The following is a 56130-nucleotide window of genomic DNA, read 5'->3' on the forward strand; positions in this document are numbered from 1 at the left end:
CACAAGTGTGTATACAGACTATCCGACCCGGTCGGGCCGGGACACCGCGAACTGTCGGACCCGCCGCCTAGACTCAGGCGCATGACAGCCACGACCAGCACGTCAGCGGCGCCGGCCACCCCGGCACCGCTGGTGGACGCGACTCGCGACGACGCGAGCCTGCGCCGCTTCCTGCTCGGGCTGCCCGGTGTCGACCAGGTCGGCGTCGAGCAGCGCGCGGCGGGCCTCGGCACGCGCAGCATCAAGAAGGACGCCAAGCGGTGGGCCATCGACACCGCCATCTCCATGGTCGACCTGACCACCCTGGAGGGCGCCGACACCCAGGGCAAGGTCCGGGCGCTGGCCGCGAAGGCCGTCCGGCCCGATCCCGAACGGCAGGACACCCCGCGCGTCGCCGCCGTCTGCGTGTACCCCGACCTGGTCGCCACCGCCGTCGAAGCGCTCAAGGGCAGCGGCGTGCACGTCGCGAGCGTCGCCACCGGCTTCCCCGCCGGGCGAACCAGCCGCGAGATCAAGCTGGCCGACACGAAGATCGCCGTCGAGGCCGGCGCGCACGAAGTCGACATGGTGATCGACCGCGGTGCCTTCCTCGAGGGCCGGTACATGGCCGTCTTCGAGGAGATCCAGGCCGTCAAGGCAGCCTGCGGTGACGCCCATCTGAAGGTCATCCTCGAGACCGGCGAGCTGGCGACCTACGACAACGTGCGGCGCGCGTCGTGGCTGGCGCTGCTCGCCGGCGGTGACTTCATCAAGACGTCCACCGGCAAGGTCTCGCCCGCGGCGACGCTGCCGGTCACGCACATCATGCTGCAGGCCGTCCACGACTGGCACGTCCAGACCGGCGAGCTGCGCGGCGTCAAGCCCGCCGGCGGCATCCGGACGACGAAGGACGCGATCAAGTACCTGGTCGCGGTGCACGAGGTCGCCGGCGAGGCGTGGCTGACCCCGGACCTGTTCCGCTTCGGCGCGTCCAGCCTGCTCAACGACCTGCTGCTGCAGCGCCGCACCCAGGTGGACGGCCACTACAGCGGCCCCGACTACGTGACGGTGGACTGATGCCTGTTTTCGAGTACGCACCGGCGCCCGAGTCGCGCGCCCTCGCGAACCTGAAGGACTCCTACAAGCCCTTCATCAACGGCGAATTCGTCGACGGCTCGGGTGAGCCGCTCAAGACGATCAACCCGGCCACCGAAGAGGTGCTCGCCGAGGTCGGCACGGCGTCGAAGTCCGATGTGGACATCGCGGTCAAGGCCGCGCGCAAGGCGTACGACAGCGTCTGGTCGAAGCTGCCGGGCACCGAGCGCGCGAAGTACCTCTTCCGCATCGCGCGGCTCATCCAGGAGCGCTCGCGTGAGCTGGCGGTGCTGGAAAGCCTCGACAACGGCAAGCCGATCAAGGAGTCGCGCGACTCCGACGTCCCGACCGCGGCCGCGCACTTCTTCTACCACGCGGGCTGGGCGGACAAGCTGGAGTACGCGGGCTACGGCGCCAATCCGCGTCCGCTGGGTGTCGCGGGCCAGATCATCCCGTGGAACTTCCCGCTGCTGATGCTGGCCTGGAAGATCGCTCCGGCGCTGGCCACCGGCAACACCGTGGTCCTCAAGCCGGCCGAGACGACGCCGCTGACGGCGCTGGTCTTCGCCGAGATCTGCCAGCAGGCCGAGCTGCCGCCGGGCGTGGTCAACATCCTGCCCGGCGCGGGCGACATCGGCGCGTCCATTGTGGAGCATGCGGGCATCGACAAGATCGCCTTCACCGGCTCGACCGACGTCGGCAAGGCGATCCAGCGCCAGGTCGCGGGGACGCCGAAGAAGCTGACCCTGGAGCTGGGCGGCAAGGCGGCGAACATCGTGTTCGAGGACGCGCCGCTCGACCAGGCCGTCGAGGGCATCGTCAACGGCATCTTCTTCAACCAGGGCCACGTGTGCTGCGCGGGCTCGCGGCTGCTGGTCCAGGAGTCGATCGCCGAAGAGGTCCTCGAAAAACTGCGCTACCGGGTGTCGACCCTGCGCATCGGCGACCCGCTGGACAAGAACACCGACGTCGGCGCGATCAACTCGGCCGAGCAGCTGGCCAAGATCCGCGGGCTCGTGGAGTCGGGCGACGCCGAGGGTGCGCAGCGCTGGACCAGCCCGTGCCCGGTGCCGGAGCGCGGGTTCTTCTTCGCCCCGACGGTGTTCGCGAACGTCCACCAGTCGATGCGGATCGCGCGCGAGGAGATCTTCGGCCCGGTGCTGTCGGTGCTGACGTTCCGCACGCCGGACGAGGCCGTGGCGAAGGCGAACAACACGCCGTACGGCCTTTCGGCCGGCATCTGGACCGAAAAGGGCTCCCGGATCCTGTGGATGGCGAACCAGCTGCGCGCCGGCGTGGTCTGGGCCAACACCTTCAACCGCTTCGACCCCGCCGCCCCGTTCGGCGGCTACCAGGAATCCGGCTTCGGGCGCGAAGGCGGCCGCACCGGGCTGGAGGCGTACCTGAATGTCTGACCGAATCTCCGTCGCCAAGACGTACAAGCTGTACCTCGGCGGCAAGTTCCCGCGCTCGGAGTCCGGCCGGGTGTACCCGGTGACGGACGCGAAGGGCAAGTTCCTGGCGAACGCGGCGCACGCGTCCCGCAAGGACGTCCGCGACGCGGTGGTGGCGGCCCGCAAGGCATTCGGAGGCTGGTCGGCGGCCACGGCGTACAACCGCGGCCAGGTGCTCTACCGGGTGGCCGAGGTCCTGGAAGGCCGCCGCGACCAGTTCATCGCCGAAGTTTCGGCCTCGGAGGGCCTGGCGTCGAAGAAGGCCGAGCCCCTGGTGGACGCGGCGATCGACCGCTGGGTCTGGTACGCGGGCTGGACGGACAAGATCGCGACGGTCCTCGGCGCGGCGAACCCGGTGGCGGGCCCGTACTTCTCGTTCACGGTCCCCGAGCCGACGGGCGTGGTGGGCGTGCTGGCGCCGCAGCAGTCGTCACTGCTGGGCCTGGTCGAGGTCCTGGCCCCGGTCCTGGCGACGGGCTCGACGGCGGTGGTGGTCTCCAGCGCGGAGCGGCCGTTGCCGGCGATCACGCTGTCGGAGGTCCTGGCCACCTCCGACGTCCCGGGCGGGGTGGCGAACATCCTCACCGGACGGGCCGCGGAACTGGGCCCGTGGCTGGCCTCCCACGGAGACGTCAACGCACTGGACCCGACGGGAGCGGCCCCGGCCGACCGCGTCGAGCTGGCACGCGAAGCGGCGAACACGGTGAAGCGGGTTTTGACGGTCCCGGAGACCGAGCCGGACTGGACGACGGCCCCGGACCTGACGCGCCTGCGGCGGTACCTGGAGGCGAAGACGGTCTGGCACCCGCTGGGCGTCTGAGCAGCTCAAGGGGCGGCCACCAGCCGGGCGACCGGGTGGTGGCCGTCCACCTTGTGGTGGATTCTCACTTCGATCTTCGCGACTTACCCTCAATGTGTGAACGGGTTTTCACTGCCTGTGATCGAGGGGAGCCGTGGACACTCAGGGAGGCTTCACCAATCTCGTCGCTCTGCGAGCGAAAGCCGGCGAGCTGGCTGCTTTGCGAGCACTTTCGGACCCGCATGAGGTTCGCCAGGTACAGCCGCTGCTGCAGTTCGACCCGAACCGGAAGAACGCCGCGGAGCAGCTCGACGACGTCGAAGAGGTCGTACGCCATCTGCACCGGCTGGGCAGGCGCTGCTGGATCGACGCCTCCGACGTGGCGAATCAGCCCGGGTTCGGCGTCGGTGGCGCACTCGGCCGGCTGGCCGACCGGCTCACCGGCCCGGCCGACCTCCTCGACACGTCTTGGCCGATCACGTTCGTCCCGGTGATCCGCAGCGACGCCCCCGAGCAGTCAGCCGCGGCTCTCGGACGCCTCGGCGACGAACTGGGAGCCGGAGTCGCCATCCGGATCCGGCCGGGCACAGCCGACCGGGACAACCTCGGCCGGCTCCTCGATCGGCTGGCGCTCGATCCCGGCGATGTCCAGGTCGTGCTGGACCTCCAGTACGTCGCCGAGGCGACGGCCGCCCGGGTCGAGCGGGCCGCGGCCATCCTGGCCGTGCTCACCGACCTGGGCGCCTTCGGATCGACGACCTTGCTGACCGGTTCGATCCCGAAGACCCTCGGACAGACCTCGACCTGGGAACAAGCGCGAGCCGAGGAGATGCTGTGGGAGCGGCTCGTGGGCGCGGGTGCGGGAAACCTGCGGTTCGGCGACTACGGCGCCGTGCACCCGATCCCCGGGCCGGGCTTCGGCAGTAAGCACGTCGCGCTGAAGTACACGTGCTCGCACCACTGGCTCTACTCGCGAGAGCGGATGCCGGACGAAACGGGCGACGAGTCGGCCCGTGGCCGCGCGCTCCGGGTCGTGTGCCGCCACGTGATCGAATCAGAGGGCTACGCCGGCCCGGACTTTTCCTGGGGAGATCGCGAAATCCACCAGGCGGCGATGGGCGCCGGGAGGGGGCTCGGCGACACCAGCAAGCCGGTCGCGTTCGCGACCTCCCACCACCTGGCCTACCTGGCCACCCGTGCCGCGGCTTGACGCTCAGCTCATCGTCACCGAGAAGTCCGACAGCGTGAACCGCGCCTTGCCGCCGCCGGTGGAACAGAACTCGATGCCGTAGCCGATCTGGTTGACCGTCGGGTTCGGCGGGATCAGGCCCTTGCTGATCGCCCACCCGATCATCGCCTTCAGGTCCACGCTGCCCGAGTACTGCGTCGACTTCGAAACGAATGCCACGTACCCGTCTTCGTCCGCCCAGACGTCGTACGTCTGGCCGCCCGCCGTGTACGTCGACAGCTTGTCGCCCGAGGGGACTTGCTTGCTGTTCTCCGTCCACACCATCAGCTCGCTGACACCCTTGCCGTCGCCGACGCCGTTCAGCCACAGGTCGTACGCCACGTCGTAGACGCCCGTGCCCGGGCCGCGGCCCGCGAAGGTGGATTTGATCACCGAATAGTCGTTGACCGGTTTTCCGTTTTGGTTGTTGATGTCCTTGTGGACGTTCGGATAGGTTTTCACCGACGTCGAATCGGGTTGGGTGGATTCGACGTACCAGTTGTCGTACGCGCACGCCCGCAGCGTTTCCGGACCCGCTTCACCGGCGTTCCACATGTTGTTGTGGACGTAGTAGCCACCGTCGGACCAGCCGCCGTCGGGGTCGCTCGTGGTGAACTCCGGGGAGCGGCAGCTCCGCACCGGCGTCGCCGACGGCGGCACCGGCGTCGATGCCGGTGAAGACGCAGGTGGCGGGGCCGAGGTGGCCGGCGCTACCGAAGAGGTCGCGACCGAAGACGTGGGCGCCGGGACCGGGGCCGGCAGCGATGCCGACGCGGCCGCCGGCACGCCGTCGACCGGCTTGCCGCCGCACCCGGCGACCGACGGCAGGGAAATCGCCAACAACACGGCCAGCATTCTTCGTCGCATTTTCCCGCCCGCAGCTGCAATTCCGGCAGAACGAGGCGGAACCCTAACACGAAAACCCGCGAAATCAGTCCGAGCCGAGGTCCGGGCCGAGGTCCGAGCCGAGGTCCGGATCGGCGTCCGGATCGAGGTCACCGGACGTGATCGGCCGGCCGGGCAACGACGAACCCGGGCGCGCGCTCAAGCCGTCGATCATGATGCCGACGCACCGGCGGGCCGCCATCGCGGCCACCTCCGGGGACTTCGCGCGCATCTGGCGCAGCAGCGTCGCGAACAGGATCGCGATGTCACCGGCGCCGACGTCGTCACGGAGCTTGCCCTCGGCCTTGGCCCCGTCGACGAAGCGGTCGAGGACAGCCAGTATCTCGTCGCGGAGCCGGCGGACCTCCGGGTCGTTCTTGAGGATCACCAGCGCCCGGTGCGACACCATCGCCAGCTGCACGCTCAGCTGCAGCTCCACCGACTGCCGCAGCAGCCGCTCGAGCGCGCGCCACGACGACGTCTCCTCCGCGGCGATCACGCGCGCGTCGATCAGCACCCGCTCGAAGTTGTCCATCGCGACCGCGCGGACCAGGGCGTCGCGGTCCGGGAACCGGCGATAGAGCGTGCCGACGCCGACGCCGGCCGCGCGGGCGATCTCCTCCATCGGCACCTCGGGACCGGAAACGGCGAAGATGTGCTTCGCGGCGGCCAGGATCTGGTCGCGGTTGCGCCGCGCGTCCGCCCGCAGGGTGGTCTCGGGGTCTGCCGTCATGCCGTTCGCCTTCCGCTGAATCGCGCCGGCTGATTCTCGCATGGCCGACCGGCCACGCACTGCCTCCTCAACCGGGTAGCAAGCACCTAGTGGACGACTTCCTTCCGCTTCGGTACCTTGGACTCTAGAACCGGAATGTAATCCTCCGCATACTTTCCGTCCGATTTAGGGGGTCCGAAATGACTGATTTGGCCGAGCCCGCCACCCGCGACGACACCTTCCCGCTGCTCCGCACCTGCCCGTTCGCCCCGCCGCCGGCGTACGAGCGGCTGCGCGAAGCCGGCCCGGTCCAGCGCGTCCAGCTGGAGTCCGGGCAGGAGGCGTGGGCCGTCACGCGGCTCGAAGAAGTCCGGCAGATGCTGACCGACCCGCGGTTCAGCTCCGACCGCTTCAACCCCGGCTTCCCGGTCCTGTTCAAGTCGGGGCGGGCGCAGCGGCGGAGCAACTTCACCCCGTCGCTGATCAACATGGACCCCCCGCAGCACGGCGCGGCCCGGCGTGACGTCGTCGGCGAGTTCACCGTCAAGCGCATGAAGGCCCTGCAGCCGCGGATCCAGCAGATCGTCGACGAGCACATCGACGCGATCCTGGCCGGCCCGAAACCCGCCGACCTGGTGTCGGCGCTGTCCCTGCCGGTGCCGTCGCTGGTGATCTGCGAGCTGCTCGGCGTCCCGTACGCCGACCACGACTTCTTCCAGGTGCGCAGCTCGACGATGCTCAACCGGGAGGTCGACCAGGAGACCCGGCTCAAGGCCGTCAACGAGCTGCAGGATTACCTCGACCAGCTCGTCAGCACCAAGGAGGCCGAGCCGGGCGACGACCTGCTCGGCCGCCAGATCCTCAAGCAGCGCGAAGAGCACGGCGAGGTCGCGCACGACGAGCTCGTCTCGATGGCGTTCCTACTGCTCATCGCCGGGCACGAGACGACGGCGAACATGATCTCCCTCGGCACCGTCGCGCTGCTGGAGAACCCTGACCAGCTCGCGATCATCAAGAACGACCCCGGCAAGACCCTCGACGCCGTCGAGGAGCTGCTGCGGTACTTCACCATCGCCGAGTTCGCGACCTCGCGCGTCGCCACCGAAGACGTCGAGCTCGGCGGGCAGCTCATCCGCGCCGGCGAAGGCGTGCTGGGGCTGAGCTACTCCGGCAACCGCGACGAAGCCGCGTTCGAGAACGCCGACGAGCTCGACCTCGAACGCGGCGCGCGCCACCACGTCGCCTTCGGCTTCGGGCCGCACCAGTGCCTCGGCCAGAATCTCGCCCGGATGGAACTGCAGATCGTCTTCGACACGCTCTTCCGCCGCATTCCGGAGCTCAAGCTGGCCGCGCCGGTCGACCAGCTGCCGTTCAAGCACGATTCCTCGATCTTCGGCCTCTACTGCCTGCCCGTGACCTGGTGAGGGGGGACGCCATGACCGCCGTCCACGAGTTCCCGATGACGCGCACCTGCCCGTTCGCCCCGCCGCCGGCGTACGAAGAGATCCGCGAGGGCGAGCCCGTCTCGCGGGTCCGGCTGCCCGACGGCGGCCACGCCTGGGTGGTGACCCGGCACGAGGACGTCCGGACCGTGCTGAACGACCGGCGCTTCAGCGCCGACCGGCAGCACCCGGACTTCCCGCAGCTGGTCAAGGGCGGGTTCCGGCGCCAGGGCGACGAGCGCACCATGATCACCATGGACGCGCCCGAGCACGGCCCGGCCCGCAAGGCCGTGCTCGGCGAGTTCACCGTGCGCCGGATGGAGGCGCTGCGGCCGCGGATCCAGGAGATCGTCGACGAGCGGATCGACGCGCTGCTGGCCGGGCCGAAGCCGGGTGACCTGGTCGAGACGCTGTCGCTGCCGGTGCCGTCACTGGTCATCTGCGAGATGCTCGGCGTCCCGTACACCGACCACGACTTCTTCCAGACCCACACGGCGAAGCTGATCAACCGCTCGACCTCGCCCGAAGAGCGACGGGCGGCGTTCGACACCATCCGCGGGTACATGGCGGACCTCATCGCCGGCAAAGAGGACAACCCGCCGGACGACCTGCTCGGCCGGCAAATCGTCAAGCTGCGCGAAGAGGGCACCTACCGGCGGGAGTCGCTGGCCGCGACGGGCTTCCTGCTGCTGGTCGCGGGGCACGAGACGACGGCGAACATGATCTCGCTGTCCACCGTGGCCTTCCTGCGCAACCCGGAGCAGCTCGCGGTGATCAAGACCGACCCGGGCAAGACGCTCGACGCCGTCGAAGAGATGCTGCGGTACTGGACGATCGTCGACGCGGCCACGGCGCGCCTGTGCGTCGAGGACATCGAGGTCGGCGGGCAGCTGATCCGCGCCGGCGAGGGAGTCTTGGCGCTGGGGTACTCGGCGAACCGCGACCCACGTGCGTTCGACGACCCGGACACCCTCGACATCGAGCGCGGCGCGCGGCACCACGTGGCGTTCGGCTTCGGGCCGCACCAGTGCCTCGGCCAGAACCTCGCCCGGATGGAACTGCAGATCGTCTTCGACACGCTCTTCCGCCGGATCCCCGGGTTGCAGCTGGCCGCACCGGTCGACGACCTGCCGTTCAAGGACGACGCGAACATCTACGGCCTGTACCGGCTGCCGGTGACCTGGTAGAGACGAACTGCCACCCACCACAGGGAGAGAAGGACCATGAAGATCATCGCGGACACCGGCAAGTGCGTCGGCGCCGGTCAGTGCGTACTCACCGAGCCCTCGCTGTTCGACCAGAGCGAGGACGACGGCACGGTCATCGTGCTCGACGACCAGCCGGAGGGCGAGCTGGTCGAGAAGGCCCGCGAAGCGGTGCACGTCTGCCCCAGCCAGGCCCTTTCCCTCCAGGAGTGACGCAGGGTGTCGTGAGTGGTAAGGCGAGTTAGAACTCGCCTTACCACTCACGACACTTATCCACATCGGTCAGGGTTGTCCACAGATTTGCGGTGCGCTCTCCGCGGGGCGTCTGAAGGCGCCATGGTCGGGACATGCCTCTGCACACACGCTGGTCGGCCGACCGGCTGCCAGACAGCGCCCGCCCCAGCTGGGAACCGCTGCTCGACGCCCAGCACGGCGTCGTCAGCGGCGAACAGCTCCGCTCGTACGGCCACACCAAAGGGGACATCGCGGCCAACATCGGGGCCGGCCGTTGGCAACGCGTGCTACCCAGGATCTACGCGACATTCACCGGCGAGCTGCCTCGCCCGGCCCGCCTGTTTGCGGCCTTGCTCTACGGCGGCGCGAACGCCGTCCTCAGCCACCACACGGCGGCGGAGGAATGGGGCCTGATCCCCTTGGCGGATCGACCGGTGGAGATCACCGTGCCGTACACCAGTTCTGCGATCTCGCAGCGCCCTCTCGTCATCGTCCATCGCTCTCGAGCGCTGCGCTACACGACGCTGGCAACCACACCGGCCCGTACTCGCGGGCCCGACACGATTGTCGATCTGGCGGTTTCGCAGCCGACCTCGCGTGAGGCGACGTTGCTCGTCGTCGACCTGGTGAGCCGGAGCTCGATCCCCGTCAATGACGTTCAGGACTGCCTGCTGCTGCGGCCGCCGTACCGCTACCGTGCCGCCATTCGCCGTGGGCTCGACCTCCTCGCCAACGGGTTGATGTCCGCTCTGGAAGTCGAATACCTCGAGAACGTCGAAGACCGGCACGGCTTGCCTCGCGGCGACCGACAGACGCCGATCGTCGTCGACGGGAAGACCCTGTGGGAAGACGTCACCTATGACGTCCACGGCGCGGCGGTCACCATTCGGCTCGATGGCCGAGCCACGCACGCCACCGGCGGCGTCGCGTTCCGCGACCGTCGAAGAGACAATGCCGCCGAGCTCGCCGGCCGAGCGCGACTCGTCTATGGATGGCGAGACGTTCACACATCGCCGTGCGCAGTAGCAGCAGAGGTGCGCACGATCCTCTTACGCGAGGGCTGGTCCCCCAAGGGCAGCCGAGCGCCGACTTGTCGACATTGCCGTCCATCGCGGTCGTGGGGGGGTGTGGGGGGGTGATAAATGCCGAAGCACACACCAACAACCCCCCCCCAACCAAACCGCGGGGGCCCCACAAATAACCCCCCCGCCAATGGTCCACATCCCCCCCCATCGGGGGGGTTCGTTCCACGCCCAGATCCAACACGCCTTACCACTCACGACAACCCAGCCACCTACCCAACTGGAGGGTCCCCTACTTGACCGCGCCCATGGACAGGCCGCGGACCAGGTGGTTCTGCGCGATCCAGCCGACGATCATCACCGGCAGCGACGCCAGCAGCGCGGCCGCCGACAGCTGGGCCCAGTACAGGCCCTCGCTGGTGATGAACCCGACCAGGAACACCGGCACGGTCCCCGCGCGGGCCGCCGTCAGGTTGACCGCGTAGAAGAACTCCGTCCACGAGAAGATCACGCAGATCAGCGCGGTCGCCGCGATCCCCGGCGCGACCACCGGCATGATGATCTTGCGCAGCAGCGTCGGCAGGTTGGCGCCGTCGATGCGGCCCGCCTCGATCATCTCGTGCGGTACCTCGAGGAAGAACGACCGCATCATCCAGATGGCCAGCGGCAGGTTCATCGACGTGTACAGGATGACCAGCGCCCACACCGTGTCGAGCAGCTCGGTGTTCTGCGAGATCACGTACAGCGGGATGATCGCCGCCACGATCGGCAGCATCTTCGTCGAGAGGAAGAACCCGAGCGCGTTCGACGTGCCCTTCACCGGCGCCAGCGACAGCGCGTACGCCGCCGGGACGCCGAAGAGCAGCACCAAGGCCGTCGACAGGATCGTCACGAACGCCGAGTTCGACAGGTACGGCAGGAACCCGCCGCTCAGGACGTTGCCGAGCTGCTCGAACGTCGGGGTGAAGAACAGCTTCGGCGGGTCGGTGTAGGCGTCCGCCTCCTGCTTGAACGCGGTGAGGATCATCCACAGCAGCGGGAAGACGAACAGGATCGCGATGATCCAGGTCGCGACGGTCAGCGACCCCTTGCCATAAGCTCGCTTGCGCGGGGCGACGGTGGTCATTTGATCCCTCCGCTCACCGAGAACGTGCGGAACATCAAGCGCAGCGCGAAGGTCGCGACGATCATCGTCAGGATCACCACGATCACGCCCATGGCCGACGACTGGCCGACGTCGAAGCCCTCGAACGCGCGCTGGTAGATGTAGTACGGCAGGTTGGTGCTCGCCGTGCCCGGGCCACCCTGGGTCATCAGGAAGATCGCGTCGAAGCTGTTCACGATGTAGATCGCGCCCAGCAGCGTGGCCAGCTGCAGGAACCGGGACAGGTGCGGCAGCGTGATGGAGACGAACGTCCGCCAGCGGCCGGCACCGTCCACATTGGCCGCTTCGAGCACGTCCTTGGCCTGGCTCTGCAGGCCGGCCAGGATGAGCAGCATCATGAACGGCGTCCACTGCCACACGATCTGGGCCATCACCGACGCCAGCGGGAACTCCGAGAGCCAGTCGGTGTCGGTGCCGAAGACGAAGTGCAGCAGCCCGTAGGTCGGGTCGAACATCGTCGTCTTCCACAGCAGCGCGCCGGCCGCCGGCAGGATCAGGAACGGCGTGATCAGCAGCGTCCGGACGACGCCGCGGCCGAGGAACTTGCGGTCCAGCAGGATCGCCAGGCCGAGGCCGAGCAGCAGCGCGACGAACACGCACACCACGGTCAGCAGCACCGTGTTGAGCAGCGCGACCAGGAACGTCGTGTCGCTGAAGACGTCGATGTAGTTGTCCAGGCCGACGAAGTGCCGCGAGCCGGGCCGGACCAGGTTCCACGACTGGAACGAGTAGAACACGGTGAGCAGGAACGGCAGCTGCGTCACCGCGATGACGAAGATCAGCGCGGGCAGCAGCGGCAGCCGCCGCCTGGCCGCGGTGCTCAGGCCCCGTTTCTCTTCGGCTTTCGCATGCGTTCGGGAGGTGGGGGTGGATACGGAGAGCGTGGACATCACTGCACCGCCTTGTAGGAATCGCCCACCGTCTGGGCGTAGTCCTGGGACTGCTTCAGGGCGTCTTCGACGGACTCGCGGCCGGCGATCGCCGCCGACAGCTGCTGGCTCACCCGGGTGCCCAGGTCCTGGAACTCGGGGATGCCGACGAACTGGATGCCGGGGTAGGGCACCGGGTTCGCCATGACCTTCTGCTGGTTCGCGTCCGCGATGCCGTCGAGCGTCGGCTTCGCGTACGCCTTCGCCGCGTCGGCGTACTCGGGAATGGCGTACGTCGACTGGCGGACGCCCGGCGGAACGCGGTTCCAGCCGTAGGTGTGGCCGACCTTCTGCACGTACGCCTTGTCGGTCATCCAGGCCATGAACTTCCAGGCCGCGTCCTTGTCCTTGGCGACCTTCGGGATGCCGAGCGCCCAGGTGTAGAGCCAGCCGCTGGCCTGCGTCTTGACGACCGGCGCCGGCGCATACCCGGACTTGCCGACGATCTTGCTGCTCGACGGGTCCTCGTTGGTGCCCGCCATCACCGTCGCGTCGTACCACATCGCCGCGTTGCCCTGGGTGTAGCGCGTGCCGCACTCGGAGAACCCGGCGCTGGAGGCGCCGACCTCGCCGTGCTCGCGGATGAGGTTGACGTAGAAGTTCGCGGCCTGCGTGAACTCCGGCGAGGTCAGCTTGGCGTTCCAGTCCTTGTCGAACCACTGCGCGCCGAAGGTGTTGGCCACGGTCGTGAACGGCGCGAGGCTCTCGCCCCAGCCGGGCTTGCCGCGCAGGCAGATGCCCGCGACGCCGTTGGCCTTGTCGTCGAGCTTCGCGGCGAAGTCCGCGATCTGCGGCCACGTCGGCTTGGCCGGCATGGTGAGCCCGGCCTTGTCGAAGAGGTCCTTGCGGTAGGCCAGGAACGACGACTCGCCGTAGAACGGCACCGCGTACATCTGGTTCCGGTACGACAGCGACGTCTTGATGCTGGGGATGAAGTCGCCTTCGTCGTAGCCCGGGGTGGCCGCCATGTGCGGTTCGAGGTTCTCGAGCCAGCCGTTGGCCGCCCACTGCGGGGCCTCGTAGTTGCTGATCATGACGACGTCGAACTCGCCGCCCTCGGTGGCGGTCGACGCGGTGATCTTCGCGCGGGCCTGGTTTTCCGGCAGCGACACGAACTTCAGGTCGATGCCGGTGGCCTTCTCGAACTCCGGCGCGAGCGAGATCGCGTCCTTCATCTGCGGGTTGGCCACGATCGCGATGACGAGCGTCGAGTTGCCGGTGCCGATCGAGCCGGCCCCCGCGCAGCCCGTGGCCAGCAGCGACGTCGCCGCGAGGAGGGTGAGGAGCTTACGCACGGCCACCTCCGGGAAGGACCTGCACCTTGAGGCCCGAGCCGCTGCGCATCTTGGCCAGCGCCTCGGGGTACTGCTCCAGCGGCAGGGTGTCGGTGAGCAGCGCGCCGGTGTCGATCGCGCCGGTCGCGACGAGGTCGAGGGCGGCGCCGAAGCTGTGCAGCACAGCCATCGAGCCGACGATGGTGATCTCGTCGTTGTAGATGCGGAACGGCGAAAGCGCGACGCGGGCTTCGGCCGGGGCGACACCGAAGACGAGCAGCCGTCCTCCGCGCCGGATCGAGTCGAAGGCGGCTTCGATGGCGGGCGCGGCGCCGGTGGCGTCGACGGCGACGTCGAACTTTTCGCCGTTCAGGTCGCTGACGTCCTTCGCGGTGGCTACGGCACCGAGGCTTTTTGCCCGTGGCAGCCGGGCTTCGTTGCGGTCGACCACGGTGACCTGCGCACCCGAGCGCTGCAGCAGCTGCTGCATGATCAGGCCCATGGTGCCGGCGCCGACGACGAGGAAGCGTTCGCCGGCTTCGACACCGACGCGGCGGACGCCGTGCACGGCACAGGAAACCGGCTCGACCAGCGCGCCCTGCTCCCAGGTCATCGAGTCGGGCATGCGGTAGCAGTTCGCCGACGGGACGGCGACGAACTCGGCGAAGGCGCCGTCGACGGTGTCGCCGGTGGCGTTCCAGTTCGCGCAGAGGTTGCCGTGGCCGGTTCGGCACGGGCCGCAGTAGCCGCAGAACAGCGACGGGTCGACGGCGACGCGGTCGCCGATCTTCCACTCGCCCGGCACGTCCGCGCCGAGCTCGACGATCTCTCCGGCGAACTCGTGCCCGGGGACGATGGGGTACGGCGTGGGCGGGAAGTGCCCGTCCGCGATGTGCAGGTCGGTGCCGCAGATGCCGCACGCTCCGACCTTGACGACGACCTGACGTTCCCCGGGTTTCGGATCGGGCACCTCGCCGACCCTGATCTCACCGGGCCGGTCGACGATGGCGGCACGCATGCCTTGCCCCTTTCTCGCGCTCATATGAGCAACGCTGATCTATCGCGTCGAGAACATGTGAAGGCATTACAGGTCTGACGTCGGTATTACGTCAACCTTTCGGTTGGATTTCGCGCTATTATGCTCATATGAGCGCTTCCCGTAAGAGTGCTTCGCTGACTGAAGCGATGCTGCTGGCTACCGTTGCCCGGCGCTTCTACGTGCAGGGACGCTCCAAGCTGGAGATCGCCGACGAGTTCGGCGTCAGCCGGTTCAAGGTGGCGCGGATGCTCGACACCGCCATGGAGTCCGGCCTGGTCAGGGTGGAGTTCTCGCTGCCGGCGCCGGTCGACCTGGTGCTGTCGGACGAGGTGCGCTCGGCGTACGGCCTGAAGCGGGCCCTGGTGCTCGAACGCTCAACCGAGCGCGAGCCGAAGGAGGTCGTCCGGGCGAAGATCGGCTCCCTGGCGGCGCGGCTGCTGGAGGAGATCGCGGTCCCGTCGGACGTGATCGGGCTGTCGTGGGCGCGGTCGGTGAACGCGATGACGGAGGCGGTCCGGTCGTTGCCGCGGTGCCCGATCGTCCAGCTATGCGGGGTGCAGGCGGGGATGGACATGCGCGGCCGCTCGGTGGAGACGGTCAGCCGCGTGACCTCGGTGTCCGGCGGCGACGCGTACCCGATCTTCGGCCCGCTGGTGCTCCCGGACCGCCGCACGACGGAGACGCTGCGGCGTCAGCCGGGGATCGCGGAGACGTTCGGCCAGTTCCGCCTGCTGACGAAGGCGGTGGTCAGCATCGGCGCGTGGCAGCCGGGCGAGTCGACGGTGTACGACGCCCTGGACGAGGCCGAGCGCGCGGCGATCGCGGCCCGCGGCGCGACGGCGGAGGTCGCGGCGCGCCTGTTCGACGCTTCGGGCAACGCTCTTTCGACCGGCTTGGCCCACCACGTCCTGGCGATCAGCCACGAGGAGCTGATGGCGGTCCCGGAGGTGATCGCCCTCGGCTACAGCAGGCCCAAAGCCGCAGCGGTGGACGCGGTGTTGCGGTCCGGCATGGTCTCGACCCTGATCACCGACGCCGCCGCCGCGGTGCCGTTGCTGGCGCTGGCGGCGAAGAACCCACCCCGCTGATACTCCCCCGGGAGTACGCCGCCACCGGATTCGTACCGCGCCGGGCGCAATCGGCCGCGGTCCGGGTCGGGGACGAAACCGGGGTCGCGCCCGATGTGCCCGCACCGCCGCCCGGCGAGCCTGGTAGACGTGAAAACTTCCCCCCGCTGGCGACAGGCGGTCGTCTGGCTGCACGTCGTGTCGTCCATCGCCTGGATGAGCCAGGCCCTCGCCCTGGTCGTGCTGATGTCACTGGCCTTGACGAGCCCGGCCCAGGCACCAGCCGCGACCTCGATGGCCGACCGGCTCGACTCCGTCCTGCTCGCCCCGATGGCCAACGCCTCGGCTTTCACCGGCCTGCTCCTCGCCGGCGCCACGGCGTGGGGCTTCTTCCGGCACTGGTGGGTGCTGACCAAGTTCGGCCTGACGTTCGTCCAGCTCTACGCCGGGATCTTCCTGCTGTCCCCGGCGCTGCGGGCGTCCGCGGACACCGCGACCGCCACGTGGGCGCAGGTCGCGGGCACCGCGCTGATGGCGAGCGCGCTGGCCTTCCAAGCGTGGCTATCGGTTGCGAAGCCGGGAAAGCGGACGCCGTGGTCGCCGGCCGCGAAGCCCCCGACCGCGCCGACGTGGGTGTTCGCCGCGGGGGTCGGCGCGCCGGCGGTGGACGTCGCCGCCGGGCTCGCCGTCGGGTACCCGCTGCCCGCGGTGGAGCTGGTCATGCTGATCGTGCTGCTCGGCTTTGAGCGGCGACGACGTCGTCGCCGTGCTCGGCAGCCCAGCGCCCGAAGCCCTCGATCGGCCCGAGCAGCGTCTCACCCAACGGCGTGAGCGCGTACGCGCCTTCGCGTCGCTCGACGAGACCGTCGCACTCCAGGCGCCGCACGGTTTCCGTAAGTACTTTGGCGCTGATTCCCCCGATCGTGCGGCGCAGGTCGACGTGCCGCTGCGGGCCGTGACGCAACGCCCAGACCACAACCGGGTTCCACGTGTTGGCGACCAGGTCGAACGCGAGCCGCGTCCGGCAGTCGGCGAGGAAGTCCATGGTTACCGATCGGTTCCTTCCGGGGTGCCTACCGTCGTTCTGGTACCAGCCAAGCACAAGGAGGACGCATGCGGATCGGGATTTTCGGCACGGGCGGCATGGCGGACGCACTCGGAACGCAGTGGGCGCGCGCCGGCCACGAACTGATGGTGAGCGGCCGTTCCGACCCGCGCCCGTTGGCATCCCGGCTCGGCGCGGCGACCGGAAGCCGGCGCGAGACGGCTGCCTTCGCCGACGTCCTGCTGCTGGCCGTACCGGCGTCGGCCATCGGCGAGGTACTCGCGCAGGCGGGCCCGCTGGCCGGGAAGGTGCTCGTGGACTGCAGCAACGACCCGGCACTGACGGGCACCCCGGTGGCGTCCCGCATCGACACGGAGGCACAGGTGGTCAAGGCGTTCAACCTGGCCCACGTGGACATCTGGCGCATGACCCCACCGGCGTTCGACGGCCGCCCGCTATCGGTCCCGCTGTGCGGCGACGACCCTTCGGCGGTCGAGGCGGTGAGCACACTGGTCCGCGACATCGGCGCGCGGCCGGTACTTGCCGGCGGTCTCGACCGCGCGGCCCTGCTGGAAGCCACGGCGGCGTTCGCCATCGGGCTGTGGTTCGCCGGGGAAGACGCCCAGGCGATCCTCGCGCCGTTGGGGTGAAACCGGTCGGGCCAACTCCTCTGCGCGATCACGAAACATTCCCCCGCACAAACGCGACCTAGGAGGCAACAACCGGGCACGACTACCTGAATCTCCGAGGAGCCCCTTCGAAGAATGATCATTCAATGGTGCGTCAAAGGCATCCACCTGCCGAATGACGATGCAGCGAAGGAGCTGATCGACAGCGGAGGTGGTCTGCTGTGCAACTGGTGGCGAAACGTCCACCGCATCAGCCCGCCGGAGGTCAGAGACAAGCTCACCCCGGCGAACATCAACCGGCACGTCAACCACTTCACGGCCCACGACCCCGCGACTGGCAGTCCGTTCTGCGAAAACAGTCCGTTCATCTCGCTCTCGGCCGGAACTGTGGAGCGGGACGCCGTATCGGCGACGAATTTCGTGCACCGAGCCCGGAAAACGGCGCTGTGGTTCGGCACCCAGTTCGGCAGGCAGGACTACGCCTACCTCTACACCTGCTGGGTCCTGCTCGCGCCCCGCACGGCGGTCGGCATCGAGGGGGTCGCCGAAGAGGTGCGGGACCTCAACGTCTACCGGCGCTATTCGGCGTACCAGACCGAGGGCGAGGTCGCGGCGAAGGTCATCGTGCCGGACAACCAGATCAGCAAGTGCGAAAAATGGGAGCTCAACGGGCGCACGCGGAGGTGGTTCGACCTGGCTTGGACGCAGTCCAACCCGCGGTTCACTCCCCCGGAGATCCTGACGAACGTCCGGGAGCTGATCTGAATGGCGAGCGAACACCTCGAGGCCCTCGGACTCGATCTCGAGCAGGTCCGGACCACCCTGCGTTTCCACGAAGCTTACGCAGAAACCGCGCTGCGAGAGCTGGAGTCAGAAGCTCCCGTGGACGAAACCACGGCCTTCACCTTGCGCGCCGACGCTGCAAGCGCGCTGCGAGAAGCCGGTCAGTGGGCCTTGCTGCTGGATCCGGTGGCGGCCCGCCGGCACCTTCGGCGTTCGGGTGGCCTCTTCCTCCGGCTCGGTCAGGCGTTCGGGCTGTACCTGGGGATCGTGGCCGATCGATCGCGGTACGACGTGGACCCCGTGATGCTCGCACGAGCCCTGCGAGACGCATCCGGCTCGCGCGAGGAGAACTCGCCGATTGCCGATGTCCCCGATCCCATGCCCGACATTCGACTGCAGCAGCAACAGCAGGCCTACCTGGTCCTGGCCGCCAGCGGGATCGCGAACAGCGTCGACACCCTCTCGACTGCGCTACCTGTCAACCGAGCGGAAGACGTTCGATTCGATCCGCTCGCGAGCTCGCTCGGCGAGATCTTGGAGTCCTCTCCGCACCGCACCGGCGTGCTGCCCGTGGGAAGCCTCGGCACCCCGATACACCGGTTCTGGGCGGTGGCCGAGCACCTCTTCCACCGCCGTCCCGGCGATGTCCGGGGCATCGCCCGGCACGTCGTCGCGATGTGCCGCACTTACGAAGAGACCATCCGCCTCGCCCAGACGAACACCCACCTGTGGCGCAACGGGGCCGCCCCGGTGGACATCGCCGACCTCGACATCGCCGGGATCGCCGCGCTGACCACCAGGAGTTTCGGCGAAGGCGCGCTGACCGAGGCGTTGGCGGAGATACCGGGCGGCGACCTCGGCCCGCTCAGCCGGATCCCCGTCGAACTGGGCACGGCTCTGGCAGCCGGCCCCGACGACCGCTTCTCCGGGAGGTAGTGGTGAGCTCGAACCTCGTCGTGCTGGTGCTCGGCCTCATTCTGGCTTCCGGCCTGATCGCGCTCCTGTGGCGTGGGCAGGGAGGTCCCACAGCCAGTACGTTGAAGCTCTCCTTGTCGAACATCTTCACCATGGACCTGAGTCTTTCTCCTGCGAACACAGCCAAAGCCGAAGAGGCCGCCCTCGAAGCGACGAAGGTCAAAGGGCAGGGAGCCGTCCGGCCCGACTTGACCTCAATCGGGTCGACCAGTGCGCTCGCGCGAGTGCTGTGGGTGGACGACATCCCGGAGAACAACATCTACGAAACCCTCGCGTTGGAACGCCTCGGGAAACTCGTGACGGTGGCGACATCGACCGAAATGGCACACATCTACCTCAGTCAGCTGGACTTCGCCGTCGTGATCACCGACCTCCACCGCGACGGAGACCCGCGGGCCGGGGCCGATTTCATCCATGAGACGAGGGCGGCCGGCAACACCATCCCCCTCCTGGTCTACACCTCGGACGCGGTCGCGGCGCAGGCAGACGAACGGCTCGTGGCCGAAGCGGACGCCGTGGTGGACGCCCCGGAGGACCTGCTCAAGGCGGTCGAGTCCCACGTCGTCAAGAGGCACGCCGGGGTGTCGGTGCGCTGAACGCACCGGCCGGTTCAGCGCACCGCGTCGACGTTCCCCGACGCCAGGTCGGCCGCCGAGGCGTACAGCGGCTCGCCTCCCCGCGGGACCAGCGTCACTGCTCCCGAAGCCAGGTCCGTCACCAGCGTGCTCAGCGTCACCAGCTCGTCGCCACCCTCGGCGTTGCGGTGCACGTCGTTCGTCAACGTCGACACCAGCCACTTCGCGTCCGGTGCTGCCGGTGCCAGGTGCGCGCACACCTCCGCGCGGGCCAAGCTCTCCTCCGAGGCCGAATCCAACGAAGGCGAGAGCCGGCGGAAGTGGTTGGTGTGCCAGGAAAGTCCACTGGCCACAGTGGTCACCGCCGTCTCGTGGCCGGCCTTCTCGACCACCGTCACCCCCGGCGAGCCGACCTGGCCCATCATGTACGCGAAGCCGCCCGCCGAAGCGTGGGCCCGCAGCACCGAAACCGCCGCCGTCAAGGAAGCAGCACGTTGCGCGGTGCGCGCCACGAAGTGCCGGCCCGCGCACGGCGACGGCGTCACGACGTTGACGCTGTCGATGCCCCACACCAGGCCGTTCGTCGTCACCGTGAACGTGTTCGCCGGCAGGAACCCCGGGTACCACCAGACGCACACCCCCGGCTCGCCGTCGATCAGCAGCGTCAGCAGCCGGCCGATGCCGTCGAACACCGGGGCGCCGTCCTCGTTGTGGCCTAGCAGCCACGGCGCCCACGCCAGGTCCGTGCAGCCCGTTCCGTCGCCCGCGCCGAGGTCGCCGCGCAGGTTGGCCAGCAGGAGGTCGTCGAACGGCACCCCGGCGCCCTCGGCCAGGGCCGTCAGCTCGGCGTACGCGTCCGGGTGCTCCACCTGGGACGCCGATTCGATCGCCCGGAACAGCACCGGTGACCGCCGGGCCCGCGCGGTGACCGGCCATGACGGCAGGCCCGCCAGCACGGTCCGGATGTCCGCCGCGGCGTGCGCGCCCAGCGCCCGGAAAGCGGCTTCCCGGGGACCGCTGACGACCGTCCAGCGCACGTTGCCGATCCGGTGCTCCCGCACTGTCGCCACCATGCGCTCACGATGACTGACCAGTCAGGAAATCGCAACAATCAGCGCCATCCGGGGCTTCGCCACCCGGAACCCCGAAGGGCAATCAGTGCGGGCCCACACCGGTCACCCGGACGACCGCCATCCCGGCCTCGTCCGACGCGGCCAGGTCGACCTCGGCGCTGATGCCCCAGTCGTGGTCGCCGGCCGGGTCGTCGAAGATCTGCCGCACCTTCCACACCTCCGGCTGCTGCTCGATCAGCAGCAGCGCCGGCCCGCGCGCGTCCGGGCCGGTGCCGAGCGCGTCGTACTCCTCGAAGTAGTCCGCGATGGCGTCTTCCCACGCCTCGGCGTCCCAGCCGGACGCCGCGTCGAGCTCGCCCAGCACGTTCCACGCGCGCCGCGCGAACAGCTCGACCCGGCGGAACAGCTCGTTGCGCACCAGCACGCGGAACGCGCGCTCGTTGCGCGTGACAGCCGGCGGCTCGGACGGCGGCCGCGTCGAGACCGGGCCCTCCTCGGTGGGGTGGCGCAGCGCCTCCCACTCGTCCAGCAGGCTCGAGTCGACCTGCCGGACCAGCTCGCCGAGCCACTCGATGAGGTCCTGCAGCGCCTCGGTCTTCGCCTCGTCCGGCACCGTGTGGCGCAACGAGTCGTAGACGTCGGTGAGGTAGCGCAGCACCAGCCCTTCGGACCGGGCGAGCTGGTAGAAGCCGATGTACTCGACGAAGTTCATCGCGCGCTCGTACATGTCGCGCACCACGGACTTCGGCGACAGCTCGTAGTCGGCGACCCACGGGTGGCCCTGCCGGTAGCTGTGGAACGCGCCCTGCAGCAGCTCTTCGAGGGGCTTCGGGTACGTGACGTTCTCGAGCAGCTCCATCCGCTCGTCGTACTCGATGCCCTCGGCCTTCATCGCGTTCACGGCCTCGCCGCGGGCCTTGAACTGCTGCTGCGACAGCACCGGCCGCGGGTTGTCCACTGTGGATTCCACAACGGACACGACGTCGAGCGCGTAGCTCGGCGACTCGAGGTCGAACAGCTCGATGGCGGCCAGCGCGAACGGCGAAAGCGGCTGGTTGAGCGCGAAGTCGAACTGCAGGTCGACGGTGAGCCGGATGATCCGGCCCTGTTCGTCCGGTTCGGACAGTCGTTCGACGACGCCGGCGGCGAGCAGCGCGCGGTAGATCGCGATGGCGCGCAGGATCAGCTTGCGCTGCGACGGCCGGTCCTCGTGGTTGTCCTCCAAGAGGTGGCGCATCGAGTCGAACGCGTTGCCCGGCCGCGAGATCACGTTCAGCAGCATCGAGTGCGTCACCTTGAAGCTGGACGTCAGCGGCTCGGGGTCGGCCGCGATGAGCCGGTCGAACGTGCTCTCGGTCCAGTTGACGAACCCCTCGGGCGCCTTCTTCCGGACGATCTTCTTTTTCTTCTTCGGGTCGTCGCCCGCCTTCTCCAGGGCCTTGGCGTTCTCGACGACGTGGTCGGGCGCCTGCACGACGACGTAGCCGTCGGTGTCGTAGCCCGCGCGCCCGGCCCGGCCGGCGATCTGGTGGAACTCGCGTGCCTTGAGGTGGCGTTGCCGGACGCCGTCGTACTTCGTCAGCGCGGAGAACACGACCGTCCGGATCGGCACGTTGATGCCGACGCCGAGGGTGTCGGTCCCGCAGATCACCTTGAGCAGCCCGGACTGGGCCAGGGTCTCGACCAGCCGGCGGTACTTCGGCAGCATGCCGGCGTGGTGGACGCCGATGCCGTGGCGGACCAGCCGCGAGAGCGTCTTGCCGAAGCCGGCGGCGAACCGGAAGTCGCCGATCAGCTCGGCGATGGCCTCCTTCTCGGCCTTCGTCGTGACGTTGATGCTCATCAGCGTCTGCGCCCGCTCGATGGCCGCGGCCTGCGAGAAGTGGACGACGTAGACGGGCGCCTGGCCGCCGTTGAGCAGCTCGGACATCGTCTCGTGCAGCGGCGTCAGCGCGTACCGGAAGGTCAGCGGCACCGGGCGCTGCGCCGACGTGACGACCGCCGTCGGCCGCCCGGTGCGGCGGGTGAGGTCCTTCTCGAAGAAGGACACGTCGCCCAGGGTCGCCGACATCAGGACGAACTGGGCGTTCGGGAGCTCCAGCAGCGGCACCTGCCACGCCCAGCCGCGGTCGGGCTCGGAGTAGAAGTGGAACTCGTCGGCCACGACCTGCCCGACCGGGGCGTCCGCACCGAACCGCAACGCGATGTTCGCCAGGATTTCAGCCGTGCAGCAGATGATCGGGGCATCCGGGTTGACGCTGGAGTCGCCGGTCATCATCCCGACGTTCTCGGCGCCGAAGATGTCGATGAGCTGGAAGAACTTCTCCGACACGAGCGCCTTGATGGGCGCGGTGTAGTAGCTGCGGCGGCCCTGGGCGAGCGCGGTGAAGTGCGCGCCGACGGCCACGAGGCTCTTCCCGGACCCGGTCGGCGTCGACAGGATGACGTTCGCCCCGGAGACGACCTCGATCACCGCCTCCTCCTGCGCCGGGTACAGCTCGAGGCCCCGTTCGGCCGTCCAGGTGGAGAAGGCTTCGAAGAGCGCGTCGGGGTCGGGGTCCGCAGGCAGGAGGTCGGTGAGAGTCATCAGGCCCCCATCGTCTCATCCGCTCAGCGCAAAGTCGGCAGGGGCGATCGCATCGCGAGTGCGAAACCCGTAGGCTTCGCGGTACCGCGCATGGACTGGAGCATACTTCCGGTCTCGCGCGCACACGGGCGGTAATCCGGAGGGCTTAGGAATGGCACAGGACATCATCCCGATCGAACTCGGGCTGCCGCAGGGCGACGTCGTCACCCTGTGGGCCCCGCGCTGGCGGGAAGACGGCGAGGAGTGGGAAGCGTTCCTCGGCGACGAGGACGACCTGTACGCCTTCCCCGACGCCGCTCACCTGGCCGCTTTCGTCCGCACGTCCGAGCGGCACGACCTGCTCGACCACCCGGCCTGGGACGCGGTGCCGTCGCTGAACGTGCCCGAGCTGATCCCGGACGAGGACCACACGTACGACCTCGTCGGCGTCCCGGAGCTCGTGGCCGAGGAGCCGGACGTCTGGCACATCGCGGAGCTGGCGGAGATCGTCGGCATCGTGCGGTCGCTCGCCGACGTGTGCGACCTCGAGGAGGTCCACGAGATCCTGGACTCGACCGAGGGCTTCTCGCTGCTCGACCAGGGCACGCTGCCGTTCACCGGGAGCGTCGGGGTGCAGGTGTGGAACGACCTGTCCGAGACGGTGTCGCAGAAGTGGGACACCGTGCTCGACGCGATCGACGGCCTGGTGACCCAGCCGGAGGTCGACGAGAAGGTGCTGGAGCAGACGGCCGAGGAGCTGGCGGCGTTCCACGAGGAGTCCGCGGAGGCCGAGGCCGGCGCCGAGGGCGAAGAGGACCTCGAGGCGCTGTCCTCGGAGGACGACTCGGACGACGAGGACGAGGACGAGGGCCCGGTCGGCTTCTGGGCCGAGGTCGGCATCGACCCGATCAAGATCATCACGTCCGGCGCGGAGTACTACACGCTGCGCTGCTACCTCGACGACGCCCCGGTGTTCCTGGGCAGCGAGGGCGAGATCGACGTGTTCACGTCCCCGGGCGCGCTGGCCCGCGCCCTCGCCGACGGCAAGGACCTGGCCGACACCGACCTCGCCGAGGTGTCCACGTGGGACGAGGTGCTGGCGAAGGCGACGGCGGGCGAACTCGAGATCGAGGTCGACCCGGAGAACACGTACGTGCTGACGGGCCTGGACGCGGACATCGCGGAGGGCCCGGAGGCGCTCGACCCGACCCAGCTGGAGCTGGCGGTCGAGCTGATCACGGACGCGGCTGAGTGGGCGGACGACGACTCGGCGGAGACGGCGCTGGCCTCGAACGAGAGCCTGGGCTGGCTGGTGTCGTTCGTCCTGCGCCCGGACCCGGACCGCCTGGAGCCGTCGGCGCCGTTCGACACCGAGCAGAGCGCGTGGCGGAAGCTCGTGGAGACGTTCGAGAACCGCCTGACGGTGGCTTGAGGGTTTCACGTCCCGAAGGCCGCCTCCCGCGCTTGGGGAGGCGGCCTTCGCCGTGTCGTCCACAGGGTGGGCCTGATGTGGACAGCTTGGGCCGCACTTCGTTCGATGAACGGTTTCCGTCGTGGGCGGCCGATACGCTGGACCCGGGGGGCGCCCCCGCGGGCCGGGTGAAAGTTTCAGCTCGTCGGCCTGGTCGCCGGCTCGCGAACCTGGGCCGTCGGCTCGCGCATCCGGAGGGTCGGCTCGCTCACCTGGACCGTCCGCTCGCGCACCCGAGCGGTCGGCTCGCGCACCGGGCAGTCGCCTCACGCACCCAGACGGTCGGCTCGCGGGCTTAGTGCGGCATCACGCGTGATCCGGCAGGCATCACGCGTGATTGGCGGGGCATCACGCGTGACTGGCGGGGCATCACGCGTGATTGAGCGGGCATCACGGCTCGGGGTGTTCTGCGCGGACCGGGACCACCAGTACCGCCAGGGCCGGGAACACCGCTGCCACGCAGAAGGCCAGTGCGTACCTGCTGTCGCCGATCACCAACCCCAGCAGCGGCGGTGTCAGGGAGGCCGCGACGTTCTGGGCCGTGTTCTGCGTGCCCATCGCGCGGCCCGACCACGCCAGGCCGGCCAGCTCGGCCGAGGCCGTGAAGCCGAGGCCGTTGTCCGCGACCGTGATGATCCCCGCCAACGCGAGCGCCAGCAGCACCAGCCACGGCCAAGAGGCGTCGCCCAAAGCGACCAACAGCATCACCAGGCAGCTCAAGACAGCCAGCTGCCGCATCGGGCGCAGGCGGCTGCCGACCCGGTCGGACCACCAGCCCGACCCCAGCCGGCCCAAGGCCCCCAGCACCTGGACCGCCGCCAGGTACCAGCCCGCCGCCAGTGCGCTCCAGTGCTGCACCGCCACCAGGTACACCGGCGCGAACGCCGACACCGCGAACTGCGGCACCACCAGCAGCGCGCTCGCCCCGTGCACCCGCCACAGCGTCGCGTGCCGGTACGGCGACGGTGGCTTGTCCCCCGAAGCCGGCCGCGACGGGCGCGGTGGGTCCGTCACCAGCCACGCCACCAGCAGCGCCACGGCGATCGCCAGCCCCGCCGGCAGCAGCACCGCCGCCCGGAAGCCGTAGTGCGCCGCCAACGGCGGCAACCCCAGCGCCGCGACGCCGACGCCGAGCGGCTGGGCCGTCTGGCGGATGCCCATCGCCACGCCCCGCTCGGACTTCGCGAACCAGCCCATCACGACGCGACCGCTCGCCGCGTTCACCGAGGCCGTGCAAGCGCCGGCCGTCAAAAACACCCCAAAGAGGAGCCCGACCGGGTGAGTTCCTATCCCGGCGTACACCAGGAGTAACCCCGAGGCGCCCAGGCCGAGGGCCATGATGACGCGCTCTCCGTAACGGTCCGCAGCCGCGCCCCACACGATCAGGGTGAACAACAGCCCGATGCTGGGCGCTGCGACGACCGTGCCGGCCTCGGCCAGCGTCAGCCCCTCGGCGGCCCGCATGGCCGGGACCAGGAACGGGATGCCGTAGAGGAAGGAACAGCTCGCCGTCTGCGCCGCGAGGCCGAGCGCGAGGATGAGCCACCGCCGCGAACTCGCCTGCACCTGCTCACCCGCACCGCCCGCGACCTGCGCCATCTTCGCCACCGTCTCAAAATATGAGAAGTTATTCCTACATGGTGAACGATAGTTGGCACAGCTAAGGACCGCAACCAGGTTGCGGTCCGAAGCGGGGAGGGTCAGGCCAGGGCGGCGTACCCCGGCTTGATGACGTCGTCGATGAGCGAGATCCGGGCGTCGAAATCGATGAAGGCGGATTTCATCGCGTTGATCGTGAACCAGCGGAAGTCGTCGATACCATAGCCGAAGGTCTCGTGCAGCGCGGCGAATTCGCTGGTCATCGTGCATCCGCTCATCAGCCGGTTGTCCGTGTTCACGGTCACCCGGAACCGCAGCTTGGCGAGCAGGCCGATCGGGTGCTCGGCGATCGAGCCGACCGTGCCTGTTTGGACGTTCGACGTCGGGCAGATCTCCAGGGGGATGCGGCGGTCGCGGACGTAGGCGGCCAACCGTCCAAGGTGGACCGTGCCGTCCGCGTCGGTCTTGATGTCCTCGGCGATGCGCACGCCGTGTCCCAGCCGCTCGGCGCCGCAGTGCTGAATCGCTTCCCAAATGGACGGCAAACCGAAGGCTTCTCCCGCGTGAATGGTGAAGTGCGCATTGTTCTGCCGCAGATATTCGAACGCGTCGAGATTGCGGGTCGGCGGGAATCCGTCCTCGGGTCCGGCGATGTCGAACCCGGCGACGCCGGCGTCCCGGTAGCGGACGGCGAGGTTCGCGATCTCGAGCGCCCGGGCGTGCTGGCGCATCGCGCAGAGCAACGTCCCGATGCGGATGCTGCCGCCGTTCGCGGCCACGCGCCGGGTGCCCTCCGTGAACCCCGCCTGGACAGCCTCAACCACCGCATCGAGTGACAGACCGCGTTCGACGAACAACTCCGGTGCGTAGCGCACCTCGGCGTAGACGACGCCGTCGGCGGCCAGGTCTTCGACCGCTTCCGCGGCGACCCTGACCAGCGCTTCCTCCGTTTGCATCACCCCGCAGGTGTGCGCGAACGTCTCGAGGTAGGAAACGAGTGAGCCGGAGTCGGCCGCTCGGCGGAACCAGCTGCCCAGCTCGGCCGGGTCGGTGGTGGACAGACCGGCATAACCGGTCGCGTCGGCGAGCTCGGCGACGGTGGCCGGGCGCAGGCCGCCGTCGAGGTGGTCGTGCAGCAGCACCTTGGGTGCGCGGCGGAGTGTCTCGATGGGCAGAACAGGGCTTTCGTCAGGCATCCCCCAACGGTAACCTCGTTGTCATTCCCCTACATGGCCGTAACTCTCAGGCTCGGGCTAACCCTCAGCGTCGAGGATCATGTGCCGAATCGGCCATCCGGGGGCAGCCTCCGCAATAGCCTCTTCACGGGGGCCATACAGACAGCAATTTTTGCAATCGATAAGCTTCGTGGCACGTCCCTCCATTTCCCCGCCGACGAAGGACACACAGCAGTGACCACTGACAACCACATTGCCGCCCCGTCCTTCGACCGGATGCGCAACATGCTGGTGCGCGCGGCCGAAGTGCGTGAGAGCGAGCAGCAGCAGATCTTCGACGCGCTCGACGACATCTACGCCCGCCTCGCGCCGGTGGACTCGCTGGGCGCGGTCCGCAAGCGGCTGTCCGAGATGCCCGACCGCACCGAGGTCAGCGTCCTGGCCGAGCGCCTCGACGAGACGATGTCCCGCCTCGAAGCCCAGGACAACGCGCTCGCCGCGCTGACCCGCGCCGTCGAGAGCATCGTCGACAAGCTCGCCAAGCCCTTCGCGCAGCTCGACGGCCGTCTCGACGGCGTCGCCGCGCGCTTCGAAGGCGTCGCCGGCCGGATGGACGGGCTCGAGGACAAGCTCCAGAACATCCACCGCCGGCTCGACGAGCTGGGCGGCCACCTCGACAAGCAGGACGCGAAGCTCGACTCGCTGCCGCAGTCGGTGCACGGCCCGGTCCGCGAGCGGATCGAGCAGGCCGAGTCGACGCTGCGCGACCGGGTCGACCACGCCGACCACGAGCTGCGCGGCAAGGTCGACGAGCTCAGCCGCGTCACGCAGGAGCGGGTCGGCGAGCTGGGCCGCACGACGCACGAGCGGATCGACGCCAACACCGAGGCGCTCAAGGTCGCGCTGACCGAGACCGGCGAGATGATCGACGCGTCCGACCGGCTGGAGAACCTGGGCAACCGGCTCGAGACGGTCACCACCCGCCTCGACGACCTGGCCTCCCGCCTCGACAAGGTGGAGGACGGCTTCCTCTCCGGCATCGGCGACCTCGACGGCGCGCTCAAGGCGGGGCTGTCGAAGGTCGAGGGCACGCTGTCGAAGCAGCCGGACACCGACTCGGTGGACACGCTGGTCCGCAGGAGCAACGACGAGAGCGTCCGCCGCATCGGCGGCCAGCTCGACGAGGCGATGGCGACGTTCGCGGAGCTGATGCTCGGCGGCGGCCCGGCGGTCCAGCAGATCGCCCCGCCCCCGCCGGCCCCGCGCCAGCCGCGCCGCAGCTCCCGCAACGGCCGCGCCCCGAAGCCGGCCGACGCCAAGGCCAAGCCGGGCGAAGGCTCGGAAGAAGCCACGGAGTAAGCAGGCCACATGAGAAGGCCCCCGCCGGGATCCGGCGGGGGCTTCTTCATGCTCGCAGGGGGAAGGCGGGCCTCCGCCCCCCGTCTTCCAGCTTACCGAGCACCACCGACAGTTCCGGGTGGCTCGGCTTCGATCACCGCGGGAAGCAGCCGACGGATTCACTCGATCGAGTGATCATCTTCGCGATGATCATCACAGGCGAGCTAGCCGCGGATCGTCTCCACGACGATCGGGCCCGGCTCAGGTGCCGAGTCAGCGATCGTGAAGCCGCCTTCGAGCGCCGCCAGGGCTGCGGGGACCGCGTCGGGCGTGTCCGTGTGCAGCTCCAGGAGCGGGTCACCGGCCGAGACCCGGTCGCCCGGCTTCGCCAGGCACAGGATGCCCGCCGCCGGCTGGACCGGGTCCTCCTTGCGGGCTCGGCCCGCGCCCAGCCGCCACGCCGCGACACCCACCGCGTACGCGTCCAGCGAAGCCAGCACGCCGGAAGAAGGCGCCTCGACGACGTGAACGTGCGAAGGCGTGGGCAAAGCAGCCGAAGGGTCGCCGCCCTGGGCTGAGATCATCCGGCACCAGACCTCGTACGCCTCGCCCGAAGCCAGCACCGCCGCCGGGTCCACGTCGAGACCGGCGAGAGCCAGCATCTCCCGCGCCAACGCGAGAGTCAGCGCCACCACGTCCGACGGCCCGCCGCCCTTCAGCACGTCGACCGACTCCGCGACCTCGACCGCGTTGCCGACCGCCCGGCCCAGCGGCACGTTCATGTCGGTCAGCAACGCCGTCGTCGGGACGCCGTGGTCGGCACCGATCGACGTCAACGCACCAGCCAGCGAACGCGCCTGCTCCAGCGACTTCATGAACGCGCCCGACCCGAACTTCACGTCCAGGACCAGCCCGGACGCCCCCTCGGCGATCTTCTTGCTCATGATCGAGCTGGCGATCAGCGGGATCGATTCCACGGTCGAGGTGACGTCCCGCAGCGCGTACAGCTTCTTGTCCGCCGGTGCCAGCCCGGACGTCGCCGCGCAGACCACCGCGCCGACGTCCTCCAGCTGCGCCTGAATCTCCGAAGTGGACAGTGCGGCCCGCCAGCCGGGGATCGACTCCAGCTTGTCGAGGGTCCCGCCCGTGTGGCCGAGCCCGCGCCCGGACAGCTGCGGCACGGCCGCGCCGCACGCCGCCACCAGCGGCGCCAGCGGCAGCGTGATCTTGTCGCCGACCCCGCCCGTCGAGTGCTTGTCCACCGTCGGCCGGGAGACCGAAAGCGACAGCCGCTCCCCCGACGCGATCATCGCGTGCGTCCACCGGGAGATCTCCGCCGGCGACATCCCGCGCAGGAAGATCGCCATCGCCAGCGCCGACATCTGCTCCTCGGCGACGTCACCGCGGGTGTACGCGTCGATGACCCAGTCGATCTGCTCGTCGGAAAGCACACCGCCGTCCCGCTTCGTGCGGATGACGTCGACCGCCGCGAACGCGCTCACGGGAGGTCGTCCGGGCCGAAGGCGTCCGGGAGGACGTCCGACATCGGCAGGATCCCGCTCGGCGTGTCCACCAGGCACGAAGATCCGCCCAGCTCGAACAGGATCTGCCGGCAGCGCCCGCACGGCATCAGCAGGTCACCGGCACCGGACCGGCAGGCCACGGCGACCAGGCGACCGCCGCCGGACAGCCGCAGCTGCCCGGCCATCGTGCACTCCGCGCACAACCCGAGCCCGTAGGACGCGTTCTCGACGTTGCACCCGGTCACGACCCGGCCGTCGTCGACGATCCCGGCCACCCCGACGTGCAGGCCCGAGTAAGGCGCGTACGCATGGGAAGCCGCTTCGATCGCCTGAGAACGCAGCGCGTCCCAGTCCACAGTGGACGTCATCAGTCCTCACCCCGCCGGTACGGCTGCCCGTCGGCCTTCGGCGGCCGCAGCCGCTGCGAAGCCACGGCCAGCACGATCAGCGTCACGAAGTGCGCGGTGTACGGGATCAGGTCCGACGGCAGCGTGTCGTTGGCCCAGTAGATCGCGTACAGAATGCCGGCGCCGACGACGCCGAGCCCCGCCGCGATCCACTGGCGACGGAACAGCTGCACGATGACGATCACGGCGACCAGGATCACCGCGCCGTACAGCAGCGCGAGCACCGCTTCGCCGCCGCCGGCGAGCTGCAGGCCGTCCGCGTAGCCGAACAGCGCCGCGCCGCCGAGCAGGCCGCCCGGGCGCCAGTTGCCGAAGATCATCGCCGCGAGGCCGATGTACCCGCGGCCGTTCGTCTGGTTCTCCAGGTAGTCCGCGCCGCCGCGCAGCAGCACCAGCGAAGCGCCACCCATGCCGGCGAACGCGCCGGAGATGATCACGGCGACGTACTTGTGCAGGTAGACGTTGACGCCGAGCGACTCCGCGGCCACCGGGTTCTCGCCGCAGGAGCGCAGCCGCAGGCCGAAGCGCGTCTTCCACAGCACCCAGAAGCTCACCGGCACCAGGATGATCGCGATCATCGTCAGCGGCGCCACCTCGGTGACCAGCCCGCGCAGGATGCCGGCGACGTCGGAGATCCCGACGCGCTGCTGCTTCTCCAGGTCGCCCAGCCAGTCCGAAAGGAACGTCGCCGAGTAGGTGTCGAACTTCGGCACCGGCGGCGACTGCCGCGGGTTGCCGGAGATCGGCGCGAAGATCAGGTTCGCCAGGTACTTCGTGACACCCAGGCCGAGCAGGTTGATCGCGACACCGGAGACGATGTGGTTGACGTTGAACGTCACCGTCGCCACCGCGTGCAGCAGCCCGCCCAGCGCGCCGAACAGCAGCGCGGCCAGCAGGCCGGACCACACGCCGCCGTAGTACGAACCCCAGGCGGCGCCCCAGGTCCCGAGGATCATCATGCCCTCGAGCCCGATGTTCACCACGCCCGCGCGCTCGGCCCAGAGGCCGCCCAGCGCGCACAGCAGGATCGGCAGGGCCAGGCGCAACGCCGTCGACGCCGTGTTCGACGACGTCAGCGCGGCGACGCCGGTGGAGTAGGACGCCGTCGAGATGACGGCGATGGCGATCACGGCCCAGATGACCCCGCGGAGCCAGCCGGGGATCCGGCCGCGGCGGCGCCGCACCGGCGTGGCCGGGGCGGACTCGAGAGCGACGTCGGTGCTCACACCGCACCCCCTTCGGCGACCGAGGAACCCTTGCCGCCGGCGAGGGCGCGCCCGACTCTGCGTTGTTCGGCCGCGAGGTCGGCCCGGCGCACGACTTCGTACGCCACGACGACCGACAGCACGATGATGCCCTGCATGATCGTCGCGATCTCCTTGGACACGTTGATCTGCTCCAGCGACACCGCGGAGGTGTCGAGGAACGCCCACAGCAGCGCGCCGAGCGCGATGCCGCCGGGGTGGTTGCGGCCGAGCAGCGCGACGGCGATGCCGGTGAAGCCGTACATCTGGGTCGCGGTGATGCCGTAGCTGTAGTCGCGGCCGAGCAGTTCCGGCATGGCGACCAGGCCGGCGACGCCACCGGAGAGCAGCATCGCGATCAGCGTCATCTTCTTGGCGCTGACGCCACCCGCGGCCGCGGCGGTGGTGGACTCGCCGGACGCCTTGAGCTCGAAGCCGAACCGGGTGCGGTTGAGCATGAACCAGTAGGCCCCGCCGATGAGCGCGGCGATGACGACGAACCCGAACAGCGTGCCCGAGCCGAGCGGGATGCCCGGGATCCGGCCGGACGGCTCGATCACCCTGGTGCCGATGTTGTTGCCGCGCTGCACGCCGAACTGGTCGGCGTTGATGAGGAACGCGATGATGCCGGCGACGATCGCGTTGAGCATGATCGTCGAGATGACCTCGCTGACCCCGCGCGTCACCTTGAGGATCGCCGGGACCGCCGCGTAGGCCATGCCCGCCACGACCGCGACCACCAGGATCGCGATGACGTGGATGACCGGCGGCAGCTTCATGGCGCCGCCGGCGATGGCGGCGACGACGGCGGCGAACCGGTACTGGCCTTCGACACCGATGTTGAACAGGTTCATCTGGAAGCCGATGGCCACCGCGAGCCCGGACAGGTAGTACACGGTCGCCAGGTTCACCGTGTCGACCGCGGTCGAGCCCTTGAACATCTGGCCGATCATCGTGCCGTACGCCTGCAGCGGGTCGGCCCCGGAAATGATGAGCGCGATCGCCGACAGCAGCACGGCGAAGACGATCGCCAGCAGCGGCGGCAGCAGTTTCGTGCGCCAGGAGGTCATTCTTCGTCACCCTCTCCCGCGCCGGTCATCGCGGAGCCCAGTTCCTGCGGCGTCACGGTGGCGGGGTCGGCCTCGCTCACGAGGCGCCCGCGCAGCATGACCCGGATCGTGTCGGACAGGCCGATCAGCTCGTCGAGGTCGGCGGAGATCAGCAGCACCGCGAGCCCGGCGGCGCGGGCCTGGCGGATCTGCTCCCAGATCAGCGCCTGCGCGCCGACGTCCACACCGCGTGTCGGGTGCGAGGCCACCAGCAGCACCGGGTTGCCGGACAGCTCGCGCCCGACGATCAGCTTCTGCTGGTTGCCGCCCGAGAGCGCCGCGGCCGGGACGTCGATGCCCGGCGTCCGGACGTCGTAGTCGCGGACGATCCGCTCGGTGTCGGCGCGGGCGCCGGCGATGTCGAGCAGCTGGCCCTTCGAGACCGGTTCGCGGGTCTGGTAGCCGAGGATCCGGTTGACCCACAACGGTTGCGTGAGCAGCAGGCTGTGCCGGGTGCGGTCTTCGGCGATGTAGCCGATGCCGGCTTCGCGCCGCGCCAGCGTGCCCGCCTTGGTGAGGTCCCGGGCTTTGCCCTCGGCGTCCACGAGTTCGATCGTGCCGCCGGACGGCTTGCGCATGCCCATGATCGTCTCGACGAGCTCGGTCTGGCCGTTGCCCTCGACGCCGGCGATGCCGAGCACCTCGCCCGCGCGCACGGTGAACGTGACGTCGTCGAGCGCGTTGCGGTCCGAACCCTCGGCGCCCAGCGTCAGCCCGGACAGGCGCAGCACGTCCCGGTCGGTGACGGTGGACTCGCGGGTCTCCGGGCTGGGCAGCTCGGACCCGACCATCATCTCCGCGAGCTGGCGGGAGGTGATGGTCTTCGGGTCGGCGGTGCCGACGGTGGTGCCGCGCCGGATCACCGTGACGGTGTCGGCGATCGCGCGGACCTCGTCGAGCTTGTGCGAGATGAAGAGGAACGTGTAGCCGCCGGCCTTCATCTCCCGCACGGTCGCGAAGAGCGCGTCGACCTCCTGCGGGACCAGCACCGCGGTGGGCTCGTCCAGGATGATGATCTTCGCCCCGCGGTAGAGCACCTTGACGATCTCGACGCGCTGACGGTCGGCGACGCCGAGCTCCTCCAGCAGCGTCTCCGGCTTGGCGTGCAGGCCGGTCCGCTCGGCGAGCTCGGCCAGCCGCGCGCGGGCGGCCCGGCCGATGCCGTGCAGGCCCTCGGCGCCGAGGAAGACGTTCTCGCCGACGGTGAGGTTGTCGGCGAGCATGAAGTGCTGGTGCACCATGCCGATGCCGGCGCGGATGGCGTCCTGCGGGTTGCGCAGTTTCACCTCTTCGCCGTTGATCGCGATGGTGCCCTCGTCCGGCGGCTGCATGCCGTACAGGATCTTCATCAGGGTGGACTTGCCGGCGCCGTTCTCGCCACAGATGGCGTGCACCTCGCCGGCGGCGACGGTGAGGTTGACGTCGGAGTTGGCCACCACGCCGGGAAAGCGCTTGGTGATCCCGGTCAGCTGGACGGCGGGGACGCCCCGGTCGGGGACGGCCTCGGCCGGGGCCTCGGCTGTGCTCATGGGCGGGAGAATTCCATATCTCTGGAACGCGTGAGGGGCCCGGAGGGAAAATCCCTCCGAGCCCCGGCACACGTTGAGCTAGGTGAGGCTTATTCCACCGTCGCCCGGCGCAAGCCAGCTTAGGCAGTTACCTGCAGCTAGTCGCGCCGGGCTAGCCAGAATAAGCCTCACTTCTGCGGCTTGTCCGAAACGGTGATCGCGCCCGAGATGATCTGGGCCTTGTAGCCGTCGAGGACGTCCTTGATGTCGTCGACCTTGCCGCCGGAGGTGGCGTAGCCGACGCCGTCGACCTTGAGGTCGAACCGCTTCGGCAGGGTCGTCAGGTCACCCTTGGCGACGGCCTGGATGTAGTCGAACACCGCGACGTCGACGCGCTTGAGCATGGACGTGATGATGACGTCCTTGTCGGCCGCGACGGTCTTCTGGTTGTACTGGTCGGAGTCGACGCCGATGGCCAGCGCGTTCCCGGCCTTCGCGGCGTCGAACACGCCCTTACCCGAGGCGCCCGCGGCGTGGTAGATGACGTCCGCGCCCTTGGCGATCTCGGCCGCGGCCTTCGCGTTGCCCTTCGGCGGGTCCTGGAACCCGGAGAAGTCACCGGCCGGGGTCAGGTACTCGTCCTCGATCTTGATCTTGGACGAAACCGTCTTCGCGCCCTGCAGGAAGCCGGCCTCGAACTTCTGGATCAGCGGGGTGTTGACACCGCCGACGAAGCCGACGTGGCAGCTCTTGCTCTTGTACGCGGCGGCGACGCCGGCCAGGAACGAGCCCTGCTCCTCGGCGAAGACCAGCGGCGTCACGTTCGGCAGCGTGATCGAGTCGTCGTCGACGATCGCGAACTTGGTGTTCGGGTACTTGGCGGCGACGGCCTTGACCGCGTCGGCGTAGGCGAAGCCGACCGCGACGATCGGGTTCAGGCCCTGCGAAGCCATCTGGTCGAGGCGCTGCTGCTTGGCCGACTCGGCCTCGCTCGCGGACGCGGTGCTCTCGTTCACCGTCGTCACGCCGAGGTCGGACTTGGCCTTGTCGGTGCCCGCGGCGGCGGCGTCGTTGAACGACGCGTCACCCCGGCCGCCGACGTCGAAGGCCAGGCCGATCTTCAGCTTGCTGCCGTCGACCTTGCCACCGGCCGCGGCCGTGCTGCTCGACGCGGCAGGCGCCGCGGGCGGCTTCTGCGCGGTGACGCAGTCGGAACCGCCCGACGAGGCCGCGGTGTTGTTCGAGCTGTTACCACCGCCGGAATCCTTGGCGCACCCGGCCAGGGTCAGCACCCCGGCCATGGCCACGGCGGCCAGCGCGGTTCCACGCATGCGACGCAACGTGTTTCTCCCTCCCCGCTGATCCAGCGGATGGTCAAGGGCACGGCCCGGCCCTACTGCCGGGTCGACCGCCAGACCGTACCCGGCGGACAGGAATGCGCCATAGGAAAGGCACGCTACGTAACACAAACGTTTACTCACGAGTCGCACGCGCGACGAATCGGACACCGAACGTGATCATCCGAACGGCGCAGCCGCGGGGCGAAAACCGGCCCTCGGCGGCCGCCACCAGGGCGTTCCGTGCCCCGATGGCGGCCCGCAGAGGCCATTCGGGCTACTCAGGGGCAGGTCGACGCCCCGGCGGGGGCAACGCAGAGGCGCGCCGCGAATCCGCCGTTCGCGGCCACCGGAACGGTGAGGACACCGCCGGATGTCACGCGCTGTGTCGTGACCTGAAGCTGCCCGTCGGCGCCGTCGCCGTGGATTTCGGCGAGCCAATCACCCGGTGGGAGGAAATCGAGCGGCGCGTCGAGCCGCGTCGCCGGCCCCGCCGCCAGCGCTCCGACGTACCACTGCGCGCCACTGCGGCGGGCGATCACCGCGAGCTTCCCGGGGTCGCCGGCCAGCAGCCGCGTGTCGTCCCACGCCGTCGGAATGCCCTTGAGCAGCCGCTCGGCGACGGGGTGGGCGTCGTAACTCGCCACGCTGTCCGCGAAGTGCTGGACGCCGGATTCGAACAGCACCGACAGCGCGAGCTCGCCGCCGTCGCTGGTCGGCCGGACGCCGGTGAAGGTCACCGGCGTGAAGTCCATCGAGCCGGACAGGTTCCGCGTGAACGGCAGCGTCAGGTAGTGCTCGATCGGGAACGGCACGCGCCCCGGCTTCGGCTTCGTGCCCTCGGCGCCCTTCACCGCCTCGACGCTCATCACGTTCGGCCAGGTCCGCTGGATGCCCCGCGGGATCGGCGCGCCGTGGAAGTTCACCATCAGGTGGTACTTCGCGGCCGCCGCGAGCACCGCGTCGTACCAGCGGGTGCGGTCCTGCCGTTCGGACTCGACGAAGTCGATCTTCAGCCCGGCCACGCCCCAGTCGGCGTACTGCTTGAAGTTCTTCTCCCGCTCGCTGTCGGTGTCGGTGATCTTCGCGTCGGCCCAGAGCCAGATGCCGATGCCGCGTTGCTTGGCGTAGGCGACCAGGTCGGGCACCCAGGCGGCGTTCCAGCCCGAGTCGACGAGGTTGTACGCCCAACCCTCCTTCGCCGCGAGGTCGACGTACTCCTCCTGCAGCGCGAGATCGCCGGTGCCCTCCGACCACCACGACCACGCCCCCGCGCCGGGCTTGATCCACGAGGTGTCGGTGATCATCGACGGGCTCGCGAGGTCGGTGGAGAGGTCGGACTGCGTCACGGTGGCGAGGTCGCCGGCGATCATCGCCCGCCACGGCGTGGCCAGGGGTCCCTTCGCGACTTCCGCCGGGTCGCCGAGGGTGAGCTGGAAGCGGTGCTGCGGGGTGAGCGTCAGCCGGGAGCCCGCGTAGCTGCCGTTCAGGTCGGATTCGAGGACCGACAGCCAGGTGTCACCGACGTGGAACAGCGCCGGGTAGCCGTACTCGACCGGGTCCTGCTGCGCGACCGGCTTGTGGACGTGGATGCTCTCGTAGTCGCTGCGGCCGTTGTCGAACGGCAGCAGGAAGGAGTCGGCGGTCTGCGGGACGGCGAACTCCGACGCCTCGCGCACCACCGTCACCCACTTCGGGGTGTCGAAGACGTACCGGTAGGCGACGCCGTCGCGGGAGACCCGGAACACGACGGCGAACGCGCCACCGGGCCCCTTGACCTCCAGCGTGGTTTCGGCGGCGTCGTAGGTGTGCCGCAAACGTTTGCCGGTGGTGGTCGTGTACTCGTCGTGGATCGGACGCTGGCTGAACCCGGTGACATTCAGCCCCTGGGTGAGGTCGCCGTTCGCCGTCTCGACGCCGAGCGCGGACGGCTCGAGCACCGTCGTCGCGCCGCGGGTGACCGACAGCGTGAGCCTGCCCCGGTCCAGCGCGATGTGCGCGGCCGGCGTGGGCGCCAGGGACGTCCCGGGCGCGGTGAGTGTCCAGGACGTCACCGGCGCGGGCTGCCCGGCGGCCGGCAACCCGACCAGCGCCACCCCGACGGCCAAGGCGGCCGCCGTTCCCATGCGCTTCTTCATGCGAAGTCCCTTCAGACGCAAGTCAGCCGGGCGGCGGCCCAGTCGCTGCGGTCGTAGGAGTTGCCGTCGCCGCCGTCGGTGACGACCAGCCGCAGGTACTGCGCCCCGTGCAGGTCCGCGGCGAGCGGCGTCGCCGGGTCCTGCCAGGTGCGGACCCCCGTCGAGGCGGCCTTCGCGCCGTCCGCGTAGACCTCGAACGTCGCCGAGCCCTGCTTGTTCGTCGCCTCGCGCTCGTCGTCGACACCGACGTCCGCGGTGAACGCCGTGCAGCGGCCGCCCAGGTAGAAGACGACCTCGCTGGGCGCGTGCGCCCCGAGGCCCTTCGGGTAGACGACGCCGTTGATGGTCAGCGGCTTGCCGTCGCCGGCCGGGATGCTGCCGTTGGACATGTCCCGCTCGACCGGGCCATAGCCGTTCTTCTCCGCCGCCCAGCGCAGGTCGCTGGCCCACGCGGGCGCCGTGGGCGGCGCGGCCGGCACGGTCACCTGCTGGTCACCGGACCAGGTGACCTGCCCGAACCCGAGCGCGCGGTAGGTGACGCCGCCGTGCAGCACCGCCGACGTGCCCTCGGTGCCGGCGGGCGGGGTCACCCGCCAGCGGCCGGTGGCGCTCTCGCCGGTCCCGAGCACGACCTTCCGCGGCCGGGCCACCTGCTCGACCCGCCAGCCCGCGGGCGCGGTCAGCGTGACGCGCGGGTCGAACACCGGGACGCGGGCCTCGTCGGTCGCGGACACCGTGACCTCGAACGGCTTCCCGGCGGGCGTGATCTCGCCCGGGACGCCCGGCACCGACGTGACGACCTCGACACCGGTGCTCACCAGCGGCGCGTTCCGCCACCACGAGCCGCCCGCGTGCACCCGGTAGACGACGGTCTCGTGCGGCGGGACGACCGCGGAGATCCGGCCCGCCGTCTGCAGGTCGCGGTGCGCCCAGAGGTCGCGGGCGGTGTACCCGGCGGCCTGCGGCAGCCCGGCCGCGGCCGCGGTGGTGCCGATCGTGGCGGACGACGTCGTCTCGTTGAACAACGCGACCGCCACGTCGCCGTCGGCCAGTGGCTTGGCGAAGACCCAGTGTCCGTCCTGGTTGGACAGCACGCGCGCCTGGACACCGCGGCGGTCCTGGTCGAGCGCGATGACCTCGGCGTTGCGCAGGACGTCGAAGTTCGCCGGCGACACCTTGCGCAGGTCGGCGCCGATGAGCAGCGGGGCGGCCATCATCGCCCACAGCGAGAAGTGCGAGCGGTACTCCGCGGTCGTCATCCCGCCGTTGCCGACCTCGAGCATGTCGGGATCGTTCCAGTGCCCCGGCCCGGCGTACGGCGCCAGCGGCGCGTTCGCCTTGAGGATCTGGACCATCTTGGCCCAGTTGTCCTTGATGTCGCCGGTGGTCCGCCAGAGGTGCCCGACGTCGCCACCCCACGTCCACGGCTTGTTCTCGCCCCACTCGCAGAGCGAGTACACGATCGGGCGACCCGTCTTCTTCAGCGCGTCGCGCATCTTCGTGTAGCGCTCAACGGCGGGACGGCCCTGGTTGTTGCAGTTGTCGTACTTGAGGTAGTCGACGCCCCAGTCCGCGAACGTCTGCGCGTCGACGTCCTCGTGGTCGAGCGCGCCGGGCTGGGTCTTGGCGCAGGTCAGCGTGCCGGCGCTGGTGTAGAGGCCGAACTTCAGGCCCTTCGCGTGCACGTAGTCGGCCAGTGCCTTGATGCCGCTCGGGAACCGGGCCTTGTTCGCCTGCATGTGCCCGCCGGCGTCGCGCTCCGGCTCGGCCCAGCAGTCGTCGACGTTGACGTACTCGTAGCCGGCCGCCTTGAGTCCTTTGTCGACGAAGATGTCGGCGGTGTCGCGGATGATCTGCTCGTCCACGGCGCAGCCCGTGGTGTTCCAGTTGTTGAAGCCCATCGGGGGCGTCAGCGCCAGTCCGTCGGGCAGTGCCTGCGCGGGCGTGACCGACACCACGGGCAGCAGGGCCGCGACGGCGATCACCAGGCCGAGTCGTCGCACCAGAACGTCACCCCATCGTGAGAGATCCGATGTTTGCCCGAGCGACGCTAGGGACGACGTGGCAGATGGTCAATAACCGTCGGAGTCCACCAGCCGTTCGGCGTAGCGCATCAGATATCAGATCTTTCAGAGGTCCGATGACCGGTCAGCGGGACGATCAAAGCCGTCGGGCCGCCGAGTGCGCTGCACCACACCGCCGGGTGGCGGTGCGGGAGTACCGGTGTCTGGTCCATCACAGAGGGGAACCCGGAGGTGAGCCGCGTTCCGGGTGCGGGTCTAGCATCCGATTCATCCAGGCTCGATGACGTTGACTTCGGCATAGCCGCCGCTCCGGCAGCGACTGCGGACCTCACCGGCCACCGGGCGCACAGTCAGACGTTGGAGGCCGTTCACCGATGTCCACCACGGCGAGCACTGCCACAGCGGCAGGGGCGAGCGATCGGGCGGGTGCCTCACGCCGGCAGGGGACCTTCTACCGGGGCGACCCCGGCATGTGGTCCTGGGTGCTGCACCGCATCACCGGCGTGCTCACATTCTTCTTCCTGTTCGTGCACGTGCTCGACACCGCGCTGGTGCGCGTGTCGCCGAACACCTACGACCAGGTCATCGAGACCTACAAGACGCCGATCGTGAACCTCCTGGAGGTCGGCCTGGTCGGCGCGGTGCTGTTCCACGCGCTGAACGGCATCCGCGTCATGCTGGTCGACTTCTGGTCGAAGGGCCCGAAGCTGCAGAAGGCGATGCTGTGGGTCATCGGCGTCGTCTGGGTCGTCGTGATGGTCCCCGGTGCCTTCTTCATGCTGAAGCGCACCGTCGAAACGCTCTTCGGGGGTAACTGACATGGCCGACCTCGCCCTCGCGAACCCGCGCGCGCCGAAGCGTCCCGCCGCCCGCCGGAGCAACTTCGAGCTCTACAGCTGGCTGTTCATGCGGATCTCCGGGCTCGTCCTGGTCATCCTGGTGCTCGGCCACCTGCTGATCATGAACATCCTCGACGGCGGTGTGCACCGGATCAACTGGGGCTTCGTCGCCGGCCGCTGGGCCTCGCCGTTCTGGCAGTTCTGGGACCTGCTGATGCTGTGGCTCGCCGAGATCCACGGCGGCAACGGGCTGCGCACGATCATCGACGACTACGCCCGCAAGGACAGCACGCGGTTCTGGCTGAAGATCCTGCTGTACGTCTCGATGGTGCTGATCCTGGCCGTCGGCACGATGGTGATCTTCACGTTCGACCCGAACATGCCCGCGAACTGAAGCCACGGAGACTTTTCCCATGCAGTTCCACAAGTACGACGTGGTGATCGTCGGCGCCGGTGGCGCCGGCATGCGCGCGGCCATCGAGTCCGGCCAGCGCGCCCGCACCGCGGTCCTCACCAAGCTCTACCCGACCCGGTCCCACACCGGCGCGGCCCAGGGCGGCATGTGCGCCGCGCTGGCGAACGTCGAAGAGGACAACTGGGAGTGGCACACCTTCGACACGGTCAAGGGCGGCGACTACCTCGTCGACCAGGACGCCGCGGAGATCATGGCCAAGGAGGCCATCGACGCGGTACTCGACCTGGAGAAGATGGGCCTGCCGTTCAACCGGACGCCGGAAGGCAAGATCGACCAGCGCCGGTTCGGCGGGCACACGCGTGACCACGGCAAGGCCGCGGTCCGCCGCGCCTGCTACGCCGCCGACCGCACCGGTCACATGATCCTGCAGACGCTGTACCAAAACTGCGTCAAGTACGGCACGGAGTTCTTCAACGAGTTCTACGTGCTCGACCTGATCCTGTCCGAGGACGAGAGCGGCAACCCGGTCGCCTCCGGCGTCGTCGCCTACGAGCTGGCCACCGGCGAGCTGCACGTCTTCCAGGCGAAGTCGATCGTGTTCGCCACCGGCGGCGCGGGCAAGATCTTCAAGACGACGTCGAACGCGCACACCCTCACCGGTGACGGCCTCGGCATCATCTTCCGCAAGGGCCTCCCGCTGGAGGACATGGAGTTCTTCCAGTTCCACCCGACCGGCCTCGCGGGCCTGGGGATTCTCATTTCCGAAGCCGTCCGCGGCGAGGGCGGGATCCTGCGCAACGCCTCCGGCGAGCGGTTCATGGAGCGCTACGCCCCGACCATCAAGGACCTCGCGCCGCGCGACATCGTGGCGCGCTCGATGGTGCAGGAAGTGCTGCAGGGCCGCGGGTGCGGCCCGAACAAGGACTACGTCGTCCTCGACGTCACGCACCTGCCGGTCGAGGTCCTCGAGACGAAGCTGCCGGACATCACCGAGTTCTCCCGGACCTACCTGGGTGTCGACCCGGTGAAGGAGCCGGTGCCGGTGTTCCCGACCTGCCACTACGTGATGGGCGGGATCCCGACCAACGTCCACGGCGAAGCGTTGCGGGACAACGAGAACGTCATCCCCGGCCTGTACGCGGCGGGCGAGGTGGCGTGCGTGTCCGTGCACGGTTCGAACCGCCTGGGCACGAATTCCCTGCTCGACATCAACGTGTTCGGCCGCCGCGCCGGCATCGCCGCCGCGGAGTACGCGCTGGCGCACGACCACGTCGAGCTGCCGGAGAACCCGACCCAGCTGGTCGAGGAGCAGCTCGCGGGCCTGCTGTCGGAGCACGGCGACGAGCGCGTCGCCGACATCCGCAAGGAAATGCAGCAGACGATGGACTCGCACGCATCGGTGTACCGGACCGAGGACACGCTGAAGCAGGCGCTGACCGACGTCCAGGCACTGAAGGAGCGGTACCAGCGGATCACCGTGTCGGACAAGGGCAAGCGGTACAACACCGACCTGCTCGAGGCCGTCGAGCTGGGCTTCCTGCTGGAGCTGGCCGAGGTCCTGGTGGTGGGCGCGCTGGCGCGCAAGGAGTCCCGCGGCGGCCACGCCCGCGAGGACTACCCGACCCGCGACGACACGAACTTCATGCGGCACACCATGGCCTACAAGCAGGGCTCGGGTCTGTCGTCCGACATCCGGCTGGACTACAAGCCGGTCACCTTCACCCGCTACGAGCCGATGGAGCGGAAGTACTGATGACTAGCGTTGCTGAAGCTCCTGCCTCTTCCGCTTCGGACGAGCACACGCCGATCACGGTCACGCTGAAGATCCTCCGCTTCAACCCGGAGGTGGACAGCGAGCCGCACTGGGAGTCCTACGACGTCCCGGCCCAGCGCACCGACCGGCTGCTGAACCTGCTGTTCTACGTCAAGGACTACATCGACGGGACGTTCTCGTTCCGCCGCTCGTGCGCGCACGGCGTGTGCGGCTCCGACGCGATGCAGATCAACGGCATCAACCGCCTGGCTTGCAAGGTCCTGATGAAGGACCTGCTGGCGAAGGACGGCAAGCAGACCACGATCACGATCGCCCCGATCAAGGGCCTGACGACGTTGAAGGACCTCTACGTCGACATGGACCCGTTCTTCGAGGCATACCGCGCGATCAAGCCGTACCTGATCACGTACGGCAACGAGCCCACGCGCGAGCGCATCCAGTCCCAGGCCGACCGGGATCGTTTCGACGACACGACGAAGTGCATCCTGTGCGCTTGCTGCACGTCATCGTGCCCGGTGTACTGGAACGACGGGTCTTACTTCGGCCCGGCGGCGATCGTCAACGCCCACCGGTTCATCTTCGACTCCCGGGATGAGGGAGCGGAGGAGCGGTTGGACATCCTCAACGACGGCGAGGGTGTTTGGCGCTGCCGGACGACGTTCAACTGCACGGACGCCTGCCCGCGTGGAATCCAGGTGACCAAGGCGATCCAGGAAGTGAAGCGCGCGCTGCTGTTCAAGCGCGTTTGAGTTGTTCGCGAAAAGCCCTCCGGCGAGTTATGCCGGAGGGCCTTTTCGTTGTGAGCAGCCCCCGATTTCCACGCTACCGGAGGACACCGACAAAAACCGGCGGCCGGCAGCGGGAGGCGACCAACGACGTCACCAGACCTCCCCCGCCCCTCATCCCAGCCGCTTTTCAGTCGACGGTCGGGTTTGTCAAGGCACGCTTTCCCGCCTTGACAAACCCGAGCGGCGACTGACACTCCCACCGGAGGGGCGGGGGAGGTCGGACCCGCTGCCTGGCCGCGGCAGAGAATTCTGCCGCGGCAAAAGACAAAAGCATGTCCTCGCCGGACGGGCAGGCTCTGGGATGACCCCCTCTTGCGTGCCCATCTCTCGTTTTCGACGTGGGCCGCTGGGTGGTCATCCCGTCGCCTGATTGAGGCCTATCACTTTGAGCCAGGCCCGCAAGCTTGCGCTGTCTTCTCGCGTTGGCCTCTATGTTGCGGGCCTGGCTCAAAGTGATTTGACGGCCTCAGGCGACGGGATGACCACCCTGCTCCTTTATTGGGGTGGGGTCAGCGGACCGCGTCCAGTGCGTTGACCAGGCCGTGGCCGTAGTACGAGTTGTTCTTCGCCGGGCCCGTGCACTCCGCTTCCGTTGCCGTGCACTTCACCACGTCCGCCTCGCCCTCCAGGATGCGGGACAACGCCCATGGCGGGATCCCGCGGAAGCGCGATGCCAGCAGGGCCGCGACCCCGGCCACGTGCGGGGATGCCATCGATGTCCCGCACTTCGAGCCGTACTGGCCGCCGAACACCGTTGATGACAGCGGGCACGCCGGGCCCGCTCCCTCTGGTGGTGTCTGGTCGAAGTCGCCGCCTGGGGCCGTTACGTCGATTTCGCCGTAGTTGCTGAACGATGACTTTGTGCCCGCGTAGCCCACCGATGACACGTTCAGCACTCCGTCGATCGACTTCGGGAGGATGCCGCACGATGCGTCCACCGGGTGGGGGCGGTTCGGGTCCGTTGTCTGCTTCGTCGTGTCGAAGCCCGAGTTGCCCGCCGCGGCCACGTTCAGCACTCCGTGGTGAGTTGAGAACTCGATTGCCCGGCGGACCGCTTCGTACGCCGCCGCGTCTCCTGCCTCGTGCGAGCAGAAGAACATGCCCGGGTCGATGTAGTAGCTGTTGTTCGTCACCGGGAAGCCGTGCTTCGCCGCCCAGACGAAGCCGCACACCGCTGACTCCGGGAAGATGTAGCCGGCGTCGTTGACCACCTTCACCGAGGCCAGGCGTACGCCCGGGGCGATGCCCGTGAAGCCCGCCGCCGGGTCCTTGCCCGCGATCGTGCCCGCCACGTGCGTGCCGTGGTCCGATGTCGTCGGGGCCCAGGATGCCGGGGTCGGGTCCGGTGCGCCCGTCACGCAGCCCGCCGACGAGCGGGCGTCGACCGCGTTGCGGAGTGCCGGGTGCGTTGCGTCGATGCCCGAGTCGAGCACGCCGACCGTCACCGACCGGCTGCCCTGGTAGATCTTGTTGGCCTCCGGTGCGTGGATCGCCTTCATGTCCCACTGCTGCGCCGACAGGTCACCCTCGGCCGCCGTCGAACGCGTGTCCTCCAGCGTCTTCACCGCGCCGAGGGAACGAGCCGCCGCGCCGGACGTTGCCGCCACGTCCTTGCCGCCCGAGTAGGCCCGGTAGACGCCGATCTTCTGCTGGAAGTCCGCGTTGCGCGAGCTGGCGATCGCGACGCCGATCTCGGCGTAGTACGCGACCTTCGTGCCGCACTTGGCCGCCAGTTCCCGGTCGACGGCCGAAGCCCCGGTGCCCGGCTGGTAGGTCACGACGTAGGTGTACGGCGTGCTCGTCGTGTCGCAGGCGACCGGTGCGGCCTCGGCCGCCGGTGCCGCGACGAACAGGCCGCCGCCCACGGCCAGCACGAGCGGGGCCGCCATTCGGCGTATACGGGACATTCCACCTCCAGGGTCAGTGGCGTCAACCTAAACCGGCCCCGGAGGCCGCGCCACCGACCAAAGTCAGGAGGCGCCGACCCGCGAAGAAGCACGCACGCCCCGCCAGCCCAGCACGCCGATGGCCGTGCCGAGCAGGAACGAGACGACGGTCAGCACGGCGTGCACGACGAAGTACGCCGTCGGGGAGCCGTCGGGGGTCCAGGACCGGTCGCTGTCCCACAGGTTCTTGGCGAAGGTGATCCAGATGATCCACGACCACACACCGAAGGCCAGCAGGAACAGCGAGGTGCCTCGCGAAATGCGCATGCCCCTGAGTATGCGACGCGGGCCCCGGCGCTAGATTGCGTGGGTGCACTCCGTTGTCTCCCGGTCGCTCAAGGTCTTCACGACGACGCTCGCCGCCGCCCTCCTGGCCCTGAGCACGCCCGCCCTCGCGGCCGCGGCGCAGCCGGGCCAGTGCGCGAACCACCAGGCCCCGCCGCCGCCGGTCGACACGTCCGAGAAGCCCGCGCCGGGCAAGCAGGCCCCGCCGCCGCTGGCCGTGCCCGCCGTCCCGGTCGGCGGCCCGCGGATGGCCGAGTGCGGCCTGGTCACCCCGGACGGCGCCCTCAACCCGCCGGACGGCAACACCGCGGCGTCGTGGGTGGTGCAGGACCTCGACAGCGGCGCCATCGTCGCGGCCAAGGACCCGCACGCCCGGCAGCGGCCCGCGTCGCTGATCAAGACGCTGCTCGCGCTGCTCGTCGTCACCCAGCTGCAGCCGCAGCAGCCGATCGTCGCGACGAAGGAGGACGCCGAGCAGGAGTGCACCTGCGTCGGCCTCGCCGCCGGCGGCCAGTACACCGTCGACCAGCTGCTGCACGGCCTGCTGATGCACTCGGGCAACGACGTCGCGCACGCGTTCGCCACGGCGCTCGGCGGGGTGGACGCCACGGTGGCGAAGATGAACGCGCTGGCCGCGAAGATCGGCGCGCTCGACACGCGCGCCGCGACGCCGTCGGGCCTGGACGGGCCGGGCATGTCGACGTCGGCCTACGACCTCAGCCTGATCTTCCACTACGCGATGAAGCAGCCGGAGTTCGCGAGCGTCGTCGCGACGAAGAACTTCGAGATCCCCGCGGCCGGCGGCAAGCCTGCCATCCCGATCTTCAACGACAACAAGCTGCTCGGCGTCTACCCCGGTTTCCTCGGCGGCAAGACCGGCTTCACCGACGACGCCCGCCACACCTACGTCGGCGCGGCCCAGCGGAAGGGCAAGCGGCTCGCGGTCGTCATGCTGCGCGCCGAGCAGAAGCCGACCAAGGTGGTCGACCAGGCGGCGAAGCTGCTCGACTACGGCTTCGCGCTGGAGGACGACCGTGCGACGCCGGTCGGCCAGATCACCTACCAGGCGCCGGCCGCGACGCCGGAGAACGGCGAACCGTCCGTGCTCGCCGACGGCGGCACCGGCAACGGCAACGGCGGCACGTCCGCGGCCGCCGCGGCCAAGGACGACCCGTTCGGCGTCACCGGCTGGATCATCACGCTGGTGGTGTTCCTGATCATCGTCGGCGGCTTCGTGGTCGGCCACCAGCGCAAGAAGGCCCTGCGCTAGCGGAACCCGGGACCCGGCTCCGGCGTCACCCGGCCGGTGGTGATCTCCCCGCCGCAGTGCCGGCAGGTGACGACGACGTCGGCGAGCTCGCCGCAGTCCTTGTGCCGCAGCCGGATCGGCGGCCCTTCGGGACCGGCGAGGTGCTTGTCGCCCCACTGCATGAGTGTCACGACGGCGCCGAAGAGGTCGCGCCCGGTCCGGGTCAGCACGTACTCGGGCACCGGATCGACCCGTTCGAGCACGCCGGCGTCGACGAGTGTCTTGAGCCGGGCGGACAACGTCGGGCGCGGGATCGACAGGTTGCGCGCGAACTCGCCGTAGCGGCGGACGCCGAAGAACGACTCCCGCAGGATGAGCAGGCTCCACCGCTCGCCGACCAGGTCCAGGGCGCGGCCGACCGAGTCCGCGGTGAACCGGTGCGCCAGGTCGTTCACAGCTGCTCCGTGCGGGCGGGGACCCCCAGCAGCAGCTTGCCGGACAGCTCGTAGCTGGCCGGGTTCACCTGGAAGTGGGCGGTCGCCGTGTGCGCGTCGCGGAACCGCCGCTGCAGCGGTGAGGTCTCGTAGATCGCCGCGCCGCCGCCCAGGTCGTACATGCTTTCGGCGACCTTCGCGGCCGTGCGCGTGACGTGCGTGGCAGCCAGCCGGAGGCCGAGCTTGAGCGCGTCCGGCACCGGCTCGGTGCCCTGCGCGGCCTGCCAGGCGTCGTCGATGCTCGTGTAGAAGAGCAGCCGCGCCGCACGCAGGGCGGCTTCGGCCTCCGCGACGGCGGCCTGGGTCTGGGACCGCTCGGCCAGCGACCGGCTGGAGCCGAGCGGCTTGCGTGTCGAGGCGAGCTCGACGAGGTCGTCGATCGCGCCGCGGGCGTTGCCCAGCGCGGCCGCCGCGACCGAGAGCGCGAAGAACCCGAAGAGCGGAAACCGGTGCAGCGCAACGGCTTCCGGCGGCGGACCGCCCATGACGGAGAAGACGCGGTGTTCGGGGACGAACAGCTCGTCGGCGACGCAGTCGTGGCTGCCGGTGCCGCGCAGGCCGTTGGTGTGCCAGGTGTCGAGCACCTCGATCTCGGCTTTCGGCAGCGCCGCGACGTAAAGGGCGCTTTCGTGCACGAAGCCGGCGAAGAGCCAGTCCGCGTGCGGGATGCCGCTGCAGAAGGCCCAGCGGCCGGTCACGACGTACCCGCCGTCGACCTTGCGCCCGGTGCCGCGCGGCGCCCAGACACCGGCGGCGACCGTGCGCGGGTCGCCGAACACCTCGTCGGCGCACTTCCGCGGCGCGTAGGCGGACAGCAAGCTGCTCGTCACGGCGATCGAGACGCACCACCCGGCCGACGCGTCCCCGCGCGCGACCGTCTCGGCGGTCTCGAGGCTGACGGCGGGCGGCGCTTCGGGGCCGCCGAGGTAGCCGGGGACGCCGGTGCGGAACAGCTGCGCGTCGGTGAGCATCGTGACGAGCTCCGCGGGCAGCGCGCGTTCGCGTTCGGTGACCGGGGCAAGGGTCTTGGCGAGGGCGGCACACTCGCGGGCGGCGTCCAGCAGCACGAAACCCTCCGGTTCAGAATTCTTACCGGTTCAGTTTCTTTACTGGTCTCCCCGGTGTCAAGACCGGCGGCGCCCCAGCCAGGCGAGCAACGCACCGGCGCTGAACGCACCGGCGACGGCCCCGAAACCGGGTCCGCGCTGCACGGTGACCTGCTGCTCGAGCCGCACCGGCGGCGGGGGCGCGACGACCTTGCGCTCGTTCTCCGCCGCCGTCGCGGTCCACGCCGTGACGAGCAGGAGGAAGCGCGAGACGAGGTTGGCGAACACCAGCAACCCGATGACCGGCCCGAACAGCGCGAACGCGGGCGATTTCGTCACGCTGGCGAGGTAGACGGTGGCCGCCTGCTGCAGGATGACGAACCCGACGGAGGCGAACACGGCCCCCTTCACGGCACTGCGCAGCGCGACGCGCTCGCGCGGCAGGCGGGCGATCACCCAGAGGAAGACGAGGGTGTTGGCGGCCAGGCCGAGCACGATCGTCGCCACCCGGAGCAGGAAGTTCGCCCAGGCGGCCTGGTCGAGGCCGACCAGCTTGAGCAGGAAGTGCCCCACCCCGCCGCCGATCGCGGTCAGCGCGAACGACACGACGAGCGCGACGCCGAGCCCGACCAGCGCGACGAGGTCCTTGGCCGTCTGCTTGAGGAACGGCTGCGCCTGCTTCTCCTGCCCCCACTGCGCGGTGAGCGCGTCGCGGAGGTTGGCCATCCAGCCGATCCCGGAGTAGAGGGCGATGAGCAGACCGAAGATCCCGATCCCGCTGCCGGACTTGAGCGCGGCGTCGACGATGCCGGTCACCAAGGTCTGCAGGCCACCCGGCACCGAGTGCTGGATGTTGTCGCGGATCTGCCGGATGATGTCCGGGTCGTTGTTGACGACCAGCCCGACCACGGCGAAGGCGACCATCAGGATCGGGATGACCGACAGCACGCTGAAGTACGTGATGGCGGCGGCGTAGTGGTTGCCGTACCGCTCGGTGAAGGCGTCGTTGGCCCGGATCAGGTGGTCGAGCCACGGGTACTTCCGCTTCAGCCGCGGAAGCAGCTTTTCCTTCTCTTCGTTCGCCACCGTGAAACGCTAACCACGGGGTGTGCACCCCGCAACGCGAGCGGCTCACGTGAGGGAGGCGGTCACCGCACCGGCGGCAGGAACCCGATCCGCTGGTAGGTCCTGGCCAGCGTCTTCGACGCCACCTCGCGCGCGCGTTCGGCACCCGCGGCGAGCACCTTGTCCAGCTCCGCCGCGTCGTCCAAATAGGACTTGGCGCGGGCCTGGATCGGGGTGACCCACTCGACGAACACCTCGCCGAGGTCCTTCTTCAGGTCGCCGTAACCCTTGCCCTCGTACGCGGCCTCGAGGTCTGCGATCGTGCGGTCGGTCAGTGCCGAGTAGATCGTCAGCAGGTTCGACACGCCCGCCTTGTTCTCGGCGTCGAACCGGACCTCGCGCCCGGTGTCGGTGACCGCCGAGCGGATCTTCTTCGCCGAGCGCTTCGGGTCCTCGAGCAGCTCGATGATGCCGTTGACGTTCGAGGCCGACTTGCTCATCTTGGCCGTCGGTTCCTGCAGGTCGTAGATCTTCGCCGTGTCCTTGATGATGTACGGCTCGGGCACCACGAACGTCTTGCCCAGCCGGTTGTTGAAGCGCTGCGCGAGGTCGCGCGTCAGCTCGAGGTGCTGGCGCTGGTCCTCGCCGACCGGGACGGCGTCGGCCTGGTAGAGCAGGATGTCCGCGGCCTGCAGGACCGGGTAGGTGAACAGGCCGACGCTGGAGCGGTCGGAGCCCTGCTTCGCGGACTTGTCCTTGAACTGCGTCATCCGGCCGGCCTCGCCGAAGCCGGTCTGGCACTCGAGAACCCAGCTCAGCTGGGCGTGCTCCGGGACGTGGCTCTGCACGAACAGGGCGCTGCGCTGCGGGTCGATGCCGATGGCGAGCAGCTGCGCGGCCGAGACGCGGGTGCGCTGGCGCAGCACCTTCGGGTCCTGCTCGACGGTGATCGCGTGCAGGTCGACTACGGAGTAGAACGTCTCGTGCGTGTCCTGCAGCTTCACCCACTGGCGCAGCGCGCCGAGGTAGTTGCCGAGGTGGAACGAGTCGGCGGTCGGCTGGATCCCGGACAGGACCCGCGGGCGGCGCTCTGCTGCGACGGTCTGCTCTTCGGACACGTCAGGATTCTTCCAGGCCGGGCCGGCCGGCGGGCGGCGAGGGCCCTCAGGCGTGCGGACGCGGGGTGAGGAACGGCCGGGTCGGCGAGGCTTCGGGCTCCCCGAGGACGGCTTCGGCCATCGCGGTCACCGGGTCCTTCTCTTCCGGCAGGGCCGGGGCGGCTTCGGCGACCCGCGCCTTGCGGCGCTGGCGCAGCACACCGAGCGTCATGCCGACGATGCCGAGCGCAACGGCAACCAGCCCGACGGGGCCGAGCAGGCCGAAGGTCTCCGAGTTGGTGTCGGCCCGCGCGGTCGTCGTGACCGCGGCGAACGCGCTGCCGCCGCCGGCCAGGAGCAGGCCGGCCGGGACGAGCGCGAAGACCGCGGCCGCGCGGAAACCGCGCAGCATGGACCGCAACAGGGTTCGACCTGGGTTGCGCACCGGAGTGCCTCCCGCGAGTGACGAGCGAAACGCTCACCCATCCGAGTGAGACGCTGCATGCTACTGGTCAAAAAACTACCGAGCGTGTCAAGACGTGCCGAAACTGATCAACTCGGAAGCGAGGGTAGCGCTCAACCGGTAATACGCTCCGGGCGCCCCCAAAGTTCACTTTGATCACCCTTCTGGGTGGATCTGCTACTACGCGGAGTAGAGCGTGACCGGAGAGTGCCCGATCGGGTGTCACCTGTTGGCCTCTTAGGGGACAGCTCCGATCGCGGCGGGCGGTTTCACCGGATAGTGGCTGTCTACGCCTCGGGGAGTAGCCCGGGGGAAGTCGATGTCGTAGGTGGCGGTGACGGGGGCGTGGTCGGACCACCGCTGGTCATAGGCGGCGGCCCGTTCGACGACGACGTCGACGACCTTCTCGGCGAGGCCCGGGGTCGCGAGCTGGCAGTCGATGCGCCAGCCGGAGTCGTTGTCGAAGGCCTGCCCGCGGTAGGACCACCAGGTGTAGGGCCCGGGGCCCTCGGGGTCGAGGCGGCGCTGGACGTCGGTGAAGCCGGCTTCGGTGTAGACGCGGCCGAGCCAGGCGCGTTCCTCGGGCAGGAAGCCGGAGTTCTTCCGGTTGCCCCGCCAGTTCTTCAGGTCGACGGTGTCATAGGCGATGTTCCAGTCCCCGACGACAACGGCTTCCCGCCCACCGGCGGCGGCCTTGGCCCGGAGTTCGACGAGGTAGGGCAGGAAGGCGGCCATGAAGCGTTCTTTTTCGTCCTGCCGTTCGGTACCGACATCACCGCTGGGCAGGTACAGGCTGGCGACGACGACGTTCGGCAGGTGGACCTCGAGGTACCGCCCGGAGTCTTCGAACTCGGGTTCCCCGAAGCCGACCCGAACTTCCTCAGGCTCAACGCGGCTGTAGACGGCAACGCCGTTACGCCCCTTGACGACGGAGGGGGCGTGGACGGAGAACCACCCGTGGGGCTGGACGACGGAGGCAGGAAGCTGACTGGCTTCGGCGCGCACCTCTTGACAGGCAACGACATCGGCGTCGGTGGAGGCGAGCCATTCGACAAAGCCCTTTTTGGCGGCGGCACGGAGCCCGTTGACGTTCACGGTGGAGACGGTCAGCACGTGCTGCACGCTACCGGCCAGGGTCGTGCTCGGCGGCCATCGGGGCTGGCGGGAGCGGCGGCTGGGGCGACCACGGGGCGGTGCGGGCGGTGGCTCGGGGCGGGGCGGTGCTCGGGGCGGCGCGGCGCGGTGGCGCTACCGCGGTGGTTCGGAGCGGCGCGGTGGCTCGGGCGGCGCTGCCGCGGTGGTGGTGAACCGCCACGGTGGCTCGATGGCGGTCGCCGCGTAACCCCCGGGCGGCGACGGCGGCCGCAGCCCAGTACTGCCCGCCGGCAGCGCTCACGGCCGCCGGTGCTCGCCGCGGTGGTGGCGGAAACTCGCGCCGGGGGGGGCCGTCGGTGTTCTGCCAGACTGCCGCTCATGGGCGAATCGGTGAGCCGGCTGACGGTGCTCGGCAGTTGCGGCGCCTGGCCGGAGCCCGGCCGAGCCTGCGCCGGATTCCTGTTGACGCACAACGGCTTCCGCGTCGTGCTCGACCTCGGCTACGGGGCCGCCTCGCGGTTGTTCACCCACTGCCGTGACCGGTTGCCCGATGCCGTGGTCGTGACGCACGAGCACCCGGACCACTGCGCCGACGTCAGCGCGCTTGGACGGGCCTGGCACTACACCGTCCAGGCCGGCGCACCCTCGACGAGGCTGCCGCTGCACTGCACGCCCGGCACGGTCGGCCGGCTCGAGGCGATGGAGCCACGCCCGCATCCGGAGACGCTGTTCGAGCTGCACGACCTCGCCGACCCGGCCGACATCGGACCGTTTCGCCTGACGCCGTACCCACTGCCGCACCACCAGCCGAACTTCGGCGTGCGTCTGAGCGCACCCGGGCTGACAGTCGCCTACACGGGTGACACGGGACCGTCCCCGCTCCTGGCGGAGCTGGGCCGCGACGCGGACCTGTTCATCTGCGACGCCACCCTCCGCACCCCACCACCGGAGGGCGAACCCCGCTACCTGATGACGGCCGCGGAGGCGGGCCACTGGGCAGCCGAGGCCGGAGCCAGCCGCCTCCTGTTGACCCACTTCTGGCCAGGCACCGACCGAACGGCAGCAGCCAACGAAGCCCGCACGGAGTTCGGCGGCGAGGTGCTGGTCGCCGAAGAGGATCTCGTCCTCGACCTCTGACCGGCTCTGACCTCGGCCGCGGCTCAGGCTCCCCAGCCCGAGCACCACCCCAGCCACCCATCGGTCCCAGAGGAATCTCAGCCCCGCACTCCGACCCCCGTCCGAGCACGGTCCCCAGCCTCAACCCCAAGCAGCCCGCGAGACTCCCCCTGGAGACCCCGCGGACCCGCCGACAGCGAGCCCTGCCGCATTCAGTTGTCGCCCGCCCCCGGATGCTCACCTCCTCCCGGCGACCCACGTCGCCACCTGCGGTTTTCAACCTGAGCAAGTTCTAGCACCCACCACCGACAAAAACGGGACGTCGTCGTCGAGCTGCTGATGCCGCCTTCTACTGGCGCGCCGCCGCGAAGCGTGGTCCGAAACGCGCCAGGACACGGCCTTCGGCGTCGTGACGCGCGCGGCCGGTCGAAACAGAAATCAACAAGCGGAGCCGGCGACAGGCTGGGTGAACGCTGCGGCCACCCACTTGTCGTCGGCCACCTTCCGGAAGCCGTTCTGGATGCCCGGCATCGCGTCGAACTGGGCGTCGCGCAGGTACTTGCCGACGATCTTGGCGTTGCCGTCCGCCGACTCGCGGGCGTTCAGGACGTCCGCGGTCACCGTCACCTTGCAGCCGGTCGCCGAAGCGCCCGAAGCCTGCTTGCCCGTGTTCATGGCGTACACGATGACGACCAGGACGAGCGCGCCCAAGATGAGCAAAGTCTTCTTCGACATGCCTTCCTCCAACCCACGAGGCCCGTCCCCACGCCAAGGGTAGGCAATCCTTTACCCGGACGGACAGCTCCGGACGCAGCAACCACCCGGTGGCGCCAGTCAAGGTCCCCCGAAGTGACGCACAGTGCACGAAAGAAACCCCCTCCCCGGTGAACCGGGAAGGGGGTCTCCGAAAGGCCCGAACTCAGCCCTGGGCGATCTTCTTCGCCAGGTTGTCGTCCAGCGTCGCGAGGAACTCCTCGGTCGTCTGCCACGGCTGGTCCTTGCTGATGAGCAGCGCGAGGTCCTTCGTCATCTGGCCGCTCTCGACGGTCTCGACGACGACCTGCTCCAGCGTGTTCGCGAAGCCGATCAGCTCCTGGTTGCCGTCCAGCTTGCCGCGGTGCTCGAGGCCGCGCGTCCAGGCGTAGATCGACGCGATCGGGTTCGTCGAGGTCGGCTTGCCCTGCTGGTGCTGGCGGTAGTGCCGGGTGACCGTGCCGTGCGCGGCCTCGGCCTCGACGGTCCGGCCGTCCGGGGTGCGCAGCACCGACGTCATCAGGCCCAGCGAGCCGAAGCCCTGCGCGACCGTGTCGGACTGGACGTCACCGTCGTAGTTCTTGCACGCCCAGACGTAGCCGCCCTCCCACTTCATCGCCGCGGCGACCATGTCGTCGATCAGGCGGTGCTCGTAGGAGATGCCCTTGGCGTCGAAGTCGGCCTTGAACTCGTTCTGGAAGATCTCCTCGAACACGTCCTTGAACTGGCCGTCGTAGGCCTTGAGGATCGTGTTCTTGGTGGAGAGGTAGACCGGCAGGCCGCGGTCGAGGCCGTACTGCAGCGACGCGCGCGCGAAGTCCTCGATCGACTTCTTGAAGTTGTACATCCCCATGGCGACGCCGCCGCCCTCGGGGAACTGCGCGACCTGGAACTCCATCGGCTCGGAGCCGTCGTCCGGGGTGTAGGTCACGGTCAGCTTGCCCGGGCCGGGGACCTTGAAGTTGGTCGCCTTGTACTGGTCGCCGTGCGCGTGGCGGCCGATGATGATCGGCTTCGTCCACGTCGGCACCAGCCGCGGGATGTTCTGGATGACGATCGGCTCGCGGAAGATCACGCCGCCGAGGATGTTGCGGATCGTCCCGTTCGGGGACAGCCACATCTTCTTGAGGCCGAACTCCTCGACGCGCGCCTCGTCCGGGGTGATCGTGGCGCACTTGACGCCGACGCCGTGCTTCTTGATGGCGTTCGCGGAGTCGATCGTGACCTGGTCGTCGGTGCGGTCCCGCTCCTCGATGCCCAGGTCGTAGTAGTCCAGGTTCACGTCCAGGTACGGGTGGATCAGCTTGTCCTTGATGAACTGCCAGATAATGCGGGTCATCTCATCGCCGTCGAGTTCGACGACGGTGCCCTGGACCTTGATCTTGGCCATGAGCAGCGGTGCTCCTTCCGCGGATCTTCGCGTTACTTCGATACGTCTCGCCGGTAGCGGTACAAGCGTACTGCTTGACCGAGCTGGATGGTTCCAGTAGTGGTCGGCATCAAGTCTCCACCCGCGGTTTGTGGCACGGATCACCGGGCGGGAACGCCGCCCGACCCCCGCGATCCGACCGCTCGCCGAGCGGCTGTCGCGTGCGCGGGTGAACCAGGGCACGATGCCACCCGTGAATCCAGGCGAGAGGTGAGGCCCATGTCGACC

Annotated in this window: 52 protein-coding genes (1 of these 52 running past the window's edge); 23 read left to right on the forward strand and 29 right to left on the reverse strand. The window is 69.3% G+C overall.

The window, feature by feature from the left end; translation table 11 throughout:
• Nucleotides 1-81 precede the first annotated feature (81 nt).
• The 4 genes from deoC (at nt 82) to AB0M93_RS33035 (ending at nt 4537) form a co-directional block, all read left to right on the forward strand.
• Nucleotides 82-1056 carry a deoxyribose-phosphate aldolase gene (gene deoC, locus AB0M93_RS33020; RefSeq protein ID WP_364280775.1) on the forward strand — a complete coding sequence of 325 codons (975 nt, stop codon included), beginning with the start codon at nt 82-84 and terminating at the stop codon, nt 1054-1056.
• A complete protein-coding gene (locus AB0M93_RS33025) occupies nt 1056-2489 on the forward strand; it encodes an aldehyde dehydrogenase family protein (protein ID WP_364280778.1) in 1434 nt (477 codons plus the stop codon). Before deoC ends, AB0M93_RS33025 begins: the two co-directional genes overlap by 1 nt.
• The gene (locus AB0M93_RS33030) at nt 2482-3348 is read left to right on the forward strand and encodes an aldehyde dehydrogenase family protein (protein WP_364280781.1); all 867 of its coding nucleotides are present in this window, start codon (nt 2482-2484) and stop codon (nt 3346-3348) included. Before AB0M93_RS33025 ends, AB0M93_RS33030 begins: the two co-directional genes overlap by 8 nt.
• Nucleotides 3349-3481: 133 nt before the next feature.
• On the forward strand, nt 3482-4537 hold the full coding sequence (locus AB0M93_RS33035; protein WP_364280784.1) for a hypothetical protein: 1056 nt from the start codon (nt 3482-3484) through the stop codon (nt 4535-4537).
• Between the two features lie 3 nt (nt 4538-4540).
• Here AB0M93_RS33035 and AB0M93_RS33040 read toward each other — a convergent pair whose 3' ends face one another.
• On the reverse strand, nt 4541-5410 hold the full coding sequence (locus tag AB0M93_RS33040; protein ID WP_364280787.1) for a hypothetical protein: 870 nt from the start codon (nt 5408-5410) through the stop codon (nt 4541-4543).
• A gap of 76 nt (nt 5411-5486) precedes the next feature.
• Nucleotides 5487-6173, reverse strand: a complete 687-nt coding sequence (locus AB0M93_RS33045; RefSeq protein WP_364280790.1) for a helix-turn-helix domain-containing protein — start codon at nt 6171-6173, stop codon at nt 5487-5489.
• A gap of 179 nt (nt 6174-6352) precedes the next feature.
• On the opposite strand from AB0M93_RS33045, the gene AB0M93_RS33050 reads away from it, so the two are divergent.
• The 4 genes from AB0M93_RS33050 (at nt 6353) to AB0M93_RS33065 (ending at nt 10172) form a co-directional block, all read left to right on the forward strand.
• Complete coding sequence (locus AB0M93_RS33050; RefSeq protein WP_364280793.1) at nt 6353-7576, forward strand: cytochrome P450; 1224 nt, start codon at nt 6353-6355, stop codon at nt 7574-7576.
• Between the two features lie 11 nt (nt 7577-7587).
• Nucleotides 7588-8781: a cytochrome P450 gene (locus tag AB0M93_RS33055; RefSeq protein ID WP_364280796.1), complete on the forward strand. Its 1194-nt coding sequence runs from the start codon at nt 7588-7590 to the stop codon at nt 8779-8781.
• Nucleotides 8782-8817: 36 nt separating this feature from the next.
• Nucleotides 8818-9012 carry a ferredoxin gene (locus AB0M93_RS33060; protein ID WP_364280799.1) on the forward strand — a complete coding sequence of 65 codons (195 nt, stop codon included), beginning with the start codon at nt 8818-8820 and terminating at the stop codon, nt 9010-9012.
• A 134-nt stretch (nt 9013-9146) separates the two neighbouring features.
• On the forward strand, nt 9147-10172 hold the full coding sequence (locus AB0M93_RS33065; protein ID WP_364280801.1) for a hypothetical protein: 1026 nt from the start codon (nt 9147-9149) through the stop codon (nt 10170-10172).
• Nucleotides 10173-10347: 175 nt separating this feature from the next.
• Here AB0M93_RS33065 and AB0M93_RS33070 read toward each other — a convergent pair whose 3' ends face one another.
• From AB0M93_RS33070 to AB0M93_RS33085, 4 genes are read right to left on the reverse strand one after another with little or no spacing between them, the layout of a single operon-like run.
• A complete protein-coding gene (locus AB0M93_RS33070; RefSeq protein WP_093948853.1) occupies nt 10348-11181 on the reverse strand; it encodes a carbohydrate ABC transporter permease in 834 nt (277 codons plus the stop codon).
• Complete coding sequence (locus AB0M93_RS33075) at nt 11178-12110, reverse strand: sugar ABC transporter permease (RefSeq protein ID WP_364280805.1); 933 nt, start codon at nt 12108-12110, stop codon at nt 11178-11180. Before AB0M93_RS33075 ends, AB0M93_RS33070 begins: the two co-directional genes overlap by 4 nt.
• Nucleotides 12110-13450 (reverse strand): sugar ABC transporter substrate-binding protein, encoded by a 1341-nt coding sequence (locus AB0M93_RS33080; protein ID WP_364280808.1) that lies wholly within the window; start codon nt 13448-13450, stop codon nt 12110-12112. The genes AB0M93_RS33075 and AB0M93_RS33080 overlap by 1 nt, the downstream gene beginning before the upstream one ends.
• Nucleotides 13437-14441 carry a zinc-dependent alcohol dehydrogenase family protein gene (locus AB0M93_RS33085; protein WP_364280810.1) on the reverse strand — a complete coding sequence of 335 codons (1005 nt, stop codon included), beginning with the start codon at nt 14439-14441 and terminating at the stop codon, nt 13437-13439. The genes AB0M93_RS33080 and AB0M93_RS33085 overlap by 14 nt, the downstream gene beginning before the upstream one ends.
• Nucleotides 14442-14569: 128 nt before the next feature.
• On the opposite strand from AB0M93_RS33085, the gene AB0M93_RS33090 reads away from it, so the two are divergent.
• Nucleotides 14570-15550: a sugar-binding domain-containing protein gene (locus AB0M93_RS33090; protein ID WP_364280813.1), complete on the forward strand. Its 981-nt coding sequence runs from the start codon at nt 14570-14572 to the stop codon at nt 15548-15550.
• A 129-nt stretch (nt 15551-15679) separates the two neighbouring features.
• Nucleotides 15680-16360 carry a hypothetical protein gene (locus AB0M93_RS33095; protein WP_364280816.1) on the forward strand — a complete coding sequence of 227 codons (681 nt, stop codon included), beginning with the start codon at nt 15680-15682 and terminating at the stop codon, nt 16358-16360.
• On the opposite strand, the gene AB0M93_RS33100 is transcribed toward AB0M93_RS33095, so the two are convergent.
• On the reverse strand, nt 16248-16574 hold the full coding sequence (locus tag AB0M93_RS33100) for a helix-turn-helix domain-containing protein (RefSeq protein WP_364280818.1): 327 nt from the start codon (nt 16572-16574) through the stop codon (nt 16248-16250). The two genes, AB0M93_RS33095 and AB0M93_RS33100, sit on opposite strands and share 113 nt — an antisense overlap.
• 68 nt (nt 16575-16642) lie before the next feature.
• On the opposite strand from AB0M93_RS33100, the gene AB0M93_RS33105 reads away from it, so the two are divergent.
• From AB0M93_RS33105 to AB0M93_RS33120, 4 genes are all read left to right on the forward strand, one after another.
• Nucleotides 16643-17224: an NAD(P)-binding domain-containing protein gene (locus tag AB0M93_RS33105; RefSeq protein WP_364280821.1), complete on the forward strand. Its 582-nt coding sequence runs from the start codon at nt 16643-16645 to the stop codon at nt 17222-17224.
• 114 nt (nt 17225-17338) lie between these two features.
• The gene (locus tag AB0M93_RS33110; RefSeq protein WP_364280823.1) at nt 17339-17968 is read left to right on the forward strand and encodes a hypothetical protein; all 630 of its coding nucleotides are present in this window, start codon (nt 17339-17341) and stop codon (nt 17966-17968) included.
• Nucleotides 17969-18922, forward strand: coding sequence for a hypothetical protein (locus tag AB0M93_RS33115; RefSeq protein ID WP_364280826.1), 954 nt, complete (start codon nt 17969-17971; stop codon nt 18920-18922). It abuts the gene before it with no gap.
• A gap of 2 nt (nt 18923-18924) precedes the next feature.
• Entirely contained in the window at nt 18925-19557 is a 633-nt protein-coding gene (locus AB0M93_RS33120; protein ID WP_364280829.1) for a response regulator, read from the forward strand.
• Nucleotides 19558-19571: 14 nt separating this feature from the next.
• On the opposite strand, the gene AB0M93_RS33125 is transcribed toward AB0M93_RS33120, so the two are convergent.
• Nucleotides 19572-20609, reverse strand: coding sequence for a C45 family peptidase (locus AB0M93_RS33125; RefSeq protein ID WP_364280831.1), 1038 nt, complete (start codon nt 20607-20609; stop codon nt 19572-19574).
• 82 nt (nt 20610-20691) lie between these two features.
• Entirely contained in the window at nt 20692-23196 is a 2505-nt protein-coding gene (locus AB0M93_RS33130) for a DUF3516 domain-containing protein (RefSeq protein ID WP_364280833.1), read from the reverse strand.
• Nucleotides 23197-23347: 151 nt separating this feature from the next.
• Here AB0M93_RS33130 and AB0M93_RS33135 point away from each other — a divergent pair, with 151 nt between their 5' ends.
• Nucleotides 23348-24607: a primosomal protein gene (locus AB0M93_RS33135; protein WP_364280835.1), complete on the forward strand. Its 1260-nt coding sequence runs from the start codon at nt 23348-23350 to the stop codon at nt 24605-24607.
• Nucleotides 24608-25036: 429 nt separating this feature from the next.
• Here the strand turns inward: AB0M93_RS33135 and AB0M93_RS33140 are convergent, their stop codons facing one another.
• Both AB0M93_RS33140 and AB0M93_RS33145 read right to left on the reverse strand, forming a co-directional pair.
• Nucleotides 25037-26245: an MFS transporter gene (locus AB0M93_RS33140; RefSeq protein WP_364281057.1), complete on the reverse strand. Its 1209-nt coding sequence runs from the start codon at nt 26243-26245 to the stop codon at nt 25037-25039.
• 101 nt (nt 26246-26346) lie between these two features.
• Nucleotides 26347-27441, reverse strand: a complete 1095-nt coding sequence (locus AB0M93_RS33145) for an adenosine deaminase (protein ID WP_364280837.1) — start codon at nt 27439-27441, stop codon at nt 26347-26349.
• A gap of 213 nt (nt 27442-27654) precedes the next feature.
• Between AB0M93_RS33145 and AB0M93_RS33150 the strand changes: the two genes are divergently transcribed.
• Complete coding sequence (locus AB0M93_RS33150) at nt 27655-28779, forward strand: PA containing protein (protein ID WP_364280840.1); 1125 nt, start codon at nt 27655-27657, stop codon at nt 28777-28779.
• Nucleotides 28780-28982: 203 nt separating this feature from the next.
• Here AB0M93_RS33150 and AB0M93_RS33155 read toward each other — a convergent pair whose 3' ends face one another.
• The 8 genes from AB0M93_RS33155 to AB0M93_RS33190 all read right to left on the reverse strand — a co-directional run bounded on the left by AB0M93_RS33155 (nt 28983) and on the right by AB0M93_RS33190 (nt 40027).
• Nucleotides 28983-30260, reverse strand: coding sequence for a thymidine phosphorylase (locus AB0M93_RS33155; protein ID WP_364280843.1), 1278 nt, complete (start codon nt 30258-30260; stop codon nt 28983-28985).
• Nucleotides 30257-30649: a cytidine deaminase gene (locus AB0M93_RS33160; RefSeq protein ID WP_091304561.1), complete on the reverse strand. Its 393-nt coding sequence runs from the start codon at nt 30647-30649 to the stop codon at nt 30257-30259. The genes AB0M93_RS33155 and AB0M93_RS33160 overlap by 4 nt, the downstream gene beginning before the upstream one ends.
• Nucleotides 30649-31914, reverse strand: a complete 1266-nt coding sequence (locus tag AB0M93_RS33165; protein WP_364280846.1) for an ABC transporter permease — start codon at nt 31912-31914, stop codon at nt 30649-30651. The genes AB0M93_RS33160 and AB0M93_RS33165 overlap by 1 nt, the downstream gene beginning before the upstream one ends.
• Nucleotides 31911-33002: an ABC transporter permease gene (locus tag AB0M93_RS33170; protein ID WP_364280849.1), complete on the reverse strand. Its 1092-nt coding sequence runs from the start codon at nt 33000-33002 to the stop codon at nt 31911-31913. Before AB0M93_RS33170 ends, AB0M93_RS33165 begins: the two co-directional genes overlap by 4 nt.
• Nucleotides 32999-34570, reverse strand: a complete 1572-nt coding sequence (locus tag AB0M93_RS33175) for an ABC transporter ATP-binding protein (RefSeq protein ID WP_364280851.1) — start codon at nt 34568-34570, stop codon at nt 32999-33001. The genes AB0M93_RS33170 and AB0M93_RS33175 overlap by 4 nt, the downstream gene beginning before the upstream one ends.
• A 167-nt stretch (nt 34571-34737) precedes the next feature.
• On the reverse strand, nt 34738-35880 hold the full coding sequence (locus AB0M93_RS33180) for a BMP family ABC transporter substrate-binding protein (protein WP_364280854.1): 1143 nt from the start codon (nt 35878-35880) through the stop codon (nt 34738-34740).
• A 287-nt stretch (nt 35881-36167) separates the two neighbouring features.
• Nucleotides 36168-38024 (reverse strand): glycoside hydrolase family 97 catalytic domain-containing protein, encoded by a 1857-nt coding sequence (locus AB0M93_RS33185; protein ID WP_364280857.1) that lies wholly within the window; start codon nt 38022-38024, stop codon nt 36168-36170.
• Nucleotides 38025-38035: 11 nt separating this feature from the next.
• Entirely contained in the window at nt 38036-40027 is a 1992-nt protein-coding gene (locus tag AB0M93_RS33190; RefSeq protein WP_364280860.1) for an NPCBM/NEW2 domain-containing protein, read from the reverse strand.
• A gap of 395 nt (nt 40028-40422) precedes the next feature.
• Between AB0M93_RS33190 and sdhC the strand changes: the two genes are divergently transcribed.
• From sdhC to AB0M93_RS33210, 4 genes are read left to right on the forward strand one after another with little or no spacing between them, the layout of a single operon-like run.
• Complete coding sequence (gene sdhC, locus AB0M93_RS33195; protein ID WP_103353015.1) at nt 40423-40866, forward strand: succinate dehydrogenase, cytochrome b556 subunit; 444 nt, start codon at nt 40423-40425, stop codon at nt 40864-40866.
• A gap of 1 nt (nt 40867) precedes the next feature.
• Entirely contained in the window at nt 40868-41281 is a 414-nt protein-coding gene (locus AB0M93_RS33200) for a succinate dehydrogenase hydrophobic membrane anchor subunit (RefSeq protein WP_013222764.1), read from the forward strand.
• A 19-nt stretch (nt 41282-41300) separates the two neighbouring features.
• Nucleotides 41301-43055 carry a succinate dehydrogenase flavoprotein subunit gene (gene sdhA / locus AB0M93_RS33205; RefSeq protein ID WP_364280863.1) on the forward strand — a complete coding sequence of 585 codons (1755 nt, stop codon included), beginning with the start codon at nt 41301-41303 and terminating at the stop codon, nt 43053-43055.
• Nucleotides 43055-43825, forward strand: coding sequence for a succinate dehydrogenase iron-sulfur subunit (locus AB0M93_RS33210; RefSeq protein ID WP_364280866.1), 771 nt, complete (start codon nt 43055-43057; stop codon nt 43823-43825). The genes sdhA and AB0M93_RS33210 overlap by 1 nt, the downstream gene beginning before the upstream one ends.
• Before the next feature lie 548 nt (nt 43826-44373).
• On the opposite strand, the gene AB0M93_RS33215 is transcribed toward AB0M93_RS33210, so the two are convergent.
• On the reverse strand, nt 44374-45771 hold the full coding sequence (locus AB0M93_RS33215; protein WP_364280868.1) for a S8 family serine peptidase: 1398 nt from the start codon (nt 45769-45771) through the stop codon (nt 44374-44376).
• Between the two features lie 63 nt (nt 45772-45834).
• Nucleotides 45835-46077 carry a hypothetical protein gene (locus tag AB0M93_RS33220; protein WP_364280871.1) on the reverse strand — a complete coding sequence of 81 codons (243 nt, stop codon included), beginning with the start codon at nt 46075-46077 and terminating at the stop codon, nt 45835-45837.
• A gap of 43 nt (nt 46078-46120) precedes the next feature.
• On the opposite strand from AB0M93_RS33220, the gene AB0M93_RS33225 reads away from it, so the two are divergent.
• Nucleotides 46121-47365 (forward strand): D-alanyl-D-alanine carboxypeptidase family protein, encoded by a 1245-nt coding sequence (locus tag AB0M93_RS33225; RefSeq protein WP_364280874.1) that lies wholly within the window; start codon nt 46121-46123, stop codon nt 47363-47365.
• Here the strand turns inward: AB0M93_RS33225 and AB0M93_RS33230 are convergent.
• The 6 genes from AB0M93_RS33230 to AB0M93_RS33255 form a co-directional block, all read right to left on the reverse strand.
• A complete protein-coding gene (locus AB0M93_RS33230) occupies nt 47362-47799 on the reverse strand; it encodes a helix-turn-helix domain-containing protein (protein WP_364280877.1) in 438 nt (145 codons plus the stop codon). The genes AB0M93_RS33225 and AB0M93_RS33230 overlap by 4 nt on opposite strands.
• Nucleotides 47796-48905, reverse strand: coding sequence for an acyl-CoA dehydrogenase family protein (locus tag AB0M93_RS33235; protein ID WP_364280880.1), 1110 nt, complete (start codon nt 48903-48905; stop codon nt 47796-47798). Before AB0M93_RS33235 ends, AB0M93_RS33230 begins: the two co-directional genes overlap by 4 nt.
• A 57-nt stretch (nt 48906-48962) precedes the next feature.
• Complete coding sequence (yhjD, locus tag AB0M93_RS33240) at nt 48963-49970, reverse strand: inner membrane protein YhjD (protein WP_364280882.1); 1008 nt, start codon at nt 49968-49970, stop codon at nt 48963-48965.
• A gap of 62 nt (nt 49971-50032) precedes the next feature.
• Nucleotides 50033-51067, reverse strand: coding sequence for a tryptophan--tRNA ligase (gene trpS, locus AB0M93_RS33245; RefSeq protein WP_364280885.1), 1035 nt, complete (start codon nt 51065-51067; stop codon nt 50033-50035).
• Nucleotides 51068-51113: 46 nt separating this feature from the next.
• On the reverse strand, nt 51114-51467 hold the full coding sequence (locus AB0M93_RS33250) for a hypothetical protein (protein WP_364281060.1): 354 nt from the start codon (nt 51465-51467) through the stop codon (nt 51114-51116).
• A gap of 279 nt (nt 51468-51746) precedes the next feature.
• Nucleotides 51747-52631 (reverse strand): exodeoxyribonuclease III, encoded by an 885-nt coding sequence (locus AB0M93_RS33255; protein ID WP_364280888.1) that lies wholly within the window; start codon nt 52629-52631, stop codon nt 51747-51749.
• A 351-nt stretch (nt 52632-52982) separates the two neighbouring features.
• Between AB0M93_RS33255 and AB0M93_RS33260 the strand changes: the two genes are divergently transcribed.
• A complete protein-coding gene (locus tag AB0M93_RS33260; RefSeq protein WP_364280890.1) occupies nt 52983-53741 on the forward strand; it encodes an MBL fold metallo-hydrolase in 759 nt (252 codons plus the stop codon).
• Between the two features lie 417 nt (nt 53742-54158).
• Here AB0M93_RS33260 and AB0M93_RS33265 read toward each other — a convergent pair whose 3' ends face one another.
• Both AB0M93_RS33265 and AB0M93_RS33270 read right to left on the reverse strand, forming a co-directional pair.
• Complete coding sequence (locus AB0M93_RS33265) at nt 54159-54455, reverse strand: SH3 domain-containing protein (RefSeq protein WP_364280893.1); 297 nt, start codon at nt 54453-54455, stop codon at nt 54159-54161.
• A 184-nt stretch (nt 54456-54639) separates the two neighbouring features.
• A complete protein-coding gene (locus AB0M93_RS33270; protein WP_364280896.1) occupies nt 54640-55863 on the reverse strand; it encodes an NADP-dependent isocitrate dehydrogenase in 1224 nt (407 codons plus the stop codon).
• A 258-nt stretch (nt 55864-56121) separates the two neighbouring features.
• Between AB0M93_RS33270 and AB0M93_RS33275 the strand changes: the two genes are divergently transcribed.
• Nucleotides 56122-56130, forward strand: the start of a protein-coding gene (locus tag AB0M93_RS33275) for a hypothetical protein (RefSeq protein WP_364280899.1). Its footprint extends 513 nt past the window's final position; 9 of the gene's 522 nt are visible here — the first part of the coding sequence; it begins with the start codon at nt 56122-56124; its stop codon lies off the right edge, out of view.

Origin of the sequence: Amycolatopsis sp. NPDC051102 (assembly GCF_040682815.1) — a bacterium.
In the GTDB taxonomy this organism is placed as follows: Bacteria; Actinomycetota; Actinomycetes; order Mycobacteriales; family Pseudonocardiaceae; genus Amycolatopsis.

Excerpts from the sequence above, each read along its gene's own strand:
- deoC (WP_364280775.1), top strand. The coding sequence starts at position 82 with ATGACAGCCACGACCAGCACGTCAGCGGCGCCGGCCACCCCGGCACCG.
- AB0M93_RS33025 (WP_364280778.1), top strand. The coding sequence starts at position 1,056 with ATGCCTGTTTTCGAGTACGCACCGGCGCCCGAGTCGCGCGCCCTCGCG.
- AB0M93_RS33030 (WP_364280781.1), top strand. The coding sequence starts at position 2,482 with ATGTCTGACCGAATCTCCGTCGCCAAGACGTACAAGCTGTACCTCGGC.
- AB0M93_RS33040 (WP_364280787.1), bottom strand. The coding sequence starts at position 5,410 with ATGCTGGCCGTGTTGTTGGCGATTTCCCTGCCGTCGGTCGCCGGGTGC.
- AB0M93_RS33045 (WP_364280790.1), bottom strand. The coding sequence starts at position 6,173 with ATGACGGCAGACCCCGAGACCACCCTGCGGGCGGACGCGCGGCGCAAC.
- AB0M93_RS33050 (WP_364280793.1), top strand. The coding sequence starts at position 6,353 with ATGACTGATTTGGCCGAGCCCGCCACCCGCGACGACACCTTCCCGCTG.
- AB0M93_RS33055 (WP_364280796.1), top strand. The coding sequence starts at position 7,588 with ATGACCGCCGTCCACGAGTTCCCGATGACGCGCACCTGCCCGTTCGCC.
- AB0M93_RS33060 (WP_364280799.1), top strand. The coding sequence starts at position 8,818 with ATGAAGATCATCGCGGACACCGGCAAGTGCGTCGGCGCCGGTCAGTGC.
- AB0M93_RS33065 (WP_364280801.1), top strand. The coding sequence starts at position 9,147 with ATGCCTCTGCACACACGCTGGTCGGCCGACCGGCTGCCAGACAGCGCC.
- AB0M93_RS33070 (WP_093948853.1), bottom strand. The coding sequence starts at position 11,181 with ATGACCACCGTCGCCCCGCGCAAGCGAGCTTATGGCAAGGGGTCGCTG.
- AB0M93_RS33075 (WP_364280805.1), bottom strand. The coding sequence starts at position 12,110 with ATGTCCACGCTCTCCGTATCCACCCCCACCTCCCGAACGCATGCGAAA.
- AB0M93_RS33085 (WP_364280810.1), bottom strand. The coding sequence starts at position 14,441 with ATGCGTGCCGCCATCGTCGACCGGCCCGGTGAGATCAGGGTCGGCGAG.
- AB0M93_RS33090 (WP_364280813.1), top strand. The coding sequence starts at position 14,570 with ATGAGCGCTTCCCGTAAGAGTGCTTCGCTGACTGAAGCGATGCTGCTG.
- AB0M93_RS33100 (WP_364280818.1), bottom strand. The coding sequence starts at position 16,574 with ATGGACTTCCTCGCCGACTGCCGGACGCGGCTCGCGTTCGACCTGGTC.
- AB0M93_RS33105 (WP_364280821.1), top strand. The coding sequence starts at position 16,643 with ATGCGGATCGGGATTTTCGGCACGGGCGGCATGGCGGACGCACTCGGA.
- AB0M93_RS33110 (WP_364280823.1), top strand. The coding sequence starts at position 17,339 with ATGATCATTCAATGGTGCGTCAAAGGCATCCACCTGCCGAATGACGAT.
- AB0M93_RS33115 (WP_364280826.1), top strand. The coding sequence starts at position 17,969 with ATGGCGAGCGAACACCTCGAGGCCCTCGGACTCGATCTCGAGCAGGTC.
- AB0M93_RS33125 (WP_364280831.1), bottom strand. The coding sequence starts at position 20,609 with ATGGTGGCGACAGTGCGGGAGCACCGGATCGGCAACGTGCGCTGGACG.
- AB0M93_RS33130 (WP_364280833.1), bottom strand. The coding sequence starts at position 23,196 with ATGACTCTCACCGACCTCCTGCCTGCGGACCCCGACCCCGACGCGCTC.
- AB0M93_RS33135 (WP_364280835.1), top strand. The coding sequence starts at position 23,348 with ATGGCACAGGACATCATCCCGATCGAACTCGGGCTGCCGCAGGGCGAC.
- AB0M93_RS33140 (WP_364281057.1), bottom strand. The coding sequence starts at position 26,245 with ATGGCGCAGGTCGCGGGCGGTGCGGGTGAGCAGGTGCAGGCGAGTTCG.
- AB0M93_RS33145 (WP_364280837.1), bottom strand. The coding sequence starts at position 27,441 with ATGCCTGACGAAAGCCCTGTTCTGCCCATCGAGACACTCCGCCGCGCA.
- AB0M93_RS33160 (WP_091304561.1), bottom strand. The coding sequence starts at position 30,649 with ATGACGTCCACTGTGGACTGGGACGCGCTGCGTTCTCAGGCGATCGAA.
- AB0M93_RS33170 (WP_364280849.1), bottom strand. The coding sequence starts at position 33,002 with ATGACCTCCTGGCGCACGAAACTGCTGCCGCCGCTGCTGGCGATCGTC.
- AB0M93_RS33175 (WP_364280851.1), bottom strand. The coding sequence starts at position 34,570 with ATGAGCACAGCCGAGGCCCCGGCCGAGGCCGTCCCCGACCGGGGCGTC.
- AB0M93_RS33180 (WP_364280854.1), bottom strand. The coding sequence starts at position 35,880 with ATGCGTGGAACCGCGCTGGCCGCCGTGGCCATGGCCGGGGTGCTGACC.
- AB0M93_RS33185 (WP_364280857.1), bottom strand. The coding sequence starts at position 38,024 with ATGAAGAAGCGCATGGGAACGGCGGCCGCCTTGGCCGTCGGGGTGGCG.
- sdhC (WP_103353015.1), top strand. The coding sequence starts at position 40,423 with ATGTCCACCACGGCGAGCACTGCCACAGCGGCAGGGGCGAGCGATCGG.
- AB0M93_RS33200 (WP_013222764.1), top strand. The coding sequence starts at position 40,868 with ATGGCCGACCTCGCCCTCGCGAACCCGCGCGCGCCGAAGCGTCCCGCC.
- sdhA (WP_364280863.1), top strand. The coding sequence starts at position 41,301 with ATGCAGTTCCACAAGTACGACGTGGTGATCGTCGGCGCCGGTGGCGCC.
- AB0M93_RS33210 (WP_364280866.1), top strand. The coding sequence starts at position 43,055 with ATGACTAGCGTTGCTGAAGCTCCTGCCTCTTCCGCTTCGGACGAGCAC.
- AB0M93_RS33215 (WP_364280868.1), bottom strand. The coding sequence starts at position 45,771 with ATGTCCCGTATACGCCGAATGGCGGCCCCGCTCGTGCTGGCCGTGGGC.
- AB0M93_RS33220 (WP_364280871.1), bottom strand. The coding sequence starts at position 46,077 with ATGCGCATTTCGCGAGGCACCTCGCTGTTCCTGCTGGCCTTCGGTGTG.
- AB0M93_RS33260 (WP_364280890.1), top strand. The coding sequence starts at position 52,983 with ATGGGCGAATCGGTGAGCCGGCTGACGGTGCTCGGCAGTTGCGGCGCC.
- AB0M93_RS33265 (WP_364280893.1), bottom strand. The coding sequence starts at position 54,455 with ATGTCGAAGAAGACTTTGCTCATCTTGGGCGCGCTCGTCCTGGTCGTC.
- AB0M93_RS33270 (WP_364280896.1), bottom strand. The coding sequence starts at position 55,863 with ATGGCCAAGATCAAGGTCCAGGGCACCGTCGTCGAACTCGACGGCGAT.